Here is a 57,671-nt window from a genome sequence, read left to right on the forward strand (position 1 = left end):
GTATGATCTGACCGTCCTGAACATGTTCCTGCGGCACTTCGACTGACGCATTGGTGGTGTCTACCACCAGGTGCGGCGTCATCTGATTATCCACCAGCCAGTCATACATAGCGCGCACCAGATAAGGGCGCTTTGGAGACATTTTGATATCCATGCGATCTCCCATGCTTATTTCATATGCGCGAGTTCACGCTCGGCTTCTGTTAGCGATTTCTGGAAGGAATCACGTTCAAATAAACGTACCATATAGCGTTTGATTTCTTTCGCCGCTGGTCCTTCCAACTCAATTTTATATTGTGGCAAACGCCACAATAACGGAGCAAGATAACAATCGACCAGGCTAAATTCTTCACTCATAAAGTAATCATTTTCAGCAAACAGCGGAGACAGTGCTAATAAACCTTCACTCAGCTCCTGACGAGCCTGATTCGCTTCTTTGTTGGTGCCTTTCAGAATGCTACTTGCCAGTGAATACCAGTCGCGCTCGATGCGATACATCATTAAGCGACTGTTGCCCCGGGCAACGGGATAAACAGGCATCAGTGGTGGATGCGGAAAACGTTCATCCAGATATTCCATGATGATTTTTGCGTTGTATAACACAAGCTCACGGTCAACTAGTGTAGGCACTGCGTCCGGATAAGGGTTTAACTGCAGTAGATCTTCAGGTCTGTTATCACCATCTACAAAGCTAATTTCAACACCCACGCCTTTCTCAGCCAGCACAATGCGAGCCTGATGACTGAATAAATCATCTTTACCTGAATACAGGGTCATTACCGAACGTTTATTGGCAGCTACAGCCATGATTTTCTCCAGTTTATGCAAACAGCAAAGGGGGCGAACATCGCCCCCAGTTTTAGATGGTACCTACTGAGACTCTGACTACTTAATGTCGCGCCAGAACTCACGTTTAAGCAGGATGGTCAGAATCAGGAATACCAGCAGGAAACCTATTACAAAATAGCCCATACGCTGACGTTCCAGTATCATTGGCTCGCCGGTATAAACCAGGAAGTTGGTTAAATCAAGCATCGCCTGATCGAACTCTTCCGGGCTCATTGTACCATTTCCATCAGAGCGAATGCCGACATAAACGTCCGTCATCTCCCCATCTACCATACGGCGTTCATGGGTTCTGCGTGGTGTACCCTGCAATTCTTCCATAACGTGAGGCATGCCCACGTTTTCAAAAATTGCATTGTTCACACCAAAGGGACGTTCGTCGTCAGCGTAAAAAGAACGTAGATAAGTATAGATCCAATCTGCGCCACGAACACGGGCAACCATGGTCAGGTCAGGAGGGGTTAAACCAAACCATTCACCTGAAGCTTCTGGATCTATAGCCGACGTAATATGGCCGCCTGAGTCATTGGTGAACTGCAGCAATTCTTCGCCCAATTCAACTGGAATATCCAGGTCTTCAAAGGTACGTGAATAACGCTGATACTGGGTTGCATGGCAACCCAGACAATAGTTCATATAAAGCTGCGCACCGCGCTGCAATGACTCATTGTCACGCAAATCGTAATCAGCCTTATCCAGGGGGCCACTGTAGCCAGCTGCGAAAGCAGCTGACGGCAGTAACAGAGCGAATAAAAGTATTAATTTTTTCATCACTTAGTCAACCTCTCTGGCAATGGCTTGATCCGCTCATTCTTACTGTAGAACCACAGGAAGATAAAGAACGCGAAATACAGGAACGTGAAGATCCGAGCCAGTATCGTATACAGGTCTGTTGCAGGCATAGCACCCAGGTAACCCAGGAATACAAAGCTGATAGCAAAGACTGTCAGGTTCGCTTTATGCAAACCACTACGATAGCGAACAGAACGCGCACGACCACGATCAAACCAAGGCATCAGGAACAGCATCACAATAGCCAGGAACATTAGTATGACACCGCCCAGCTTATCAGGAACTGCCCGTAAGATGGCGTAGAACGGTGTGAAATACCAGACCGGAGCAATATGCTCTGGCGTTCTCATTGGATCCGCAGCTTGGAAGTTTGGCGGTTCCAGGAAGAAACCTCCCATGGTTGGTGCATAGAAAATCACCAGCGCAAAGAAAATCAGGAACACCGCAAGGCCAACCAAATCTTTCACCGTGTAGTACGGGTGGAAAGGTATGGCATCAACAATGTCTTTTTTACTCGTATAACGCTCATGGAATTCGAACGGCGGTTTCTCGTCGTCTGGCACTGAACCTTTGGGTTTCTTATTATCCACCCCATCCGGGTTGTTTGAGCCCACCTCATGCAAGGCAATCAGATGCAGGAATACCAGAATAACCAGAACCAGTGGCAATGCAATAACATGCAGCGCAAAGAATCGGTTCAAAGTAGCACCGGAAATAACGTAGTCACCACGAATCCAGGTAGTCAGGTCGTCACCGATAATTGGAATGGCACCAAACAGGGATATGATTACCTGGGCACCCCAGAATGACATCTGCCCCCAAGGCAACAAATAACCCATAAAGGCTTCTGCCATTAACACCAGGAAGATTAACATGCCGAAAATCCACAGCAGTTCACGCGGTTTCTGGTACGAACCGTACATTAGTCCCCGGAACATGTGCAGATAGACCACCACGAAGAATGCAGAAGCTCCGGTAGAATGCATATAACGCAGCAGCCAGCCGTATTCCACATCACGCATGATGTATTCAATAGAAGCGAAAGCGCCTTCAGCGCTTGGGTTGTAACTCATCGTCAGCCAGATACCAGTAACGATCTGGTTTACCAGCACAATCAGTGCCAGTGAACCCATGATGTACCAAAAGTTAAAGTTTTTCGGTGCTGGGTATTGAGTGACGTGAAGTTTAAGCGTGTTGCTAATCGGCAACCGCTCATCTATCCAGTTCATTAAGCGTGACATTATGCTGCCTCCCCGTCTTCACCAACCAGAATAGTTTCATCATCAATAAAGTAATGAGGAGGTACTACCAGATTTGTTGGCGCCGGAACACCCTGAAATACACGCCCTGAAATATCAAAGCGGGAACCGTGACAAGGGCAGAAAAAGCCGGAGTCTACGCCATCCATCGCACCAAAATTACGAGGTAAAAACTGAGGTGAGCAACCTAAATGGGTACAGATACCAACAGCCACAAACCACTCAGGGTCACGAGAACGGTGACGGTTTCTAGCGTATTCGGGTTGCTGGGGCTGTTCAGAATCAGGATCACGAAGGCGCTCTTCGATCACCTCAAGGCTTTCTAACATTTCAGGTGTACGACGAATAACCCATACAGGGCTTCCCCGCCATTCACTTCTGACTAACTGACCCGGCTCTATCTTATCAATCTTTACTTCTACTGGGGCACCAGCAATGCGAGCTCTCGCACTTGGATTCCAGGAAGCAATGAAAGGCACGGCAACAGCTACCGCTCCGGCTCCACCAACTACCGATGTAGCGACAGTCAGAAACCGACGGCGGCCTTTATCTACAGGCGCATTGCTCATCCATTTATCTCCAGTTTTGGACGCTAGACGGAGGCTTCCGCAGCGAAAAACTAATTTTATAATGACAAATTTATCAGGGCGATCATAAAGAAAACCCCTCCAATTTACAAGGCTACATAGTGCTTTGTGGGTAGCTTATTTATGCTTTTGCCTCAGCTCTGGCGCCACTGTGTGGCATTGCGGCTGAAGACTGGAAGGCAGGTACAAAAAAACCGCGCCGAAGCGCGGTTTTTGCAGTGTCCGCAGACGAAACTTAACGTTTCGAGAACTGAGGACGCTTACGTGCTTTATGCAGACCAACTTTCTTACGCTCAACCTGACGAGCATCACGAGTAACATAACCAGCTTTACGCAGGTCGCCTCGCAGTGTTTCATCATATTGCATCAGTGCACGGGTGATACCGTGACGGATAGCGCCAGCCTGACCAGTTGTACCACCACCGCTTACGGTGACGTAGAGGTCAAACTTTTCAGTCATTTCTAACAGTTCAAGTGGTTGACGAACAACCATACGAGCTGTTTCACGACCGAAGTACTCTTCAAGAGAACGTTGGTTTACTTTAATGTCGCCTTTACCTGGACGCAGGAAAACGCGCGCAGTCGAGTTCTTGCGACGACCGGTACCGTAGTATTGATTATCTGCCATTTTCATCTGCTCCGTAATTAAATATCAAGGGTTTGAGGCTGTTGAGCAATATGGCTATGCTCTGGGCCCGCATACACTTTCAGCTTACGGAACATGGCACGACCAAGAGGACCTCTTGGCAGCATACCTTTAACCGCTTTCTCGATGATCATTTCAGGCTTCTTAGCCTGTAATTTCTCAAAGCTGATGGACTTTATGCCACCAGGGAAACCACTGTGTGAGTAGTAAAGCTTATCGGTCGTTTTAGCACCGGTCACTGTTACTTTCTCAGCATTGATAACAATGATGTAATCACCAGTGTCAACGTGCGGTGTGTATTCTGGCTTGTGCTTGCCACGTAGGCGAAGTGCGATTTCAGTGGCCAGACGACCCAGAGTTTTATCAGCGGCGTCTACCACATACCAGTCGCGCTTTACGCTTTCCGGCTTAGCTACAAAAGTTTTCATGACTTCTCATACCCAATTAAAATAAGTTCCACTAAGTAGATAAGTTCCGGGCTTCCCCGCGAATTATCAATAAAATAACGGCCAGTGACTCCCTGATTTCAGAAAGTACGCACTGCCGGTAACGGTGGGCGACGCGGATTATACATGCTTTGCGGTTGCTTTTTCAACACTATTACGCAAGATGTTCGCGAGCCAGGTATTCCTGCGACTGCATTTCTTGCAAACGGCTGATGCAGCGCTTAAATTCAAAGCTCAGACGACCGCCCTGATAGAGCTCGGTTAAAGGCACTTCTGCCGACATAATCAGCTTTACATGACGCTCATAAAATTCATCTACCAGCGCAATAAAACGCCGCGCAGTATCTTCATTGTCTGCCCCCATCACCTTGACATCACTGACTAGCACCGCGTGATACATACAAGCAATCTCCATATAGTCCAGCTGGCTGCGAGGACCTCCGCAAAGCGCCTGAAAGTCAAACATGGCGACGTCATCGGCCTCCATACGCGTGGCAATCTGGCGGCCATTAATTTCAATAGGAGCATCAATAGAATGCGCTTTATGGTCAGGCGACAGCTGGTTAAAGTAGGTCAGTAAGTTTTTATCTGCCGCTTCATCTAAAGGCGAATGGAAAATTTCCGCCTGAGTCAGAGTACGCAGGCGATAATCAATACCACCGTCGACGTTAACTACTTCGCAGTGTTTTTTGATTAACTCTATAGCGGGTTCAAAACGTGCCCGTTGCAGACCATTTTTATACAATTCGTCCGGTACGATATTGGAGGTTGCCACTAACACCACATCACGCTTAAATAATTCCTGCATGAGCGTGCCCAGTAGCATCGCATCGGTAATGTCCTGCACAAAAAACTCGTCGAAACAAAGCACCTGTGCTTCACTCGCTAACTTCTCGGCAATCAGAGGTAAAGGATCGGAACGCCCTTTAAGCAGCTTGAGTTCTTCATGCACACGGTGCATAAAGCGATGAAAATGAATGCGCATTTTATTTTCAAAAGGCAGCGCATTGTAGAAGGTATCTACCAAATAAGTTTTACCCCGGCCAACGCCGCCCCAGAAATAGAGTCCACGTATCTGATTTTTACTTTTGCTGGCTGAGAAAAATTTACTTAAGCTGGCAAGTAATCCGCTCTTCTCTGTAGCCCGATGTTCGACAAGGTCATCGTATAATCGCTGCAAATGATCAACGGCCTGCGCCTGCGCTGCGTCTTTCTGGAAACCCGAAGTTTGTAAATCACGCTGATAAAGTTGTTTAGGTGTCATCACTGCGCTTACCACTGCCTCATTACAAAAATCTGACTGTTGATATGGTTAAACCATGGTATCATTATCTCAGGTTCAGGGATACGCAGAGCGCGTGTCAGTAAGCATTTTGGAGGCATTGATATGGATTGGCTAATAGGTCTTTTACTGGTAATCGTCGGTGGCATTATCGGCTTTTTCGCCGCTCGTTACTGGTTTGCTAATCATAGTGAATCTGCACAGCTGACTGCCCAGGTAGAATCAAGCAAACAACAGCTGGATGCTTATAGAAAAGATGTCGTGGAACATTTTACCACCGCACGAGAGTTAGCTGAAGAACTCAGCGAAACGCAGGAAAAACTAAAACACTTCCTTGCCGACAGTCAGACCCTGCTCGAGCAGGACAAAGAGTGGCAGCAGCCTTTGCCTTTCTTTGCCGAAGACACCATGCGGCAACTACGTAATGCCAGCTTTGAGAATGACGACAGTCGTTCAGATAAAAGTGAGGGCGCACCACCACGCGACTACTCCGCTCCTGGCAGTGGGCTTTTTGTCAGTGATAAACAGAAAGAAAAATCTTGAAATAAAAAAACAGAGAACTTATTTAAAGCTCCAGTGGTCTTTACCATCACTTAATAACTGATTGTATTAATGCTGGAGCTATAAAACATGAATAAGTTAATGCTTTTATTTCTTGCAGCAGGAATCTGCCTGACTGTTATCAGCGGGCCGGTTCACGCGCAAATCCCCTTTTCTACCTCATCGGGTGAAACACCTACCCTGGCCCCTATGCTGGAAGAAGTGACCCCGGCGGTGGTAAATATCTCAGTACAGGGCACCCGAGCCACTCAGCAACGTATCCCGGATGCTTTCCGCTTCTTTTTTGGGCCCAATGCCCCACGCGAAGAAGCCCGTGAGCAGCCTTTTCAGGGGCTAGGCTCCGGGGTCATTATTGACGCCGACGCAGGCTATGTTGTCACTAACAACCATGTCATTAGCGACGCCACGGAAATAACCGTAACCTTAAAGGACGGTCGCCAGTTCAATGCTGAAGTGCTGGGCCGTGATGAACAAAGCGATATTGCGCTGCTGAAAATTGAAAACGGCAGCAATCTGACCGCTATTTCTATGGGTGACTCCGACGCCATGCGGGTAGGTGACTTTGTAGTCGCGATTGGTAATCCCTTTGGTCTGGGGCAGACAGTAACCTCGGGTATAGTCTCTGCTCTGGGCCGGGGCGGCTTTGGTATCGATCGACTGGAAAATTTCATTCAGACCGATGCTGCGATTAACCGGGGGAACTCCGGAGGCGCCCTGGTTGACCTTAAAGGTAACCTGATCGGCATTAATACTGCGATTTTGGGCTCACATGGTGGCAACATCGGAATCGGTTTTGCTATCCCCTCGAATATGATGAACAACCTGGTTGAGCAAATTCTGGAGCACGGTGAAGTTCGACGCGGTGTGCTTGGTGTGCGCGGTGGCGACCTGACTCAGGAACTGGCCAGTGCACTGGAAATCTCGCGCACCCGTGGAGCCTGGGTCAGCGAAGTTCTTCCTGAAAGCGCTGCAGAAAAAGCAGGCATAGAGGCGGGGGACGTTATCATTAGTATGCAGGGCCGTAGCCTGAACTCCTTTGCTGAACTGGCAGCCCGGGTCGGAAGCATGGGCGCCGGCCGCACCATAAGCCTGGGCGTGCTGCGCGATGGCGAAGAAATTAATATTGATGTTGAGCTACTGGAGCGTGACACTCAGGTCACCGCATCGCTTGTTCACCCCGCTTTGCAAGGTGCTCAGTTAAGTAGTGCTGACAATCAGCAGGGAGTGCGTATTACGGCAGTAGAAAGTAATACTCCGGCAGAGCGTATTGGACTGCAGGAAGACGATCTTATTATTGCTGTGAACCGTCAGCGGGTCACTTCCCTGGGTGAACTACGACGAATGCTGGATGACACCTCAGGCGTGGTTGCATTGCACGTGCGACGCGGCAATTCGACGCTTTACCTGGTGCTCCCCGGCTAGCCAGAATGCAACAGGCGCATCATTTTGGTGCGCCTGTTCGCAACTTATAAATAATGATAGTATGCTCAGTCACCTAGCTATAAATTTTTCTGAGCATACAGACTATCCATGAGCCAGACACCACAGATTTTCGTTCGTTATATTGTAAAACCAGCGCTATTTGGCCTGCTGATCGCAGCGGTCGTGCTACTGGTTTTGCCCTGGATATCACCTCAGCAAACGCCTTCCGTTCCTACCGATAATGGCTTAGTTTCGTTTTCCGGTGCTGTTGCCAGTGCCTCGCCAGCGGTTGTTAATATATATACCTCACAGGAGGTTCGCGAACGACCTTATGATCCTCGCCCTCGTACCGCAGTACGTTTGGGGTCAGGCGTCATCATGGATCAGCGCGGCTTTATACTGACTGCCAAACATGTGGTGTCAGAAGTAGATGAAATCAGAGTCGCATTACAGGATGGCCGTGTACTCAGCGCACAACTTATTGGCAGCGATCAACTGACTGACTTAGCCGTATTAAAAACGGAAGCAGACAACCTGCCGGTTATTCCGACCAACTCCGACTTACAGCCCAGGGTTGGCGACGTAGTTCTGGCCATTGGCAATCCATATAATCTGGGGCAAACCGTCACCCAAGGCATTATTTCTGCAACCGGCCGAATAGGCATGAGCTCCGGCTATTCTGATTTTATTCAGATGGACGCGGCTATTAATGAAGGTAATTCCGGTGGAGCTCTGGTCAATTCCCGCGGTGAACTGGTAGGCATTAATAATGCGTCTTACCAATCGCAACTCACTAGCCGCGCCACTACGGGTATTTACTTTGCCGTGCCCTATCAGCTCGCGGTACGCATTATGCGCCAGATTATAAGCGAAGGTGTGGTCGTACGAGGCTACCTGGGCATTACCGCGGAACAGCATTACGATACTTACCATCAAACCCGCGGCCTGATGATAACGGCGGTAGACCCTCAGGGCCCTGCGGCCAGAGCAGGCATTCAGGCTGGTGACTTTATTTATGAAATTGCGGGTGAACCTATCCGGGCAGTCAACCAGGGACTGGATATTGTTGCGGATACGCCCCCAGGAAGCGAGCTTGAAATTAACTTTTTCAGGGATTTGCGCCGCATGCAGACCACGGCGCGGATTGAACGTTTACGCGAATAAAGTTATAAGTCTTCTCTCGTCGGCGTCATCGGCTGGCGTTTAATATCTGCACCCAGCAGCGCTAATTTATCTTCAATTGCTTCATAACCACGGTCAATGTGGTAAATGCGCTCAACTTCAGTCTGCCCGGAGGCGACTAAACCGGCAATCACTAATGACGCAGAAGCACGCAGATCGGTACACATTACCTGGGCACCCGTTAACTTCTCAACACCAGTGCAAATAGCAGTGTTACCTTCCAAATCGATGTTGGCACCCATCCGCCTAAGTTCCGGAACGTGCATGAAGCGATTTTCAAAGATGGTTTCGCGAATAAATCCGGTACCATTGGCAATACTATTCAACGCCGTAAACTGAGCCTGCATATCCGTAGGAAACGCCGGGTGTGGCGCCGTCACTATATTAACCGCCTGCGGACGGCCCTGGCTTTTCAGCTCAATCCAGTCATCGCCACGGGAGATTTCCGCACCTGCTTCACTGAGCTTCTTGATTACAGCATCTAACATGCGCGGATCAGTATTAGTGCAACGTACCTGCCCCTGACTCGCCAGTGCAGCGACCAGGAAGGTGCCCGTTTCTATGCGATCCGGCAATACCCGATACTCGCCACCACGCAACCGCTCAACACCCTCAACCTGGATAGTGTCGGTACCAGCGCCTTTAATTTGGGCACCTAGCGTATTGAGGAAATTAGCAAGATCAATAACCTCAGGTTCACGGGCTGCATTTTCTATGGTGGTAATGCCATCTGCAAGAACGGCGGCCATCATAAGATTTTCAGTACCGGTGACGCTGACCGTATCCATTAACAGGTGAGCGCCTTTAAGACGACCATTACTGGTCGCTTTAATATAACCATTCTCAACCACAATCTCTGCGCCCATCTGACGCAAACCTTCAATATGCAGGTTAACTGGCCGAGCTCCTATGGCACAGCCGCCGGGCAGAGATACTTCAGCATGGCCACATTTGGTTAGCAGTGGCCCCAGCACCAATACCGAAGCCCGCATTGTTTTAACGAGTTCGTAAGGTGCAATAAAACCATGATCTGCACAGGCTTTTACAATATAAGAGGAGTCGCCATCCCGGGTATGAGGAATACCCAGCTGATGTAATAATTCAAAAGAGGTTTCTACGTCCTGTAGCCGCGGAACATTGTGAATAATCACATCGTCCTGAGCCAGGATAGAAGCAAGAATAATAGGCAGAGCTGCGTTCTTCGCACCTGAAATAACTGCGTCGCCTGCCAGTTTCTGACCGCCGTTAATTACGAATTTTTCCATTTATTTTACACTCAAATTCAACAGTTTAATTGGGCATGACCAGCTTTTTTTCACGCTGCCATTGGGCAGGCGTGTAAGCCTTAATACTGACTGCATGAATCGAGCCGTCGGCAATGGCGGGTTTTAACGGTGCATATATAAGTTGTTGCTGTTTTACCCGGCTCAGCTCGCCAAATACTTCTGCAACTGCAATCACTTCTACGTGACTGCCATCAGATTTAACATAAACTTCTTCTAAATCAATTGCTTCTCGCAATATATCTTGTATTTGAGCAGGTTCCATCACTAACTACCATCGTTTGTTAAGCTTGACTAATAACGCTAGCTTAACGAAAGCAGCTGCGTAACGCCACTCACTGCCGCGAATTGTTGCAGTTGTTTGTTGACGTTGCGTAAAGAAAGCTCTCTGTCGCCCTGGCTCAACTCGGCCTGCAGCCGGATTAGCATCGCCAGTCCGGCAGAGTCCACCTGCTCAACCTGCGCCAGGTCTAAAGTCACCTGGCCACCTGAAGGTAGCCACTTTTTGCGCGAGCCCCAGCCAGCGGCAACACTATTTCTGTCCAGTGGGCCAGAAACCAGAACTTCTCCCGCTTGCTGACCTTGATTGAACTGCAGATCCTGATGCATCAGTAACTCCTAGTTATCGCCCTGACTGAACAGGAACTGACCAATCAGCTCTTCCAACACCATCGCAGAATTCGTATTCTGTACGTAATCGCCGTCTTCCAGCATCATAATGCCGTCGTCGATAAAACCAGGTTCCAGCCCCAGATACTGTTCACCCAGTAAACCGGAAGTCAGTACCGACACGGTCGATGTTTCCGGAATAGCGTTATAACGGGTGCTAATACGCATTTCCACAACCGGCTCGTAGTAGTCGCCGTCGAGATAAATATTCGACACCCGACCCACGGTAACGCCGCCAATTTTCACCGGAGAGCGCACTTTAAGGCCGCCAATGTTGTCAAATTTAGCACTGATCACATAAGTATCACCGCGCGTTACATCAGTATTACTGGCCACTCGTAAGGCCAGAAAAACCAAGGCAACTATCGCTGTTGCTACAAAGACTCCAACTAATATTTCAGTTTTTCTAGTTTCCATCACTTCCATCCAGAATAAGTTAGCTAAACATTATCGCCGTTAATACAAAATCAAGGCCCAGTATCACCAGTGAGCTGGTGACTACGGTCGACGTCGTCGCGGCACTGATGCCAGCTGACGTAGGTTCTGCCGTGTAACCTTTGTAAAGCGCTATCCAGGTAACTGCAAAAGCAAACACCAGGCTTTTAATCACGCCGTTCATAATATCGTCTGACCAGTCCACACTCGCCTGCATAACAGACCAGAATGCTCCTTCATCCACACCCAGCCACTGCACGCCAACCCAGTAGCCGCCGTAAATACCGACAGCAGAAAACATCAGCGCCAACAGTGGCATACTTATAAAGCCAGCCCAGAAGCGTGGCGCGACCACACGCCGTAAGGGATCAACCGCCATCATTTCGAGACTGGACAGCTGTTCAGTAGCCCGCATCAGACCTATTTCAGCAGTTAACGCCGACCCTGCACGACCCGCAAAGAGCAACGCCGTCACTACGGGCCCAAGTTCTCGCAACAAGGATAATGCCACCATAGGGCCCAGCGCCTGCTCAGCCCCGAAATCGACCAATATGGTGTATCCCTGCAGTCCCAAAACCATACCAATAAAGGTGCCAGATATGATAATAATTAACATTGACTGCACGCCAACGACATACAGCTGCTTTAGTAGCAGAGGGAATTGTTTACGGGGTTGCGGTTTGCCAATAAGTGCATGAAATAACATGAAACAGGAAGCACCCATGCCTCGAAACACATTCAGGCTGGAGCGTCCAAGATTAGCTAGTATCTGCATTATAAGTCCCTTGCCAGTAAATCCTGATGATACTCAGAAGCTGCGTAATGAAAAGGCACAGGCCCATCTGCTTCACCACGTAGAAACTGTTGCACCAGGGGTGATTCGTGATTACGCAATTCATCGGGAGTGCCCTGAGCAACTACTTCTTTATTGGCTACTATACAAACATGATCGGCAATGCTCATAACCTCATGAATATCATGGGATACCACAATGCTTGTCAGGCCCAGGGTTTCATTCAGTGAACGTATTAATTTCACAATCATGCCCATTGAAATAGGGTCCTGCCCGGTAAAAGGCTCATCATACATAATAAGTTCCGGATCCAACGCAATAGCACGTGCTAACGCAGCACGACGCGCCATCCCACCTGACAACTCGCTGGGAAACAGGTGGCCCGCGCCACGCAATCCGACTGCCTGCAACTTCATTTTAACTATGGTCGTAATGATCTCGGCTGGTAGTTTAGTGTGCTCCTGAATAGGGAACGCGACATTCTCTGCCACTGTCATGTCGGTGAATAAAGCACCACTTTGGAAAAGCATGCTCATGCGCTTTCTGAGTTCGAAAAGCTCATTGCGTGAAAGATCAGAGACCTGTTGACCAGCAAATTCAACACGCCCCGAACTGGGGGTTAACTGGCCACCAATCAGGCGTAACAAGGTGGTTTTACCGCAACCGCTAGGGCCCATTACTGCAGTGATTTTGCCTCGTGGCACGCGTAAAGACACGCCTTCATAAATTGGCGTCGAGCCCCGTGAGAAATGTACGTCCTTTATTTCTACTAAGTTATCCACTTAACTTGCCCTTTTTAACCAGGGGAAACAGATTCGTATTCTACCGTGAAGTCGGGGGGCATGTTCAACGAATAAATTCTTCCATGGTCTGTAAAAAACGTTTCCGTTCTTCTGAATTATGGTCAATCATACCCAATTGTTGCATCAAACGCTCACCATATACGGCAAACAAAGCAATGCGGGCTTTATCACCACCCATCTCACTGGCATCGAATCGCGATAAAAGTTCACGAAAACGACCTCGCATAGGAGTCATTAATTCCCGATTAGTCGCCGCCGCACATAAAATAGCGCTGTCCATGGCTATATCGCTGGACTCTTGTCCGGCTTCAGCCATTATCAGACTCTTAATGTCAGCATCTTCGCCAGAAAACTGAGCCTGCATTTCTTCACGCAATACCTGCCGGGTATCCAGCAGGCGCACCATCATCGCCAGTACCAGTTCTTCTTTACTGGCAAAATGGTATAGTAATCCGCCTTTACTAATACCCGTTTCTTCACTTAAACGGTCAAAAGTCAGATGTGAGGCACCCTGTTCCTTCACCAGTTTTTCCGCAGCCATTAAAATGTCATTGCGTTTGCTGGGTCGACCACCTCGTGATGTCTTGCGGGTCATGATTGCCACCTTTTTAAATGTAAACGAATATCATTCTAACAAAAACCGTCTGTGTGGTTGAGTAATAAGTTGTAACAAGATCTGTCACAGAAAAGCTGATTTCAAAGCCAGCAATGATATACTCCAAAAAGCCAGTGTATATAAGCAAACTACAGGACTGACATGAGTAAACACACAGCCGATTTTGTCACCCAGGGTAAGCGCGTTCTGGATATTGAGCGTGCCGCTATTGATGACCTTTATGACTCGGTCAACGAGCACTTTTCCGAAGCCTGCGAAATTATGCTGACCTGCAAAGGCCGGGTGATTGTGACCGGTATGGGGAAGTCGGGACATATTGGCAATAAAATTGCGGCGACCCTTGCCAGCACAGGAACCCCGGCTTTTTTTGTCCATCCAGGCGAAGCCAGCCATGGTGACCTAGGCATGATCACCTCCCAGGATGTAGTTTTAGCCATGTCTAACTCTGGTGAAACACAGGAAGTGCTTAGCATCATTCCGGTTATCAAACGTTTAGGAGTCCCTTTGATTTCGTTAACCGGAAATCAGAATTCCACCCTTGCCCGACTTGCCGATGTGCATATTATCGTAGCGGTGAGTGAAGAAGCCTGCCCACTCGGACTGGCTCCGACCGCCAGCACCACCGCCAGCTTAGTCATGGGAGACGCACTGGCAGTTGCGCTGCTTAATGCCCGTGGTTTTACTGCTGACGACTTTGCCTTGTCACATCCTGGAGGTAGTCTGGGCCGCCGTCTGTTACTGCGAGTCAGTGACCTGATGCATCAGGGCGAACGCCTGCCCAAAGTACGCCAGGACGATATTATCAGCGACGCTCTGTTAGAAATGTCACGTAAAGGGCTGGGCATGACAGCAATTGTGGATGACCAGGATTTATTGCTGGGTATCTTTACCGATGGTGACCTCCGTCGCATTCTGGATCAGCAGATAGATATCCACCATACTCCGATCTCTAGTGTAATGACCGCACGTTGCACTACAGTGCGGCCAGAAACGCTTGCTGCAGAAGCATTAAAAATAATGGAAGATAAAAAGATCAACGGCTTGCTGGTAGTAAACCAGCAACAAACCCCTGTTGGAGCCTTTAATATGCATGACTTATTACGAGCCGGGGTAATTTAATATGATCAGCACCTGGTATGGCGATATTGAAAAGAGCCTGTTTGCCAAATTCAGCACCGTTAAACTCTTAATCTGCGATATCGACGGTGTCTTTTCTGATGGTCGTATTTATCTTGGCGATCAGGGCGAAGAACTAAAAGCCTTCCACACCAGAGATGGTTTCGGTATCAAAGCCTTATTGCATAGTGGCATTGAAGTAGCGGTGATCACTGGTCGCCAGTCCAATATTGTGGAAAAACGTATGCAGGCGCTGGGTGTTCCTTATATTTATCAGGGGCAGCATGACAAAACTCAGGCTTATACTGAGTTGCAACAGAAACTAGAACTGAGTAACGAGCAGGTGGCTTATGTCGGCGATGACGTGCCGGATTTACCTCTGATTAAAAGCTGTGGCCTGGGCATCGCTGTACGCGATGCGCATCCCAGCGTACAGCGAGCTGCTGCTTACGTAACGGCACTACCCGGAGGTTTCGGCGCCGTGCGTGAAGTCACTGACCTGCTGCTGTTATCGCAGGGCCATTTAAATCAATATCTGGGAAGTAGCGAGTGAACTGGCGAATTGCCTTTATATTATTGACCATAGGTATCGCGCTGGCGCTTCTGTTCTGGCGCCCTTTTGCGACTGAGCAACGCCAACCACCTGAGTTAGATCCGGAGCAACTGCAACCGGACTTTATTGCTGAAGGTCTATTTTCAAGAATTTTTTCTGCCGATGGTGAGCTGCAGCATAGAATTGATTCCCGACTGATGGCACATTACAGCGTCATAGGACTCACCGAGTTAACAGAACCAGTGTACCTGACCACTATCATGCGGGATAACCAACCCGAACGCTGGCAGGTAACCGCAAATAAAGGCAGCTTTTATGATGATCAGCGCCTTATACTGGAAAACGAAGTACAAATTAAGAGTCTGTCTGAAAACACCTTTATACGCACAATGGAAACAGAATATCTGGTCATTGACACCCAACGTCAACTGATTAGCAGTAATCAGCCGGTGCTCATTATCGGCCCTAATATTGAAGTGCATGGCCAGGGCCTGCAAGTCGACCTCAATGCACAACAACTGGAGTTAACTGAACATGTTAAAACTATCTATTACCCTAAGCGCGATAATCAGTAGCGCTCTGCTAATAGTCGCTCCGGCGTTTGCTAACAACTTTGAGCGCGATTTTGAGCAGCCGATACAGGTCAATGCTGATTATCAGGAAATTGATTCACGGGCAAACCGACTGCTGTACCAGGATAATGTAGTTATTGCGCAGGGGTCGCTATTGATCAACGCTGAACGCCTGGAAGTAGAAAGCACGGCTGACGAATTAGGTGACGGTGAGATATTTGTGGCCACCGGCTCCCCTGCCCGTTATCAGCAAGATGTTGAAGAGGGTGTCACTGTAGAGGCCCAGGCAAATGAAATCCGTTATGATTCGGGTACAGGTATACTCACCCTCAGGGGCAATGCGGAATTACGCCAGCTCGGTAACTTAGTGCGTGCCAGCCAGATTACTTATTATGTCAACGACCAGCGCGTAACCGCGCAACGTTCTGATGATGGTGAAGATCGCGTTACCACCATTTTCCAGCCACGTACACGCAACCAGTCGGAAAACGAGAATAATGGCAACCCTTAAAATTGAACACCTGGCCAAAAGTTATAAAAAAAAGCAGGTCGTAAAAGACGTCAGCCTGGAAGTTGAAGCGGGCCAGATTATCGGGCTGTTGGGTCCTAATGGTGCTGGCAAAACCACCACCTTTTATATGATTGTTGGCCTGGTCAATAATGATAAGGGCCGCATTACACTGGATGACGAAGATCTTACTTTATTACCCATGCACGCCCGAGCCCGCTTAGGCATCGGTTACCTGCCTCAGGAATCCTCGGTGTTCCGTAAGCTCTCCGTACGTGACAACATCATGGCTATTCTGGAAACACGCAAAGAACTAAATGCTGCACAACGCGAGGAAGAACTTGAAAAGCTGCTTGCCGAATTCAGTATTGGTCACATTGTAAACAGCCTGGGTATGAGCCTTTCCGGTGGTGAACGCCGACGTGTCGAGATTGCCAGAGCACTCGCGGCTGAACCGAAATTTATACTTTTAGATGAACCTTTTGCCGGTGTCGACCCTATTTCTGTCCTTGATATCAAGAAAATCATCCAGCAATTAAAAGAACGGGGCATTGGAGTCTTGATTACTGACCACAATGTAAGGGAGACTCTATCTGTATGTGAACGCGCCTACATTGTCAGTCAGGGAACCTTGATTGCCTCAGGCAGCGCACAACAAATTTTAGCAAATCAGCAGGTTAAAGATGTTTATCTGGGCGACCAGTTTTCTTTATAAGAAGCGATTATGAAGCAGAGTTTACAACTTAAACTTGGTCAGCAGCTGACCATGACTCCGCAACTGCAACAGGCGATTCGCCTGTTGCAGCTTTCATCGCTGGATCTGCAACAGGAAATTCAGGACGCTTTGGATAACAATCCGTTACTCGAAGTCAGTAGTGAGGACGACAGCAGCGCAGATGACGTATCGCTACAGGAATTCGAAAGCAGCGCAAAAGACAATGACAGCATGGAAACCGGGGAAGCCGTCGCCCAACAGGATATTCCGCAGGATTTACCGACTGACTCCAGCTGGGACGATGTTTACTCTGCCAGCACTGCACCAACGAAAGGCAGCGCCACAGGGGAAGACTTTACCTATCAGGGCGAGACCAGCGAAAGCCTGCATGATTACCTGACCTGGCAAATGGAATTGTCACATTTTAGCGAAGAAGACGAAGCCATTGGCCGGGCCATTATTGATGCGGTAGATGAAGCCGGGTATCTGACGCAAACTCTGGAAGATATTCAACAAGCAGTAAACGGCGAGTTTCCCGAAGTCAGCGATGCTGAAGTCTGTATGGTATTAAAACGTGTACAACGTTTCGACCCTGTTGGTGTTGCAGCACGCACCGTTAGTGAGTGCTTATTAATACAGCTCAGCCAAAAGCCGGCAGATACTCCTTTGCTGCAAGAAACTAAAGCTATTATCAGTGATTACTTAGACTTATTAGCTGCCCGCGACTATCGGACTTTAGCGAGAAAGACTAAGCTTAAAGAAGATCAGTTGCGTGAAGTTATGCGCTTGCTCCATCAACTGCATCCGCGGCCCGGCGAAACAGTAGTACAGCGGGAATCGGAATATGTTATTCCCGATGTTTCAGTGGTTAAGCACAATGGCCGCTGGGCAGTAGAGCTTAATCCGGACTCAGTTCCGAAGCTACAGGTAAATGCGGAGTATGCAGCGTTAAGCGGACAAGCAAAACGCAGTGAAGATTCGGAATACATTAAACACCATATGCAGGACGCCCGTTGGTTTATAAAAAGCATAGAGAGCCGCAATGAAACCTTGCTTAAAGTAACCAGCGCTATCGTGCAACGTCAGCAGGCATTTTTTGAGCATGGTGAAGAGTCTATGAAACCTATGGTGCTGAATGACATTGCCGAAGCTATCGACATGCACGAGTCGACGGTATCACGGGTTACCACGCAGAAATTCATGCACACTCCAAGGGGTATATTTGAGCTTAAGTATTTCTTTTCCAGTCATGTAAGCACCGAGAACGGTGGTGAGTGTTCATCAACCGCTATCCGCGCTATTATCCGGAAGCTGGTTGCGGCAGAGACCCCGGCCAAGCCGTTGAGCGACAGCAAAATCGCTGAACTCATGGCTGAACAGGGCATCCAAGTGGCAAGACGTACGATTGCGAAATACCGGGAGTCACTACATATTCCCCCTTCCAATCAACGTAAAAGCCTACTTTAACGACGGCAACAGAAGGACGATGTATATGCAAATAAATCTTACTGGTCATCACGTTGAAATTACTGAGCCCCTACGTGAATACGTAGATACTAAGTTCGCCAAGCTAGAGCGCCACTTTGATCATATAACTAACGTTCATGTGATACTAAATGTTGAAAAAATCACGCAAAAAGCGGAAGCTACCGTTCACCTGAGCGGTGGTGAAGTTTTTGCCACTTCCGAACATGAAGATATGTATGCTGCTATCGACGGCTTGATCAACAAGTTAGATCGACAGGTAGTTAAACATAAAGAAAAACTGAAACGTCACTAACCTATGCAACTTCGTGAAATACTAAGCCTGGACTGCACCCGTTGTGCAGTTCAGGACTCCAGCAAAAAGAAGCTTCTGGAAGCAATCAGCCAACTAGCCGCACCTAAGCTAGCTGGAGTAACCCGTAACGATGTCTTTGACAGTCTGGTGCAGCGAGAACGACTTGGCAGCACTGGAATAGGTCTGGGCATAGCGATTCCCCATGGCCGTTTGGAAAAGGCCAGTAAACCGGTGGCGGTATTATTGACCATGCAGTCGCCAGTGGACTTCGATGCTATTGATAAACAGCCAGTAGACATTATATTTGCCTTGCTGGTACCTGAAAATGAGCCTGAAGCGCACTTGCGTACTTTGTCGGAAGTAGCGCGTAAATTAAATAATAAAGAATGCTGCCGTGCTCTGCGCAAAGCGGGTAACGACGATGAACTTTATGACCTTTTTGTTCAGGACGACAGTGTATGCAGCTAATTATTGTCAGCGGCCGTTCTGGTTCTGGTAAAACCATAGCACTGCGGGTGCTTGAAGACCTTGGTTTTTACTGCGTTGATAATTTGCCTATAAGCCTGTTGCCCACCCTTGTGCATGCCGTCATGGATAACTACGAATCCATCGCCGTGAGCATTGATGTGCGCAACCTGCCCTCTGGAGAAGAAGACTTAGTCGAAACTCTGGACTTCCTGCCGGCGAAACTGAAAGCTGATATTTTATTTATTGATGCAAGCGATGAAGTGATTTTACGGCGTTTTGGTGAAACCCGTCGTCTACACCCTTTATCACAAGGTTCCCTGCCGCTACTCGATGCCATCAAGCTGGAATACCAGATGCTTGAGCCTTTAGCCGAGCGAGCCACCTGGCGTATCGACAGCAGCGCTTACAGTGTGCATGAACTGAGTGAGCAGGTTAGTGAGCGGGTGCTGGGCCGTAAAATGAATAAACTGATTCTGGTCTTTATGTCATTCGGTTTTAAGCATGGCCTGCCGACAACTTTAGACACTGTTTTTGACGCTCGCATATTGCCGAATCCGCATTGGGAGCCTGAACTTAAACCCTATACAGGCCTGGATGAACCGGTGCAACGGTTTCTCGCCCATCAGCCCCTGGTTACAAAGTTTGTTTATCAGGTCGAAAACTTCCTTTCCACCTGGCTACCCTACTTCCAACGCAGTAATCGCAGTTACCTTACCGTAGGTATTGGCTGCACCGGTGGCCAACACCGTTCGGTCTACATCGCTGAGCAGTTGGGTGAATATTTCCGCACTCAGCACGCTGAGGTTCAGGTTAAACATCGGGAACTAGGCAAGAAATGAGCGAAATAAGCCGCGAAGTTATGATTCGTAATAAATTAGGTCTGCACGCCCGCGCAGCCACTAAATTAGTCCAGCTCGCCAATCAGTTTTCGGCTGATGTCACTATTTCGCAGGGTTCTCAGGAAGTAAATGCCAATAGCGTAATGGCGCTTATGTTGCTGGCCAGCCAGCAGGGTAAGACGATCATTGTTAACGCCCGGGGTGAAGACGCCGAAGCAGCGCTGGACGCCATTGAAGGTCTTATCCAGGCGCGCTTCGAAGAAGAAGAGTAATTTTTTTAATTACCCGCCACTTTCATCTGTTCAATCAATACTGAACCAGCCTGTACACCATGCCGTTTATCAATATCATTAGACATAGCCACCATGTTCGCAAACATATCTTTGAGATTTCCCGCTATGGTTATTTCCGATACCGGATACTGAATTTCACCATTTTCAACCCAGAATCCCGCAGCGCCCCGGCTGTAGTCACCGGTTACAATATTTACACCCTGCCCCATTAATTCGGTTACTAACAAGCCAGTACCCATCTTTTTACATAAAGCATCCAGATTATAATCCTGATACGTGGGTAACCAGTTATGGATACCGCCTGCATGACCCGTAACCTGCATATTCATCTTACGGGCTGCATAGCTGGTTAACAGATAAGTATTCAATTGACCCCGGTCAATAATATCCCGCGCCTGAGTAGCTACCCCTTCATGATCAAAGGGACTGCTTGCCAGGCCTCCTTTCACATGTGGATCTTCAGTTATGCTCAGCCATTCTGGTAATACCTGAGTGTTCAGGCTATCCAGTAAAAAGCTCGATTTACGGTACAGACTGCCACCACTAATAGCCGCTACCAGATGACCAAATAAACCATTTGCTACGTCGTTCTGAAAAATAACCGGTACCTGACAGGTCCCCAGACTGCGGGCGCCTAAACGCGATACGGTATTTTCCACCGCCTGGCGGGCCACCTCTTCTGCCGACTCCAGCAAGGAGGGATTACGCGCCAGCGTATAGGCGTAGTCGCGCTCCATAGTATCGCCCTGCTTGCCAATAAGCACGCAGCTCAGGCTTTGTCTTGAGCTCATGTAATTACCCAGGAAACCATGGCTATTGCCGTATACGCGAAAACCCGCATGGCTACTGTAATTGGCACCATCAGAATTAATAATACGCTCATCGCTTAGCGCTGCCCGTTCGCAGCGTTGTGCCTGCTCAGCGGCATATTCAGGCTCCATCGAGGCATCAAAGTAAAGCTCAAGATCCGGGTATTCCGTAGCCATTAAACTGGCATCAGCAAGACCCGCAAAAGGATCTTCTGAAGTATAACGAGCGATTTCATTAGCTTTAGTTACCGCTGCGCGCACCGCCTCAGGGGTTAAATCGGCGGTCGCTGCTGCGCCCTTACACTGGCCACGATAAACCGTTATACCCAGACTGCCGTCCTGATTGAACTCCACTGTTTCTACTTCGCCGAGACGGCTGTCGACGGTAAGACCCCGGCTGTGAGTTAGTGCACACTCCGCTGAGCTTGCCCCTAACTTACTGGCATAAGCTAAGGCTTCTGAAACCGCATCACGGGCTTTTGTCATATCCTGCTGTAATTGTTGCTGCTGTGCACTCACGCGGCCAACCTCCTGCGACTAAAATCACTTAACAATAAGTTCAAGCATATCAAAAAGCGTGGGAGCAGATCTGATTTTCAGCAAAAATGACAAAAATCAGATCTGACCCTATGCTTTTCTCTGTTAAACTACGACTTTAATAATGTATTGCCATGAGGCCTGAATATGCGCGATTCAAAGCATACCCGCAACCCATCAGTTCCACTTGTTGAACGCCCTAATAAAAGTCAGCTGAAACGGGAAATGAATGAACTGCAGGCTTTAGGCACTCAGTTAGTTGAAATTAGTAGCGGCGCATTACAAAAAATGCCAATCGACGACGAGCTGATGGACGCTATTAAGCTAGCCCGTAAAATTCGTAACACCCGCGAAGGTTATCGCCGTCAGTTGCAGTTAATTGGCAAACTCATGCGCAATCGCGATAGCGACGCCATAAAGCAGGCTCTGGGTGGACTGCAACGCAGCGGCGAGCAGGAAAATGCCCGTTTTCACGCGTTAGAGAAATGGCGGGACCGTATTTTAGCCGAAGGCGACGACGCTATTCAGGCATTTATTCTCGAATATCCGGCAGCAGAGCGCCAGAAAATGCGTCAGCTAGTACGTCAGGCAGAAAAAGAAGCGGCGCAAGAAAAACCTCCAGCCGCTTCCCGTCAGCTTTTTAAATATTTACGGGAAAGTTCAGAATCCTGAATGCATCGGGTTAAGCCGTTCCGCCCACCGTCATTGCATCCAGCTTCAATGTCGGTTGGCCAACACCCACTGGCAGACTCTGCCCGTCTTTACCACAAACACCAACACCTTCATCCAGGGCCAGGTCATTGCCTATCATAGAAACCTGCCGCATGGAGTCGGGGCCATTACCAATCAGGGTAGCGCCTTTTAACGGTCGGGTAATTTTGCCATCTTCAATTAAATAAGCTTCAGATGCCGAGAATACAAACTTGCCAGAAGTAATATCCACCTGGCCACCAGCAAAATGCGGCGCATAAATACCTCGTTTTACTGACGCGATAATTTCTTCCGGCTGATGATTACCACCCAGCATATAAGTATTTGTCATACGCGGCATAGGCAAGTGCGCAAAGGACTCGCGACGGCCATTGCCCGTCGGCTGCATACCCATCAGCCGGGCATTCATTTTATCCTGCATGTAGCCAACCAGACGCCCATCTTCAATAAGCACATTGTGCTGACTGGGCGTGCCTTCATCGTCCACACTGAGCGACCCACGGCGGTTCGCTAAGGTACCGTCATCTACTATAGTGCAGCCTTTTGCTGCTACCTGCTCGCCAATTTTTCCGGCAAAAGCGGATGAGCCCTTACGGTTAAAATCACCTTCAAGACCGTGCCCCACAGCTTCATGCAACAGCACACCTGGCCAACCGGCACCCAGGACAACAGGCATTTTTCCTGCTGGTGCTTCTTCGGCTTCAAGGTTAACCAAAGCCTGACGCACGGCTTCTTCAGCAAAGGCCAGATGTCGTGGTTTGCCTTTTGCATCTGCCTGCAGGAAATAATCATAACCTAAGCGACCACCGCCGCCCGAACTGCCGCGTTCCCGGCGCCCATTCTGTTCAGCTAACACACTGCAATTGAGGCGCACCAGAGGGCGAATATCAGACGCATGGGTACCATCGGTAGCAACAATCAAAATATGCTCATATACGGCGCTCAGGCTGACCGTCACTTCACTGATACGTGGGTCAAGCTTGCGCGCGTGGTTATTCACTGCATGCAGAATTTCAATTTTTTGCGCTTCTTTCATAGCCGCGAGGGGATCATCAGGCAGATATAACGACGGCGTTGGCTTGTCAGTTAATACCGCTATCTTCTTTTGCTGACCAGCGGCAGCAATGCCACGAGCCGCACTTGCAGTCTGCAACAAAGCTTTGTTCGAAATTTCATCCGCATATGCAAAACCGGTTTTCTCACCGTGAATAGCTCGCACACCCAGGCCGCGGTCGATAGAGAAACTACCCGATTTAACGATTCCATCTTCCAACACCCAACTTTCATGACTGCTGGACTGCAAATAAATATCCGCATAATCGATACTGCCCTGATACAGACGCGCCAGGCCCTGTTCAAGATCGGCCTGGTTCATATCAGCTCGCGCTAGTAAGTGCTCATGGACAACTTCATGCATCTTTTAGGTTCACCTTAAATCGGTTGTGACTTTCAACTGGCATTCGTTGCCTGACGTTACGCAGGCTTTCTAAGTCAATACGTGCGCTACCAACTCCTAGGTCACTGCCAATCTCTGTACGTATTTTGCCCCAGGGATCCACAATCATTGAGTGGCCCCAGGTTTCGCGTCCGTCCGGATGAGTACCACCCTGGTTGGGCGCTATCAGATAACACTGATTTTCAATAGCCCGTGCCTGCAACAACGGCTTCCAGTGCGCCGACCCTGTTACCTTAGTAAAAGCAGATGGCAACACGATAAGCTCTGCTCCCTGCTGACGCAGGGCCCTGAATAGTTCAGGGAATCGAAGATCATAACACACCGCCATGCCTATCTTACCAAAAGGCGTGTCGACTACTTTGAGCTGCTCTCCAGGTTTTGTGAATTTAGATTCCTGATAACTGCCAGTACCATCTTCGACCTGAGCATCAAACAGATGAATTTTGTCATAACGCGCCTGTTCGACGCCCTGATTATCATACAGCATAGATGCCGCAGCATAACGTTCCCCAGCCTGCAACGGAATAGTACCCGCCAGGATCCAGAGGTCGTGTTCACGCGCCATATCGGCCACTGACTGCTGGATAAAACCAGCACCTGGTTTTTCAGCTCGTTCCACCTGATTAGCTTCACCAGCCCCAAAAGTGGCGAAGACTTCAGGCAACACCACCAACTGTGGACGTTGTTTTGGAAGCAACTGCAGCAACTGCTGCAGTTGCTGCAGATTTTCTTCGGGTACATTACCGGATGTCCACTGCACTACACTAATTTGTGTCATTATTCAGTTCCTCTTCCAGTTGTTGTTCCAATTCAGTATCGGAAATATCGACCCCGGTCTCATCACGGGCGACCTCAGTAACCACAGGCTCCGACATCGTGCCGCCGATATGGTATTCCAATCGTGAAATAACCTGAGCATCGTGCAGTACGCGGTCGATTAACAATGCCGCAATGCCACTCGGAGGGTTTACCATCCATGCCAATAGCACTGGTAAACTAGAGGTTACTTTAGGTACATAGACCAGATTATAATCCAGTGTCTCCTGGTTCAGATCCGTGCTCCCCGTCACCTCCATGTCCCCTGCCGATCCGTTCATTCGGGTATTCGTAGTATGAACAACACCACTTGCTATATCCATACTGCCGCGAAAGCTTGAATAAAACATGCCCCGGGCGAAAACATCACGAAAATCCAGCGTCAGTTTGCGTACCAGACTTTCCAGGCTAAATAACGAAAACAGGCGGGCACCGCCATCACTGACATCTCGCAAATACCCTGAACCCAGACTCCATTCAGCTTCGCCGTTTAATGTTTCTACATTAAACGACTGAGGGTCGCCCTGCCAGTAAAGATCGAATTCCAGCTGCGCACTGGAATCTCTGACCACAGAATCCGTACCAAAATCCTGCAACAAATTACCGATATCGCTGCTGGCAAACCAGCCCTTCAGGTTTGTCTGGTATTCATCATCCTGTCGCAACCAACCTCCGGTCACATTGAGTTCAGCGCCGGTGCGGCTGATGTTAAACAGCTGCAGTTGCTCGCCTTCCAGCGCAGGCTCAAGTTCAACCAGAACCCTGCCCAGCTCGTTATCCCGATAGCGGCAAATATGGCAAACCATACGTAAAGGGGGCAATCGGTCAAAAACATTTTGTTCAACCAGCGAAACCTCGCCCTTCGAATCGCCCAGGTTCAGGCGTTGCAGGTTAAGAAAGTCGATCTCTACTTCTACTCGTTCGTCCAGATCCTGCGGTAAATCCAGTATTAGTCGCGCCTGCTCGGCATTGACTGTAAAACGCCAGTTGTTCTCTTTCCTATCGCCTTTCACTTCGACTCGTTTCAACTCCTGGCCCAGCCAGTTCAATTGATCGATATCCGCATTTAAAACCTCCAAAGGAGGCAGTTCAAAAACAAAAGGCAAAGGACCACTTTCGATATCTTCTTCACGATGGCGTAGCAGATTAAGATATGGGATCCATTCATTTACACTCGCCTCAGCCAGAAGCACGTCAACTAATAACCCTGAAGGATCAACAGGCAGTGTTTTATCTGTGTAATCGCCCAGTTCCACGGCAACCCAGTCAAAAGTACTGGCGCCCGTCTGCATTGCCCCGCGCACGGAAAGGGCCTGTGGCCAGTAACTTTCCAGATTAAGCTGCTGGCTATCACCCCACACTCGGGTATTCCAGATTATCGATTCACCTTGCTCTTTTGCAAAAGGCGCTGGCATGCCGATATCCATTTCAGTTAGTTCGGTATCCATATTCCAGTCAAAACGGTAGCCATCAGAGTCCAGATCGAGCGTGAAATCAGTCAACGACTGTAAACTTCCACTAAAATGCTGATGCAACAAGGGATCGTCAATGTCGGCCAGTAAATCGGCAACTTGCCATTCACCCCGAATTTCGGTCGCTAACGAATAGCCCTCTTCAGAGGTGTCTCCCTGCATATTGATCGCTACCGGTAAATCGAAAACCGTAGCCGTAACGTCCTCAAAACCAATTTTTGAGTTAGCAAAGGTAAATTGGCCGGATACAGATTCAAGTTCCCGCTGCACCGGTACTATAAAGATAGATTGACCACTGAAATCAATGCTGCCTTCAGCCCGGAACCCGGCTTCGCCATCATTCACTTCCTGTGCGGCAAAAAGCGGTATATGCAAACTAAAAGCACCCTCAACCTCGCCTTGCACCTGAACCTGCTGCAAAGCAGCGCCGACGCTATCCGCCAATGGACTTTCAGCAAACACCTGCTCGCCCTGGGCCCCGCTGCCGCGCACCTCAGCATCAATAAGTAACCAGGGATGAGGTGATAATATGTCGTTGATACTGGCCTCGATGCGCTTAATATCGACCTCTTTAAGCTGCCCGCCTTCAGCCTCAAAGGTAAGCCCTCCCTGAGCAAAGTTTAATTGCAGCGAGGTGTCAGTAATCAGGGGCCAGTCGGGCTGAAAGCGAAAATCTAAGGAATCAGCTTCGACGTGCGCCTGAAATACACCATCGTGATCCTGGTATGGAAAGTCCTGCAACGCACCCCGCCATACCATTGCCATGGTATTTACATTACCGGCATGTAGCGCGTCGCTAAGATAATTATTAAGCCCAGGCCCCAGCTGTAAAGGCAATAAATCTATAGCGTGCTCAACTTTAAGATCATGCCCACGACCATTAATAGCCCATTCTAACTTCGGGCTTTCGTTATTCTGGCGGCTGATGAATAGTTGCTGATCAAAGCTTACCTCAGGCAAATTTACCGCTGCTTGCGGCACCGCCAGTGCCCAGCCGTTATCCAGCCGGTGCCAGTATCCCGACCAGTCTATCGACGATAAATGCTGCGCTTTATCATAGGTCGCAGGTGAGCGTAAACGCACATCATTACCCGTAATATTAAAAACACCGCGTTCAGTATTGCTCCAGAATTCCAGATTCAGGCCTTCAATACCGGGCACCCCGCGATGTGTTTGCCAGCTGAGGTTGTTCGCTCGCGCGTGAAAACGCCAATTACGGTCGGTATCCAGTGCCACATGAACATCGTTAATTAAGCCACTGGGTTGTGTACCTTCGAACCAATTCCGAAACTGCTCCGCCGGAGTTCCGAGGAAACTCCATAACGGGCCGATATCACGCAATTCAAGGTCGCTGATATTCCATATATGCTGGCCGTCAGAGTATTCCCAGATCACAGACTCAATCGGCCAGAGTTCCCCGTCTAATTCCAGCGTTAAGGTTTCGCTATTAAATACCCAGCCATCTTCTTCCGGCCATAAGGCCCAGATCACCGGCCTACTCACCAATTCATGCTGAGTGCCATCACGTTCCCAGCGCAGATTATTTTCACCAAAATGAAGCTGCCCCTGGACCGGTTCTCCCTCCGCAAAATCAAGCCAGCCAGTCAGGTTAAATTCAGCTCTGTCGATATCAACATCCGTCACCACCTGTTCCAGCCACGGAGAAATATCCAACTGCTGAGCTTCAACATAGAGTTGCCCCTGCATAGAAGCAAAACTGTCGCCCTTTACATCCAATATGAAATCAAGATTATTTGCAGTCACATCTGCGACCTGAAACCGGCCCAGCGCCTGGCGTTGATTCGGCTGGTTAGTCCAACTTAATTCTTCAACATAAATAGCCTTCGCGATGCCTGCCTGGTTAAGAATGCGAACCTGACTATCAATTACCTGAAAGCGCTCCAGCTGCTCTAGCAACAAGCTCTCTAAGGCGTCAAAAAGGGGCTGTTCAGTTCTTACTTCAGTAACTATGTCGGTATAATAATCCAGCTGCACGCCGCGTAGGATAAAGTTATCCAGGAGTAGCTGCCGGTCCCACAGACTTTGCCAGAAGTTGAGTACCAGATGGGTACTATCAACAGTCAGTTGAAAAGGGTAATCCTCATCCAGCTGCAACTCCAGATCCTGTAACACCAGCGACGGCCCTGATGCAGTCCAGTCAGCGGATAATGAACCTATGCTTACCTGCTGACCATAATAGTCTTCCACAAGCTGCTCGATGTCAGCCCGATAATGATCCAGGTAAGGTAAGCTGTAACGCGCAACGCTCAACGCAACTGCGGCCAGCACCAGCAGAAGAGCCAGTGTCAGCCAGAGTTTTCGTATAATAAAGCCGACTACACTGCGAATCATGCTACATCATCACCACATCAAACTGTTCCTGGTGATACAGCGTCTCTATCTGCACTTTGACCTGCTTACCCACAAAGACTTCCAGTTCAGCAAGTGCATGTGACTCTTCATTCAGCAGGCCTTCAGCTACGCTGGCTGAGGCGTACACCACAAATTGATCGGCATCATAAGCTCGATTCACCCGTACAATTTCACGCATAACTTCATAACAAACAGTTTCTACCGTTTTCATACTACCGCGTCCATGGCAGACCGGACACTCAGAAGACAACACGTGTTCGAGACTTTCGCGGGTTCGCTTGCGTGTCATTTCCACTAAGCCCAACGAGGTAAAACCATTAATGGTGGTTTTTGCCCGATCTTTGGCCAGCGCCTGCTCCAGGCTGTGCAGGACACGCCGCTTATGTTCATCGTTCTGCATATCGATAAAATCGATAATAATAATCCCGCCCAGATTGCGCAGTCGCAGTTGACGGGCAATAGCCTGGGTAGCTTCGGTGTTGGTATTAAAAATAGTTTCAGCCAGGTTACGATGACCGACAAAAGCACCGGTATTAATATCAATAGTCGTCATAGCTTCGGTCTGATCGATAATCAGACTGCCACCGGACTTCAGGTTTACTTTGCGATCAAGGGCGCGTTGAATTTCATTCTCGATATCAAACATATCGAAAATCGGCCGCTCTCCCTCATAGTACTCCAGCTTAGGCTGCAACTCAGGGATAAACTCAGCCAGAAACTCATCCAGTTGCTCATAGCTCAAGCGCGAATCAACCCGAACCCGCTCAATATTTCCGCCGACGAAGTCGCGCAGCACACGGGCACCAAGATTCAGGTCCTGATAAAGGACACCTCCTTTGGAAAAGCGCTTTTTGCGTTCCTGGATTTTTTCCCACAAGCGTCGCAGGAACTTAGCATCCTGATGCAACTCTGCTTCACCGGCACCTTCAGCGGCGGTGCGCACAATAAATCCAAGTTGCTCATCACTATGCGCAGCTACCACCCGCTTCAGACGGTCACGCTCGGCCTCGCTATCAATTCGTTGAGATACGCCGACATGATTCGAGCGCGGCGTTAACACCAGATAACGCGAAGGAACTGTTATATCAGTGGTAAGTCGGGCGCCTTTAGTACCCAGTGGATCTTTTACCACCTGCACCATAATATGCTGGCCCTGACGTACCAAACGAGAGATATCCCGGGCAGGAAGTTGTTCACGATCCAGCTCTTCGACATCGTCAATATGAGTGATAATGTCGGAGGCATGTAAAAAGGCGGCTTTTTCCAGGCCTATATCCACAAAGGCGGCCTGCATACCAGGGAGAACCCGGGCCACTTTGCCCATGTATACGTTGCCTACCAGGCCGCGACGCGCTTCACGTTCAATATGGATTTCCTGCAGAATACCATTCTCAACCAAAGCTACCCGGGTTTCACTGGGTGTGACGTTTATTAGAATTTCAGCGCTCATGTCACCCCTTAATCCTGCTCTATACGTTGAAGCAATTGATTGGTTTCATATAAAGGCAAACCAACCACTGCGAAATAACTTCCTCTAAGCTGCTGCACGAACTTACCGGCACGACCCTGAATTCCATAACCGCCGGCCTTATCCAAAGGTTCACCAGTAGACCAGTAGTGCTCAACTTCTGCTTCAGTAAGATGACAAAAGGTCACTTCGGTAGTCACCAGGTCATGCAGCTCTTTTCCTTCGGTTGCCACGCAGATTGCGGTCATAACCTGATGCGTAGAGCCAGACAACTGGTCAAACATTTGTCGAAAATGATCTTTATTGCGGGGCTTTTCCAGAACCTTGCCAGCGACTACCACAATAGTGTCTGCACCCAGCACTTTGGCCTGCGGGTCAGAAACCTGCTGTAAACCAGCCTGAGCTTTTTCTATCGCCAGCCGAACGACGTACTGATGGGGCGCTTCATGCTCCTGCTGCAGTTCTTCAATTTCTGCATTAACCCGCTCGAAGGGGTGCTCCAGCATACCTAATAATTCATAACGACGTGGTGATGCCGAGGCCAAATAAAGATTTTTCATACCACTCCAAAACGACGCCGGTACTTCCTTAGTAATAAAAATAGCCAGGGCCACATAATAGCTGTGCTAATAGCAGGTAAAAAATAATGCAGCTGCAAAGCCGCGTTATTCAAATAATACTCAATAAGATAGACTACAGAGCGCTCTACCACTGCTAATACCAGTATGAAAAATGCCTGCTGAGATAACGAGAAATTACGCACCCTTTGATAATGCCGTGCTACTACATAACCTACCAAAGCATAAGCCGCCGCATGAATGCCAAGCGTCGAGCCCATGAGGATATCCATCGCAATACCGACTACGAAACATGAACCTATATTGAGCCGATGCGGTAATGCCAACACCCAATACAAGAGTATCATTAGCGCCCATTCTGGCCGCCAGGCTGACAGTCCGGAAGACATAGGAATCACTGAGAGTACCAGGCCTAACAACAAAGCCATAAAGATGGTTACGCGCTGCGCAAATACAGATGTCATTATTCGCTGCCCTCTCGGTTCTGGCCTCGGCTGAGTGGATTAAATATCGGCTGTCGGTCCGAATCCGGTTGCCACAGTAATAACACCATGCGAATTCGATCCAGGTTTGAAGCGGGCTCTGCAGAAACCTGAGCAAAGGGTAATGATTCATCGCGAATGATTTCTGTAATGCGGGCAACTGGGTAGCCCTCGGGGAAAAGTCCGCCGAGACCGGATGTTACCAACAAGTCGCCAACTTCAAGCTCTGTAGAATGGGGAACATGCATCAACTCCAGGCGTTCAGTTTCGCCAACCCCCTGAGCAACCACTCTGATACCACTGCGGTCCGAGCGAGTAGGCAGACCATGGCCCTGATCAGAAATAAGAATTATGCGCGCGGTAGTTAACCCAATACTGGCAATCTGACCAATAATGCCGCGGTCGTCAATAACTGGCTGACCGATAAAAGCCCCGTGCAGGGTACCTTTGTTGATAACCACTTGCTGACTAAAAGGGTCAGAGTCGACCGCTATTACTTCTGCCACCATGCGCAGGCTTTCCGCCTGGGCATCAGAACCTAATAAATTACGTAAACGCCGATTCTCACTGCTAAGAAAGTCATAACGTTGCATTGCGCCTTGTAAGTCCAGGACTTCATCACGCAATGCGCGATTTTCCTCATGCAGACTGCTTCGTGTCCGCATGGCGCCATACAATCCCTGAAGGGCCTGCTCTGGCATACGTGCGATATACTGAACCGGACTAACGAGAGAGTTGAGCACCAACCGAACTTCTTGCATGGCGCCCAGTCTGTTGTCTAGAAAAATAAGCAAAAACGCTAGCACTAAGGCTAGCGTCAGGCGCCCTTTTAAGGAGATGTTCTGGACAAAAAGCGGATTCACCGTTTACTCGTAGCTAAACAAATCACCGCCGTGCATATCGATCATTTCGAGAGCTTTCCCACCACCGCGTGCTACGCAGGTCAGGGGATCGTCAGCGATAATAACCGGTATGCCGGTCTCTTCCATGAGCAATCGGTCTAAATCTTTGAGCAAAGCACCACCACCGGTAAGTACCATGCCTCGTTCGGAGATATCAGACGCCAGTTCCGGCGGCGACTGCTCAAGCGCTACCATGACGGCACTCACAATTCCCGATAACGGTTCTTGTAATGCCTCCAGAATTTCGCCACTGGTCAGGGTAAATGAACGGGGAACACCCTCTGCAAGGTTACGACCACGGACTTCAATTTCTTTCATATCATCGGTCGGGAAAGCAGTACCAATTTCATGCTTAATACGTTCCGCAGTAGCTTCACCAATAAGGGAACCAAAATTACGACGTACATAATTAATAATAGCTTCGTCAAATTTATCGCCACCAATGCGCACTGAAGATGAGTACACCACGCCATTAAGTGAGATAATAGCTACTTCGGTGGTACCACCACCGATATCTACCACCATAGAACCGGTTGCCTCAGAAACGGGCAATCCAGAACCAATAGCTGCCGCCATAGGTTCATCTATCAGATAAACCTCGCGGGCGCCTGCACCTAAGGCCGATTCGCGGATAGCCCGACGTTCAACCTGAGTAGAACCACAAGGTACGCAGACTAAAACTCGTGGACTAGGCCGGAAGTAACGGCTGTCATGCACGGTTTTAATAAAGTGCTGAAGCATTTTCTCAGTTACATAAAAATCGGCAATAACGCCGTCTTTCATGGGCCGAATAGCTTTGATGTTACCCGGCGTGCGACCCAGCATTTGCTTAGCCGCGGTGCCTACCGCGGCGACACTTTTGGGGCCGCCTGAACGCTCCTGACGAATAGCCACAACTGATGGCTCATTCAGCACGATGCCTTCATCTTTTACATAAATAAGGGTGTTTGCCGTGCCTAAATCGATCGACAAATCATTGGAAAATACACCGCGCAACTTCTTAAACATGGAGGGCCGTTCCCTTTTTACTGAAAAGTGGTGGAAATATTCCTAACTCTATCAAGCTGGATGGGTTGGAGCAAGCAGCAAAGGCAGTAATGGTAGGGGCTTTACTTAATCTGGTTGAAGAAAACCCTACAACAGTGTTTCAGGGTTCTTCGGACTATCACTCGGAGCGCGTTACGCGAAATCCGATGTAGTTTGCGCTAAAGCCAGATGAAATTTCCATACGGGCTGAAGCACGAGCCAGACTAGGAGCGAAGTTAAAAGCACCACCACGCACTACGCTACCTGAGCTTTTGTCTCTTTGTGTCCACTCCCAGACATTACCAACAGTGTCATATAAACCCCATTGATTACTTTCATAAGTACCCACAGGCGATGGTTGTTGACCTGACCAGTCACCACCACAGCCGCGACAATTTGCCTGACCTACACCGACGCTATCACCCCACCAGTAATCGCTTCTCTGACCGGCGCGGGCACTATATTCCCATTGTCCTTCAGTCGGAATGCTGTACTGCTTGCCCGTGGTACGGGTTAACCAGCGGGCATATTCTGCTGCATCTCTATCGCTTACGCAGGTCACTGGCATATCGTCGGACACTTCATAACCTGGGTTTTGCCAGTTCAGCTGGCTGCTTTTAACCGGCTGGCCTTCCTGCAACTGAGCACAGCCTGCGCCTTCTTCAGCGTCAGTAATATGGTTAGTCGCATCGATAAACGCATTAAACTGACTCACCGTAACCGGGGCTACAGAAACCGCAAAAGGCGCTTCAAACTCGACGCTACGCACAGGACGTTCATTGCTACGTCCATTACCAGAAACGTCACCTACCCGACCACGGCCAGGCGGCATAACGATCAGGGAAGGGCCTTCCAAATCTGAACTAAGGACGTCCTGAATACGTTCACCCGCAGCAAACACAAACTGAGAACGCGATAATTCGCCGCGCACTACAGTCGATTCGCGCAGATCTACAGAAGTTTCATAACGGTCGTAACCATGGCGAGCTATTTCAACATTATGACGACCCGGTTCCAGCATCACTTCTACGGGCGTAGAGCCATACCGCTGACCATCGATATAAACCTGATCATTATGCACATTAGAACGAATAACGAGCCGGTGCATGACCGACTCAGTTTCAGGCTTTTTTACCACTTCACGCTCCCCCGGGGAACGTTCAGCACTAGTACTTTCATTACAATATCTTTGGTCCAGACCTAACAATTCACACGCATGATTTCGTGGCAAACGCCCTTCCATCTGAACTTTCAGACGAACATCATAACCACGTTGGCCACTGTATTCAGAGCTGACCACGTTAGAACCTACAACGCGTACATCAACGCCGCTCTCTTCTCTGCGCTCGCTGACCAGATCAGTTTCACTCAGGTTATCGAATAAAGTACTCAGATAGGACTGAGAAGCACGCTGCTTAGCCATAAGCTCGGCGCGGCTTTCACATTGGCGAATGGTTTCATCACGATCACAGGTTAGTGACTGACTAGCCTCCAGTTCCCCGCGGCGATTAAACTCATCGCGTAAACGATTAACCCGGGCAAATCTATGTTGCTCTTTGAGCAACTCAAGCTGATTGACCAGGCTATGTTTACTCAGCCGAATACGCTCGGACTCAGACTGCTTACCCGAAAGTTCAGTAGTCTTCACGGCTACTTGTTCCAGGTTCTGCTGATGAGCACGCACGGCACTCTGATACTCTGACTGAGCTGCAGAAATATCCGTGTCGGGGTTATCTACCATTTCCCGGTACAAGCGGTTCATCTGGTCAAGAGCCTGGCGTCTTTGCCGTTCAAGCCCTGAACTCTGCTCACGCAACTGAGTTAACTGCTGGCGTAGACGCTGTTCTTCAGCTGTCATCTGATCAACCTGATCAGTGAAACTGTTGTACTGCATCTGTACCTGGTTAATTCTGGCCTCTATTTCAGAGACTGATGCTTTTTCTTCTGCTTGTGCGGGGAGCCAAGCCAGAGAAACAGCTGTTATTATTAGTGCAACTTGAACCAATCGCATCATTTTCCTCGATATGTGTCGACTTTTCCCTACGGAAACAGTCTTATGCTATTTGTTGCAAGGTTAAATGGCAAGCATACAGATCGCATTACTGATTAAAAAGTTATTTGTTTATTAATTAGTCATGCTGCAGCCCTTAACAGACACCACTTCTTATAAAACCCTGTGTATTGATACAAAGCTGCCGACTAGCGGCGCCAGACCCACTTAATGTGATTTCCAGAGCAATATTTCCACATTGCTCGCCTATACAACCCAGACTATTGAAGCATATTGGCCAGCTTTCGCCTTGCAAAGTCAAATCCAGGTTACCTGTAGCTATTGCGTCTGTCTCAATTGTTATCGGCAAACTGCCGCAATCCTTAACACCGACGAGCTGAGAATTATCCATTGCAACGCCGTAATAAGCACCATACTGGAAAAATTTTTCGGTATCCTGCATAGCTCGTTGTTGCTGCAACCGAAACAGACTAATCATACTCGCCTGAATACCCGTTAAATCACTGTCTTGAGTCGAGAATAAACGCGGCGCAGCATAGACTGACAGAATGCCTAAAATAACAATCACGATAATAAGTTCAACCAGCGTAAAGCCTTTCGCTCTCATTAGCTGCTTTTCCTGTTATCAAATGCATTTAACACAGTATACTGGGTCTGAGTTCAAAAAATAGACGTGCGACTATGCCATATAAAAAAATACAACAAGGTTTCACCCTGATTGAAATTATCATGGGTATCGTCGTTTTAGCCATTGCACTGCTATTAATTACTTCCGTCTTACTGCCTGCCGCACGGCAAAGTATTACGCCTGTTTATCAGGTACGCGCTGCCGAGCTGGGGCAATCTTTGCTGAATGAAATTATGGCCAAAAGCTTTGATCAGGCCAGCGACCGCCGCGGTGGTCGCCAGCGCTGTAAGGCTGACCAGGAACCTTTGTGTACCGCCCCAGATCAACTAGGCCCGGATAACACAGAGACCCGCGATCGCTTTAATGATGTCGATGATTATCACGGGTTATCAGGCAGTGTAGAAAGCGCATTGGGTGAAGATTTAAGCGACCTGTATCCCGGCTTCAGCGTTCAGATTAATGTTTGTTATAGTGATGCCAATGCCAGCCAGTGTCTGAACGAAATCACACTATTTAAACGAGTTCAGATCACCGTTTTCACACCAGATAATCAACCTTTTGAATTCAGCGCGTTGCGAGGAAACTTTTAATGCTATATCAATTGCGCAACGCTGGCTTCACTCTGGTAGAGCTGATTATAGTGATCGTACTGCTCAGCATCATGAGCATAGCTACTTTTAGTTACCTGGGTTTTGGTGCGCAGATCTTCAGCGACGTAGTCGGTCGCGATCAGCTGATATCACAGAGTCGTTTCGCCGTGGAACGACTGACTCGTGAGTTACGCAATTCACTGCCCGGTAGTGCCCGGGTTATTAATAACAACCGCTGCCTGGAACTGCTGCCAATACATGCCAGCAGCAGTTATCTGGAACTTCCTCAACCCGGGCAAACTAATGCTGATTTTGTTGCTGTGCCTCCTGACAATTACAGTCAGGGAGTAAACTACGAGGGCACTTACCTTTTTGTCTACGCGAACTCAGAACAGCGTATCTATAACTCAACCACTCAACGCAAAGTTATATCCGGGGTCACCGAGCAGGACAGTACTTTAATTTTTGACTACAACACCACGCCGACCCTGTTTCCCTTGCAAAGTCCCGCACAACGCTATTTTATCAGTACCGGACCGGTCAGCTGGTGCCTTGAAGCTACTGGTGAAATAGCAGGCCAACAACAACTAGTGCGTATTACAGGCTACCCCCTGGCTAACAGCCCTGATTTGGCCCATGGTGATGCTCAACGTGCTGTTATGGCCAGTGACCTGTATAACAACATCGAAGGAGGACAACTTCCTTTCTTTACCATAGCTGCAACCCTGCAACGTGCTAACTTAGTTGAAATCGACTTACGTTTCGCGCGACGTCAGGGCGCTGAACCCTTTATTATTCATCATGAGGTACATATTCCGAATGTTCCTTAAACAAAAGCAACAAGGCAGCTCTCTGGTGATTGCCATCTTCATTATTGTAGTCATGAGTGTGCTCGCCGCGGTACTGGCGCGGGTGCTCTCTGCCAGCAGTGCGGCCATAGTGGACGAAGTCGCAGGTACCCGGGCTCTGCAGGCTGCCAATAGTGGCGCTCAGGTGTTTCTTACCGACTTATTTCCACCTGGCACAGACAGTGCCAGCCACGGAGCCTGTAATAGCGGGCGTAATATTGATTTCAATGCCCCGGGACTGAACAACTGTAGTGCCCGCGTAAATTGCGCCCTGCAAGACTATAGCGATGACTATGGTATGACTCATTTTCGCATCACTTCTACCGGAGAATGCCTTACAGGTAACCGCGAATATTCACGACAAATTATAGTAGAGGCCGTCGATGGCAATTTTTAATCTGCGGTCCTGGCTTGCCGCCAGCATAATACTTAGCACTCCGGTTGCCGCCAACTGGACACTGCCTGATGATGCCATCAATAATCAGGGTGCTTTCGCCAACTGTACCTTTAGCAATGATGTTGTCGATTGCCCGGGGTGGATTAACCTGAATGAGGCAAATCGAGAGCTGCGCATTACCCAGCCGATGACCCTGCTCATGCGTAACTCGTTGCAAATGCCAGCTGGCCTCACAGTCAATCGAGCAAACACCCAGCCTTTTACTCTGGATATGCGGGCTTCTCTATCAAGCTATAGTAACAACCTGACCTTCAATGGTCGTATTGTCTCTAATTCCGAAGTCACCTTTGGAAATGGAGCTCAAATCAACGGTGCTATTGAGACAACCGGGAATGTAACCTTAAATCCAGCCACAGTAACGGGCGATATTAGCGGGCAGAACGTGACTTTCAACGGTGCGGCCTATGTTCAGCAATCAGTCTCAGCCACCGGCACTATTAACCTCAACAATGGCTCTATCGAAGGCAATGCCAGCGCCGGTGGCGATATCAATATTAATAATGGCAGTACCATTGGCGGTGATGCTCAAAGTGGAGGCGTAATTTCACTCAATGACGGCAGCATTGGTGGAAGTGCAGAAGCGACTGGCAATATCAATATTAATAATGGTAGCTCAGTCGGTGGCGACGCGACGTCAGGACAAAATATAGCCCTTAACGAAGGCTCTGTCGGCGGCGATGCCGAGGCTCAGGAAATCAACATCAACAATGGCAGCTCTATCGGCGGCAATGCACGTGTGCAAAACCAACTAACCCTTAATAACGGTTCGGTTGCCGGCAACATCAGTTCACAGAATCGAGTCACTATTGAATCATCAGGAACGGCGGGCAGTGTCAATGCCAACGGCACAGTAGTCAACCGGGGCACAGTGGATGGCTACATCAACGCCCCCCGTGTCATTGGCTCCGGCGCAGTTGGCGAAAGTTGTGATCTCAACAATAACCAGGGGCCTTGCAGCGCAACAGTTCCAGAAGATCTGACAACCGCATGGTGTGCCGACATCTGGCCTCAGGGACTAAACCAACAGCACTTTCATCCGCAAGACATTCGTCTGCCAGAGGAAGCGCTGGACACCCCTTTGCCGCAAAACCTGCAACCCGGAGATTACCTTCGCCGAGGGAATTTTGGCGACGTAGGTGCTAATTACGTCACTAACGGTCCTACTTCACGCCTTTTTGTTGATGGCGATCTCAGCATTCAAAGTGGACGACGACTCAATACCGGTGGCAACACAGCCAACTTTATTCTGGTGGTGACTGGCACATTGACCATAGCCGCCGATGTTCAGATCAACGGTTATATCTATGCTGACGAGATCATTCTGGCCCCACGCGAATGTACATTTCAGGCAGGTCCTTTTTGTTTTGCTTACCAGCCCCCGACTCAGATAACAGGCTCTTTAACCTCAGCCTCCACGATAAACATTCAGGGTTCAGGAACAGCACAAAATGCTCCTGTGATCTCCCATTCGGCAGTTCCGCAAAACTTACAGGGTGGCGATTTCTGCCTGGCGCAGCCGCGAAAAGAACTGGGGTTAGGCTTCAACGACGGTCCCTGGCGTAGGTTAGCCCCTGATCCTATAGAAGACTCAGGTGAACATGGACTGACCGTATTACCTGTTAATGGCCCCGGTTATTTAACTAATGACCCTGCCCTTCCAACAGACAATATGGGCATGGGCAGCTGTGGTTATGCCACTTTTGACAGCAGCCGCAGCCAGCATTTTGAAAGCCCTGATTCAGTTCCACTGAACTTCAGTGGCAGCTTTACCATAGGCGCCTGGATACGCCCGGATAGCCATCCGGAATCCGGTTTAATGACTATCTTATCTAAGGATGAAAACTACGAGTTTCACCTTACCCCTGATGGCCGGGTGAACTGGTGGTGGCAGGATAGAAACGGACAGATTGAGCAATTTAATAGTGATGATATTGTGCCAGTGGGGCAGTGGACTTATGTCGCCATACGTTACACCCCGAGCGAGCAAAGCATATTTATTAACGGCAACCGTACATCCAGAAACCAACCCAGCGCAGGCTTGCGCCAGAATACACAACCATTGCAAATAGGCGCCGACCAGAACACTCCAGGACGCTATTTCAACGGCTCCATAGATAAAGTCAGTATTTTCCGCGGTGCTTTAACCGCACAACAGTTAAATGAACTGCGCCAGGAGCGCTCGCCTTGTCAAACGGACGGTGCCGATCTTTGTTACGCAGATGATTTTATGGACCAATCCGATTTTGAACAGAACTGGGCCGTATCCCGTTCTGCCGGTGATTTCACTCCGCAAATAGTTGGCGGACGACTGCGCCTGACTGAAGCTGTTACCAACCAAGCCACCCGGGTCACTCTGAATCGCATATTCCCTGCACGCGACAACCGGGTAGAGGTTGAATTTGATTATTATGCCTACGCAGGCAGTAGCGCTGACGGCATAGCGGTGGTGCTTTCCGATGCCTCTCAATCGCCCCAGTCTGGCAGCTTTGGTGGTTCTTTAGGTTATGCTCAGCGGGACAATGGTGATGTCGGTTTTGCTGGCGGCTGGCTGGGCATAGGCCTGGATGAGTTTGGCAACTTTTCGCGCAGCACTGAAGGGCGTCAGGGGGGCGTTGCCGGAGGCCTCAGACCGCACCGCGTTGTCATGCGCGGCGCCGGAGCAGGGACCAACGGTTATGCCTACCTCACGGACTCAGGTAACCCGGCGCTGAACCCGCGTATTGATCAACCTGGCGGTACACCGGGCCCGGGACATCGTTACCGAATCATTATCGACTCGCGAAACCCAACCCGCTCTATGGTCAGTGTGGAACGCAGTTTGGATCGCAGTGAAGCTGGTTTTGAGTACGTGATTCCACCGACTAACGTACTGGAGTTCAGCGGTCAGTCTGAGGTGCCAGAGAACTTTTTCCTCAGTTTCACAGGTAGTACCGGGGCCAACACCAATATTCACGAGCTGGGCGATGTTGAGATCTGCGCGGACACTTTTATTCCGGTATCTTCCAGCATTCATCACTACCGTCTTGATTACAACAGCAACGCGCTTACCTGCCGTCCTCAGGAAGTTTCAGTACGGGCCTGTGTCGATGCCAACTGCGAAACACTCTATCAGCAATCAGCGTCGGTCACTTTAACTCCAAACGAAGCACCTGCAAACTGGCAGCCAGAAGCTACCGCAACCTTTGCCGGCTCTATAGTCACCCGTGATTTTCACTACAACCAGCCAGGCACGGCCGCACTGGGTGTCAGCAACCCATCGCCGGTGGCAGAAAACCCAACCCTGTGTCGCATTAACGGGGCCGAGCCCAGTACGGACTGTAACATTACCTTTGCCGACTCAGGTTTCATTTTTGAGGTACCGGACCATGTATCCAACACGCTGCAATCCGATATCGCCGTGCAGGCAGTATATCGAGATGAAGAAAACTTTGACGTCACGCAAAGCTGCTCACCTCGCTTTCAGAACGAAAGCAAAACGCTGCGTCTATGGTCTGACTACCTCGACCCAGGTCCCGCTGATCGCCCTGTGTCTTTACCCATCAGCATAAGTACTCAGGAAGATACCCAGGAAGTTGCACTGACCGAGAGTCAGGCTACTAATGTGCCGCTCGACTTTAACGACGACGGCATAGCTTTTATTGACTTATCCTATCCTGATGCAGGTCTGATGCAATTAAACGCTCGCTATCAGGGCGCTTCTGGCACTCCGGAAGAAGGCCTGAACATGCGTGGCAGCGATACCTTTGTCACCCGGCCACAAGGGCTCTGTGTGCAGGTACCCGAAGTCGTTTGCACCGATATCAACAATGCAGGGTGTGCTTTTCTCCGGGCGGGTGAGAACTTTGCAATCCAGATATCAGCACATGGCGCAGGTACTGGCGATACTTGTCAGGCGCCTCCTACACCGAATTTCCGCATGGATCAGGTCAATCTGCAACATCAGCTCATCGCGCCCGCAGAAGGCGTGGTCGGCAACCTGGGGCAAACTGGGTATGCACACAGTGCAGCTGAAAATGCACTGAATGAGATAGAGAATCAATTTTCAGAGGTGGGGGTTATTCATATAACCGCACAACCGGCCACCGATTATTTCGGTTACACGGACATTCAGCCTCATACCAGCGACGACGTCGGCCGGTTTGTGCCGGCTTATTTTAAAATCAGTGGTGATCGAGTGATTGCTGCCTGCGAAAGCCCGGATTTTTCCTACCTCGGCCAGCCGTTACAGATCCAGGGAAGCATCGAAGCCCTCAATACTAGCCAGCAGAGAACGCTCAACTACACAGACGATTTCGCCCGGGGCGAACCACAACCGTTAGTGGTGCGCAATGGCGATGATATCAGTGGTCGCGTTGATGCACTTGAACTGGATATACCCTGGGCAAATGGTATTGCTGATTTTACTCAGTTACTGCGTCTGGACCGGGACGCACAGCCAGAAGCTATTTTTGCAGCGGATATGGGCATTACTGTCGATGACAGAGACAATGACATGACCCAGCTATTGAATCCAAACCTGCTAGGTTATGGGCACCGGATTCAGAGCAACAACCCCGCTGAGTTTCGTTATGGTCGGTTGGTGCTGGAAGACATTAATGGTCCTGAAGATGAGAACCTATATATCATCGCCCGTATCGAACAATGGCAGGAAACAACAGACGGCGGTCGATTCCTGCGTAATTTTGACGACAACTGCTCTGTCCTGGACAGCAGTCAGCTAAGGGTTGTAGAAGATAACGAGGATTTGCAACCGGAAGCCGACGAGAATAGCAACATTCAGGTACAGGAAGGTATAAACCCGATGAACGGTCTGTTATGGCAAGCACCTCAGCAAGCAGGTGAATTCCGCTTTCTGTATCAAGCAGAGCCCTGGTTAGAATGGCTTTGGGATGAAGGCGAACCAGGCGACGAAAAGCTGCCCCACGCCTGGGCGACCTTCGGCCAGTTCCGTGGCAACGACCGCATTATTTTCTGGATGGAGCGTTAACAGCAGCAACTCCTGCCCAAATAATTAATTTTGACACAACTATATAAGCATTTGCCGCGTAGTTAATAAGGTTATTGAAGCAAATATGGGGTTAAGCAATGCAACACATTACACGTCATGATCTGGATAAACTTCCGTCCAGGTACCGGGCTCATATGATTAACAGCCTGTCTGGTTTTAAAAGCGCTAACCTGCTGGCCACCGCTGATGAACAAGGTAACACCAACCTGGCGATGATAAGTTCAGTTGTGCATCTGGGCGCAGAGCCTCCGCTAATTGGCTTTATTATGCGGCCGAACACGGTACCCAGGCACAGTCTCGATAATATTCGACAGACGGGTGTGTTCACCCTTAATCACGTGCATCCGGGCATGTTGCAACCGGCTCATCAAAGCGCCGCCAAGTACGAACGAGAAATCAGTGAATTTGATGCCACGGGGCTCACTCCCATGTATCACGAAAGCTTCCATGCACCGGCAGTTACCGAATCCCGGGTGCGTATCGGCCTGCAATTACTTGAAATTGTGCCCATAAAACATAATGGTACTGAGATGGTTATTGCCGAGATTTGCTGGTTGAACATTCCGGCCAATATTCAGCAGGAAGATGGGTACCTGGATATCGAGGAAGCCGGCAGTGTGTCAGTTTCTGGCCTGGACAGTTACCACACCACCGTACGTATTAACCGGCTAGCCTACCCTAAACCTTGATGCCAGCCTTTAAAGACTGCTAGTTTAAGCAGCTCTGTCAATTATTTATGAGCACTTCTATGGCACAGCAACAAACACGCGTTTTCATCACAGGCGGCGCCAGCGGTCTGGGGCTTGCTATCGCGCAGGTCTGTCTTCAGCAAGGCTGGAAAGTCTGTGTCGGTGACCTTGCGGCAACCCCAACGCAGGAGCTTAAAACGGCGCCACCCGAGCAATTTATCTATCAACGTTGCGACGTTACGCAGGAAGCCGACTTACAAGCCGCTGCCGATCATTTACAGCAACAATGGGGCGGCATAGATGTCCTGATCAATAATGCAGGGGTAGCTCAGGTGGGTGCCATTGATGATGTCAGTATGCAGGACTGGCGCTGGATTATGGATATCAACCTGCTTGGTGTCGTAGCTGGCTGTAAGGCCTTTACCCCGCTGCTGAAAGCTCAGGGCCAGGGGCATATTGTTAATATTGCCTCCATGGCGGGCTTACTGGATGTGGCGAATATGAGCAGTTACAACGTATCCAAAGCCGCCGTGGTGTCCTTGTCAGAAACACTACAGAACGAGCTGCTGCCTTTTGGTATTCATACCACGGTCGTCTGCCCATCATTTTTCCGCACCAACCTGGGCGACTCTATGCGCAGCACCGTACCCGGCATGGATAAGACCCTCGACAAACTAATGAACAAAAGTGAGCTCAGCGCCGACGATATCGCGCAGCGGATTATTCTGGCCATAGAACGTCAGACTTTTTATCTGCTCCCCCACAAACAAGGCCGCCGTTTATGGCTACTGAAACGCTTTTTGCCCCGCAACTGGTATTTGCGCCTGATGCAGCGCGGTGGCAAACCTGGTGGTAAAAAACGTTAGTTACAATTTCGGCGAGTGAAAGAGAATAGTCAGCAAACAAAAAACCCGCGTACTGGAATACAGTGCACGGGTCTTATTTTTCCACTAAAGGAATACTTCAGTTATTAACAGCCTTCAGTAAACGCCTCAATCACTGGCCGGGTATCGGCATTAGCAGCCACGGTGTATTCAACCTGACATCTATCTTCTCCAGTAGCAGTGCCCGGCGTGCGACCCACCGGAGTAATAATCAAAGGGTCATCGCCTGTGAAGTCCCAATCGCCACCTGTATCAGCTCCATCGACAAAATTTCCATCTCCATCAACTTCACCAAAGTTAGCGTTCAACGCTGCAATAATCCCAGTAGCACTAGCCGCTGGGTAACCATAAGCTACCGCAATGCTTTCAGCCTCAGTGGTTGCATCTTCTTCACGCTCAATGCCTTCAATAGCAGAACGGGCATACACCAGATCGGCAGCGGCTTTCACGGAGCCTTCCATGCCACGTACTGTGGATGCACGGGCGTCTGAGCCGAAGTTAAAGAACTGGGGGGCGGCAGTGACTGCTAAAATCCCCAGAATTACGATCACAATGATCAATTCGATAAGTGTAAAACCTGACTGTCTTCTCATGGAAATTCCCCCAACTACATTTGTAGTCTTAAATTGTAAAACGAAATTAATTATTGCGGTTATTATAAACTGTTACATTACCAGTGCGCGGATTATATACAAAATTATTGCCTACGCTACTGTAATCAGCCCCGCCCGGGGCGCTGGCTAAATTTTTCAGTGTTGTCGCCTGATAATACACACACAGGCTTATTGTATCACCATTGGTGGCGGTGGTGGAGCTGGTTGCGACGTAAAAACGATCCCGATCAATACGGCTGAAATCAGTCGTACTGGTGGGCGCACCCTGCAAAATAGCGTCAAATAGCGAACGGCAGTCTTCCGGAGTTACATCACCGTCATGGGCCTGGTCGCGCATAGCGCTGACCGGATAACCGCGGTCACCGTCGACATAAACGGGAATATCATCAATATTAACGGTAGCACCTGCGCCAGAGCTGTCATTACCGCGAGGACGACCGTCCAGCTCCCATTGGCCTCGAACTATGCCCACAGCGCTGGTAAAACCACCCGCAACGCCTTCCAGCGAGGCATCTTCTGCATCCGCAGCAATATTGGTAAAACGCGGAAGCGCGGCGGCGGCCAGTAGCCCTAAAATCACCACCACGATGATCAGTTCTATCAGGGTAAAACCTCTCTGCTTCGCAATTCCTGTTTTCACGTTTACTCTCCTGAGAAGGCCTAACAGCCTACACATTATTATGTTTAGAAAATTTAGCATTTAGTGCGCCCCAGGGCTACTGTCACCTTTGCCTTAATACTTTCAGCCTAGTTTTGTATATTCACGTGCAACAGCTGCCCATTATGCAAACTATAAATAAACTTCAGTTGCCGGTTGTTATAAAAGTTACAGTCGCCCCGCCAGTGCTTTGCGCCAGTACTCTGCCAATCTGCTGTCAATTTCAGCTGTAAACGAAGATCAGCCAGTAACTCCTGCCACAACGCCAGGCACTGCTGGTCATTCATAGCCTCTGCCCCTGTCGGCAAAGGCCACCCGTATTCTGACATTCTGAGCACTATAGGTTTTTGATCCGGGCCTTCTCCGACTTCCAGTTCAATATTTGCGGCCCGCCCCTGACGTATCCACTCAGCATGGGCAAGAGCCACTGTATTATTAAAACGGCTGATGGCCGTATTCAGTTCAGTTTCTTTCCAGTACTGACCGCCATCGCCCAGAATATTCAATGCCTGGCGCATCAATAACAGAATAATTAATAACGCGGCTATCGCCCCAACCCAGAAAAGCGCAGCCTTTCTGTGCGTAAACAAAGGCTGTTTTGAGGGCCGCCGTTTTGCCTTCATATCAGGCACTGCCCTGATATGCCGACATCATATTCCACATTGGCTGGAAAATCCCCATCGCCAGCAACAAGACTATGCCCGCCACGCAGGCAATCAGAATAGGCTCCAGTTTAGAGGTCAGGTTTTTCAGATCGTAATCCACTTCCCGCTCATAATGTTCAGCGGCATCAAGCAAAGACTCCTCCAGGCTACCAGTATCTTCACCTACTGCCACCATTTGCAATACTAATGGCGTGAACAGTTCTGACCCTTTACTGACTCTCAGTAACGTTTCACCGCCTTCAATGCCTTTACGCATGGTTCTGATTCGACTCTTCATATAAGCATTGTCGACCGCATCAGAAACCAGCGTTAATGCCTGGGTCAGCGGTACCCCCGCCCTCAACATCACCGCAAAACTACGGCAAAAACGTGCCAGCATGGAACGCTCCAGAATACTGCCGATCGCAGGAACCTTTAACTTCCAACGGTCCCAGCGCTGCCTGGCCGCATCGCCTTTCAACCAATAACGCACCAGCCACACACCAGCGCCAATAGCCAGCAGTAACGCCCACCAGAAGTTGACAAAAAAAGCAGAACTGGCAATCAGCACCCTTGTGCTTAACGGCAAGTCGACGGCGAAATTGCGAAACATTTCGGCAAAAGTCGGAATAACAAAAATATTCAGCACGACCACAGCGATAGCCAGAGTAATAATCACAAACAATGGATAGCGAGTTGCCGACTTAATGCGCTTACGGGTTTCCTGCTCGCCTTCCAGATATTCAATTAACTGGCCAAAACTCTCTTCGAGCTGACCGGTATTTTCGCCCACGTGCACCACGGCAATAACCAGGCGCGGAAAAACCCGTTTATGATCATCCATTGCAGCCGCCATACTGCGGCCGCGTTCGAGCTGCTCCGTGATGTCCTGCAACGCCTTGCGCAGGGTTTTATTACTGGTGTGTTCTGCCAATCCTTCCATCGCCCGCAACATAGGAATGCCGGCTTTAGTTAGAGAATACATCTGGCGTACAAAAATAATCAGTTCGGTCAGACTGACTTTCGGCTGTAAGAGCTGTTGCCAGTCAAATTGAAAACTCGCTTTATGAGGGACAATATCCAGCGGAGTCACGCCACGACGTAACAATTGCTCAGCCGCAGCATTCTCGTCGGCAGCCTGCAGCGCCCCTTTTATCAGAGCTCCTTTGGTATCACGTCCCCGATACGCGAACTCAGCCATCAGCTACCTCAGGTTCCACGTCATCAGGCAATGCCTCCAACCCTTCAGCCAGGGTCAGCACCTCTTCCACCGATGTCACCCCCTGCAATGCGTACTTCAGCGCCGCTTCCGCCAGGGGTACAAAATCTGGATTATTTTTCGCCGCCGTGGCAAAAGCGTGGGTATCGTTGGCGCGCAAGGCGTCTATCATGTCAGCATCCAGCTCGAGCAATTCAAACACGCCGATACGTCCCCGGTAACCGGTATAGTTGCAACGCTGACAACCTTTACCCTGCTGAAACTTCACCTCTGTAAAGTCGATCGGGCTGATAGTCTTAAGCAGCGCGAGCTCAGAGGCGTCCGGCTGCTTGCTGGTATTGCAATTATCGCAGTTACGCCGGATTAGACGCTGCGCTACTATGGCCCGCAAGGCACTTGCCACCAGGTACGAAGGCGCCCCCATATCAATTAAGCGCATAGCGCTGGTAATCGCATCATTGGTATGTAGTGTGGACAACACTAAATGGCCGGTAATGGAGCCTCGCAGGCCTATTTCGACAGTTTCTTTATCGCGCATTTCACCGATCATAATAATATCCGGATCCTGACGCAATGTGGTGCGCAGCACATTGGCAAAGTTAAGCCCTATTTTGCTGTTAACCTGCACCTGTGAAATACGCGGTAAACGATACTCCACCGGATCTTCTACCGTAATTATTTTCTTCTCTGGCTGATTCAACTCATTCAAAATACCGTACAGGGTCGTGGTTTTACCCGACCCGGTTGGCCCCGTGATGAGCAACATGCCATGAGGCCGCCTGATCTGTCGTCGGATGCGCCGCATGATTGTCGCTGGCATACCTGTTTTTTCCAGGGTTAGTAAACCAGAAGACTGATCCAGTAAACGCATAACACAGGCTTCGCCATGCTGCACTGGCATGGTGGAGACCCGTACATCTATTTTGTGTTTACGCACTTCCATCTGAAAGCGGCCATCCTGAGGCAACCGTTTTTCCGAAATATCCAGTCCTGCCATCAGTTTCAATCGCAGCACCAGCGCCGCCGCAATACCCCGCTCTTCAAGCAGATTTTCCTGCAGCAGACCATCTATGCGTTGCCGGATACGCAGGCCTTTTTCGTCCGGTTCAATATGAATATCTGAAGCTCGAATCTGCACCGCATCCGCAAAAATTGACTGCAGTAAACGGGCCACGGTAACGTCGCTGCCTTCTTCATCCAGGGTTAACGCCCCTAAATCAAACTCTTCGCCCTGTTGGTGCTCTTCCTGCAACTGACTGGCAAACTGCTCAATTTCCTGAGTGCGTCGATACAGGTTATCAAAGGCTTCGAATAACTGACTTTCAGGCACCACCGCTATGTCGACTTCGCGAGGGGATAATAACCCCGTGATTGCATCAATAGCCGCCAGATCAGCCGGGTCGCTCATGCCCACCAGGGCTCTTGATTCAGAGGCTTCCAATATGAGCGCACGATGCCGCCGCGCCTGAACTTCAGGTAGAAGGCGAGCTATATTGGCGTCGAGGCGACGTTCACCCAGATCAATTAAGTCAAGGTTGAGCTGATGCGCCAGAAACTCCAGCAGTCGCTGCTCTTTCAAATAACCAAGATCAACAAAAACATCACCGAGTTTACGACCACTACGTTTTTGTTCCTGTAGCGCGTGCTCAACCTGGTTTTCAGTTAAAATGCCTTCATGCACCAAAAGGTCACCCAGGCGCATCCGTAAACGTGGACGTTGACTCATATTATTGCAGTACCCCCAGACGTTGTCGTGCAAACTGACGACTGTCACCAGTCAGGTTCGGATCTTGTAGTGCTTGTTGATAAGCGTTCACTGCAGCCTCATTTTGGTCCAGATAGTCTTTCGCTAAGGCCAGACCCAGCCACCAACTGCCTTGCTGAGGACGCCATTCTAATAGCTGCCCGTAACTATCGGCGGCAGTCTCATAGTCTCCGGCATCATTTGCTAACGCCGCCCGTAACACTAATAAATCAGCATCTTCGGGCAATGCAAAAGTGCGATTGCGCATCATGCGCAGGGCATCGTCCGGGCGCTCCGACGCTTCGTAAATACGAGCTTTAAGCAGCAATAACCGACTATTACCAGGACTAAGCACCAGTCCTTCACGGAGCAGGCTGATTGCCTGGGAATTAAAACCCCGCCCATAATAATAAGCAGCTAACTGCTGTCGTGCAGTTACATTTCCTGGCTGCAGAGTCAGCGCTTCCTGCAATAACTGTTCGGCTCGACGACCCTGCCCTTGCTCAAGATACTCCAGTGCCTGCATGAGTTTTCGTTCTGCCAGTTCCGGCGCGTCCCTTTCTACCCGTTGAATGGACATTTTACCCTGTGCGGAGCTCTCATCCGGCGACTCTGCAGCTGCCACACTCTCAGTTTTACTATTCGATTCTGTTGCTACCGGTTCAACCACAGCCACCGGTACACTCTCTGCGGCTTTGGGTGCAGACTCCTGAGGTGTTTCTTCCTGTTCAATCTCGCTTACAACAGGAATCACCGGCACCGGCGAGACACTTAATTCAGGTTCTGCAGTTGAGTTCACAGCGTCAGCACCCACTCCCTGCTGTACCCAGTACATAACTCCACCGCCGAGCAACATTGCGAGCAGCACAATCAGAATACGTAGCGACCAGTTGGCAGCCGGTGCTCTATATAACTCCGGCCGCACATTTTGCGAACCTGACTGCTGTCGCTTATCCAGTTCTTTTAAGGTCTGGTTAATAATACTCAAGAGCCGCTCCATCCTAAAGCCCAGGCTGCACTCGCCAGGCCCCCCGCAAAGACCACACCAGCGGCCAACCACCACTGATGGCTCAGCCCCGTCGGCGAAGCGTCTTCGGTGTCACGGACGGCCGCGCGGACCATTTTATGATCGATAGAATGCTTACCCATGCCATACCCCAGCATTAACGACTTATGGCACAACACATTAACCAGCCGGGGCACACCACGGCTGGCCTTATGTAGCAATTTCAGTCCACGCCGGCTAAACAGCGCCGGACCTTTGTAACCCGCCACATGCAATCGGTGACTCACGTAATGAGCTACCTGATCTTCCGTCAACGCTTGCAGCTTGTAGGAGAAACCGATGCGCTGCCGTAACTGGCGCAGATCTTTTCCCGCCAGGCGCTCGTCCAGTTCAGGTTGGCCGAATAACACCAGATGCACCAGCTTACGCGACTCGGTTTCCAGATTGGACAACAAACGCAGCGCTTCCAGACTTTCCTGAGGCAGCGCCTGTGCTTCATCCAGAATTAATACTACGGTACGGCCGCGACGGTTTATTTCCAGTAACTGCTGTTCCAGTTGGTGCGTTAGTTGTTGCTGGTCAGCCAGACTGGCGCGACCTACACCTAACTCCATAGCAACGGCCTGACGCAACTCGCCAGGGGTCAAGTAAGGGTTGGGTACATAAGCAGTCACAAAGTGATCTGGCAGTTCGTTCAGTAGTTTACGGCATAACAGGGTTTTGCCAGTTCCTACCTCACCCGTGACCTTTATAAAACCTTCGCCAGTCTTAAGTGCGGTTAACAGCACCTCCAGCGCTTCATCATGGCCATGTAAACCACAATAGAACGACGTATTCGGCGTTAGCGTAAATGGCAGCTCATGCATACCATAGTGATACAGGTACATATCAGTTAACGCCGTACCAGTCTTGTAGCAAGTGATTTGAGCGCTCTAATTCTTCCCGCCAGGTATCGGCCCCGACAACGATAGGACGCAACATAATCACCAGCTCTTTTTTCTGCTCACGCTGAGTACGCTGAGAAAACAGGGCACCCAGAATCGGTATGTCGCCCAGAATCGGAACTTTGCTTTCGACATCCGTATAAGAAGTCTGCATCAGCCCCCCGATGACCACCACCTCGCCGTTGCGGGCACGAATAATAGTATCGGTTTCACGGATATTGCTTTGCGCCAAAGGCAGCACCAGGCGCTCCTCATTCAGGGTAATGGTTTTCATTTGTTCCGTGGTTTCAGTGACCGACGGATGCACATGCAAAATCACATCGCCGTCTTCACCGATTTGCGGGGTGACATCCAGTGCAATACCGGAAAAAAACGGTGTTAACTGCACGTTAGGCGTTGAGGTGGTTGCGGTCCCCGTGATGGTTGTTGTCGACACATCAGTGACAAAATACTCATCCTCGCCAATTTTAATCACTGCTTTCTGGTTGTTAGTCGCAGTAACCCGAGGACTGGAAAGTACCTGCACATTACCCTGCGTGGACAACATCTGCAACATGCCGTCAAAAGTCTGATTATTAAAAGAAGCGCTAAATGCGCCACCGATGTTACCGCCACCACCGAAGCTTACTTCAGTCAGGCCATCGCCAAGACGACTGGTAATACGTGACCAGTCAACGCCCTGCTCATATTGATCGTTTAAGGAGACTTCAACTATACGGGCTTCCAGAATCACCTGGCGCTGCAAGTTCTGTTGTGCAGAATCTAAAAAGTCACGGGCTGCGCGTATTTCACCGGGGAAAGCCCGAACGGTAACCAGTCCCGCCTGCGGTGACACTGAAATGCGACGTCCTTCACCTTCGCCAACAACACCGGCCAGAGCACCTTTTAACTCTTCCCAAAAATCCGTTTCCGAACTGGTACTGATCTCAGTACCACTTTGTCCGGCACGGTTCATCTGACCGCCACCAATAGCACCGGCCTGGCCCATTGGCATGCCTGGCATACCGCCCTGCATACCCGCTCCTAATTGCTGGCCACCGCGTTGTCCCTGCTGCCCCATTTGGGCAACACCACCAGAACTGATACTGGTTTGAGAGGTGCCGTAGCGCTTCAACGCGAGGTAGTTGACCTGCATGGTTTCTGTGCGCATATCCGCCGGATAAACGCGGTAAATACGGCCCTGGCGCCGAATATCATAACCATAGATATCCTCAGCGACCTGTAAGGCGTCGGCCAGTGTGACATCGTTCAGACTCATACTGATAGTGCCACTAACCTCAGGGTGCAAAACCATGCTGTATGGCGTTTGTTCCGTCAATTGGGCAAAAAAGTCGCGGGCATCGATGTCCCGTGCCTGTACTGAAAAACGTGGTTCAGCCAGTAATGCTCTGGCTTCATCAGATAAACCGCCAGCACCGGCTCGTAACTGCTGACGTACCCCGTCAGGGACTTGCATCTGCGCTTGCTCTTCTGCATCTGACGCGGACTGTGCCTGACCTGGGGTCAACATGCGTCCGGCATCACGCGCCAGTTCGTCATCCGGTTTAGTAATACAACCACTTAAACCAGTCACAAGCGAAACGCTAAACAGCAGGCTAACGACTGTTTTGTTCATGGATTCTGCTCCCCGTTAACTATGCGTTGCGATCCAAACACCGACAAAAACAACTGCCTGCCATCTCGTTCCAGATGGACCCGGTTAGCTTCGATATCTGTGATTCTGTATCCTTCCACTGTATCACCTATCCGGTAGCTTTCTTCATTAATACGCGCCCTGCTATTACCTTGCTGGTACCAGATACTTGCTAACGTCAGCTCAGGCGCCTGAGCTGTTTCAGCTCGCTGCTTCGTTGTAGCCACTGGTGGGCGCGTCGGATCAGCGTCCTGTGCCGTTGCAGGCAGACCGCAAAACAATAATCCCAAAAGTAATACGCTATATTTATACACCGATAAACTCCTTACTAGTGCTCAGAGCATACAAAGTGATGGTGATCTGAGCCCGGGGATAATCCGCGACCTCGTACTTAAGAGTTTTCCAGTAGTAGTTATAAGGCAGGCCCTGTATGCGTTCCACGTAATCACGGATTGCATGGTATTCACCAACCAGGGTCAATTCAACGTGGTGTTGATACAGGTTCATGGAGCCCGCCTCACTTTCCAGTCCTTCACGCTCGGAGACACCCAGCACTGGCTCAGCCTGCAGAGTATCGAAATGAGTAATCTGGATGTTTTCGTTTTCTTCCAGTAACGCCTGCAGCCAGCCTACGCTGGCTCCTGAAGTCATAATTCGTGCTGAACGACTCATGCGCTCTTCCAGACGTACCTGACGTGCTTCCAGTTCAGCTTCCCGCTGATAAAGTTCAGCATTGGGATCCCGTTGCAACAGGGTTTCTAATTGGTTTATTTCCTCACTGAGCATGCTTAGTTCGCCGCTACTGCGCTGTACCTGTTGTTGCTTTTGTTCCACCCGCAGCTGCGCAGGTGAAATTGAAAAATGTAAAACGGATAACCAGATAACAAGTAGCACTGCTAAACCAAGCAGGATTTTTTCACGACGTTCGCGTGCACTAAACCAGTTATTTGCCTGTTCCCATATCTTCATGGACGTTCTCCTGGCAGACGAACAGACGACGTTTGTCGTTGACTACGCAGCTCAAACTGAATGACATCACTATCATCTCGCTCCAGCGCCACCACTGCAAACTGATGGCCTCGTAAACTTTCTACCTGATCAAAGCGACTCATCCAGCGCGGTAAATTGGCTGAACTAAGGGTTTGCCCACGCAAAACCAGCCGCCCCTGATCTTTTTCAATATGGGTCAGCCACAAATCCGGTTGATGGATAGCACTAAGGTCACGCAATATACGAGCGTAATTTGCCTGGCTGAATCCCCCCCGTGACTCCAGCTCACGAGCCAGCGCCTGCTGCAAATCAAGTTGCTGCTGCAAATTATCAACACGTTGCTGCAGCTCAGGTTGCACCCTTTGTGCACTTTGCTGCCGCGCCAACTGAGTCAGCTCCACGCGCTGCTCCGTCAGCTGTGCTTCCAATTGACGTTGCTCCGAACTCAGCCGCTGCTCCTGCCAGGCATAACTGCCACGTAGTATCAACATTATCAACAGCAACAAAGCCACCAGAGCAGCAACCCTCGCCAGAGTCACCAATTCTCTGACAGGGCGCAGGGCATCGGTATAGAGGTTAATACTATGTTTCATGAGCTAACCTCGTCATGCCGTCCAAACAACTCATTATTGAGCCACATGACACCCGCCATGGCAGCCAGATCGCTGAAATCACCAGCGGCGAGTTCACTTGCCCAGCCAGGATAAGTAAAAATATCAACCTTCAGAGAAAGACTTTCAGTCAGCACTTTTGCGACATCCGACTGATGGGAACCAGGCATCGCCAGTTGCACATGCTGTAACGCGGGCTGACGTAGCTGGCCACTGTAATAATCCAATGAACGCTGTAATTCCAGCGCCAGCATGTCGGTTTCATAAGTATCTATAGCGACATCAGCTGGTTGTTTAAGGCTAATCAAGGGTTTTAACTGCCGACTAACAATAAGTTTTTGTCTGGCAATCAACAGCAGTTGAGCCTGCTCCTGTCCATATTGAGATAATAAAACCAACGGAGCCTGCTGCTCGGGAAACAATTGGGTCAGGGCTAAATCTTCATTGATGATTCCCTGGATATCCAGCTTTGCCTCATTAACGGGCAACAAAACTTTCTGTAACCAGCTTTTTTGTACCGCTACTACATGAATTTTATCGCGGCCTGATACCTGAATAGCGGGATCATAATAATCTGCCACAACATCGTTCGCTGGAATATCCACCAACTCTTTCAGTGACCAGTGCAGGGACGCCGCAATTTCATTATCTTCGAGCTGTGGCCGTTCCATACTAACCTGGTGCACTAACTTGGGACCTAAAACAATCTGCACTGGTGCTTTACGCAAATTCAGCTTCTCGTAACGCGCCAGTAAAATTCGTATAGCCGCCGCGTAATCTCCAGCTTCAACTTTCTGTTCGTCATTTACGACCAGATGATCCTCATCAATGTCTGCAGCAGCACTGGTCCGGCGCGTTATCAATAAGTTAACGCGACCATGGCGCAAGGCGATAGCAAGCAGATGTTTAGACTGTCGGCGTTTAAAAAAGCGCTGAAAGGCGTCAAGCATGATTTTTTCGTTCCCTGATACAGCGAGTTTATTATTTATTTTGTTTGTAATTGTAACGAATTGCGCGCTAAATTACTTCATTTTACTACTCTAGCAGGTGTCATAGCCCATGCTAGCTATTTAAACAATTATTCAATGAGCCACAACATATATTTTTAAACACGCATAAAAAAGCCAGCGCAAAGGCTGGCTTTTAACAATAGGTTTGCTCGCTTACAGGCGGAAACGCTTCACTGCTGCGTCCAGTTGCTGTGACAGCGCCTGAAGTTGATGTGCGGTAGAGCTTGTATGCTCAGTAGCCTCTTTGTTCTGCTGAGCACCATCGGCAAACCGCTCCACATGGCGAGATACTTCATTGCTCGCTTCATTCTGTTCATGCAGCGCACCTGAAATATCCTGTACTACAGCGACTACTTTATTGAAGTTATCGCGAATAGTAGATATGGCCGCGCTTGTCTGCTCACCCAGCTGACGCCCTTTATCTACCTCTGAAACGCCATTTTCCATTTCTTCGACGGCGTCCTGAGTACCCTTCTGAATTTTGGCAACCATGCCTGAGATTTCATCTGTGGATTCGCTGGTGCGTTTCGCTAAAGAGCGAACTTCGTCGGCTACCACTGAGAAGCCTCGTCCCTGTTCACCGGCACGAGCCGCTTCAATGGCTGCGTTCAGGGCCAGTAAGTTGGTCTGATCCGCAATGCCTTTAATGGTATTAACTATGGATGAGATCTGCTCCGACTGTACACCCAGCTCAATAACCTCATCAGAAGCCCGGCGCACAACTCGCGCAATACGCTCCATGCTTTGTACCGTCTGCTCAACCACCTCGGCGCTGTTGCGCGTTTCTTCACCAGAAGAAGTTGCTATACGACCGGCTTCTTCCGCATTATCAGCAACGTGCTGAATACTGGCACTGAGCTCCTGCACTGAGGCCGCAATAGAACCTGACGAACTGGACTGCTCATTTGAGGTCGTCGATAACTGCTCAGCAGTGCTGGAAACGGACTGGCTAGCCGTATTAAGCTCGCCTGCCGCCTGGCTGATTTCGGTCATCATCTGACGTAGCTGAGTCTGCATATTGCTCATCGCCGATAACAACACAGCGACTTCATCCTTGCCGTCTTCATCAATATGCATTGCCAGGTTACCGTCAGCAATGCCTGAAGCCACACCCACCGCTTCGTCAAGGCGCTGCTCCAACTGACGTTTAATCAGCCCGGCGGCAGCTACCGCCACGCCAGCAACCAGTAATCCACCTAAGAGCATAAGATTACGGGTGAAGGAAGACTGTGCTGAGGCAGTCTGCTGACGCTCAGCAACCAAGGTTACTTCGCGCGTTTCAAAACGCTCGAACAGATTGCGGATATCATTCATCAACGCCATACCACGCTGTTCGGAAATAAATGCATTCGCAGCCTCTTCTCCCTGTTGCCGGCGGATCTGAATAGCGGGAGTGACGGCTGTATCTAACCATTCTTGATAAGCAGTGTTTATTTGCCCCAACAGCCGCTGCTGCACCTCCGAATCGGACGTCAGATTACGCAGCTCGCGATAGGCTTCATCGAACTCCCGCTGACCACTGTTATACGGCCCTAAAAATTCGTCATTACCAGCAATCACATAACCACGTTGTCCAGTTTCAATATTAACCAGCTGACGCAGAGCATTATTGCTCTGAATTAGAATTCTGTAGGTCCTATCCACTTCGGAGATTGCCCTTTGTCCTTCCCCCAAACTGGTAAATACAGAAGCAATAAGTACCACCATAATCGCAATTACTGCCGCAAACGCGATCATCATCTTATGCACTAACTTCATTGGTTTTTCCTTTAAAAAGCACCCTGATAGTGCATGTTATCAATCTGATAAGGTATTATCGGCTGCAAATCGCCAGGCTAAAGTCTCGCCCGCCCAATAAGGTACAAAATCCTGCTTCGCGATACTTACTTTTTCTGGTACCTGCCAGCTCTCACGACGCAACGTAACTTTTTCAGTAGCGCGGGGATAACCATAAAAGTCAGCCCCAAAATGGCTGGCAAAATCTTCCAGCTTATCCAGCGCACCCAGTTCATTGAATATTTGAGCATAGAGTTCAAGAGCAGCCGGGGCCGAATAGCAGCCGGCACAACCACAGGCATTTTCTTTTTTATCCTGTGAGTGCGGCGCCGAATCTGTGCCCAGGAAAAATTTCGGATTGCCACTAATAGCCGCTTGCTGCAATGCTAACTGATGCTGGCGTCTCTTTAATATAGGCAGGCAGTAATTATGGGGCCGGATACCACCTACTAATATGTCATTGCGGTTCATCAGCAGATGTTGGGGTGTGATAGTAGCGGCCACGTTTTCATTGCAACCCATGACAAAATCAACCGCGTTTTTAGTGGTGATATGTTCCAGAATCAGCTTGAGCCGAGGATGTTGAGCATGAATATCAACCAGGTAACGGT

The 57,671-nt window shown here is 49.5% G+C and carries 60 protein-coding genes (2 of these 60 running past the window's edge); 20 read left to right on the forward strand and 40 right to left on the reverse strand.

The window, feature by feature from the left end; all coding sequences use genetic code 11:
* The 8 genes from CWE09_RS08000 to zapE all read right to left on the reverse strand — a co-directional run.
* Positions 1-142 carry the beginning of a ClpXP protease specificity-enhancing factor gene (locus tag CWE09_RS08000; protein WP_206750297.1) on the reverse strand. Its footprint begins 320 nt before the window's first position, so only the first 142 of its 462 coding nucleotides appear in the window; its start codon is at positions 140-142; the stop codon falls past the left edge of the window.
* Between the two features lie 26 nt (positions 143-168).
* Complete coding sequence (sspA, locus tag CWE09_RS08005; protein WP_126803445.1) at positions 169-807, reverse strand: stringent starvation protein SspA; 639 nt, start codon at positions 805-807, stop codon at positions 169-171.
* A gap of 78 nt (positions 808-885) precedes the next feature.
* Complete coding sequence (locus CWE09_RS08010) at positions 886-1,617, reverse strand: cytochrome c1 (protein ID WP_126803446.1); 732 nt, start codon at positions 1,615-1,617, stop codon at positions 886-888.
* On the reverse strand, positions 1,617-2,879 hold the full coding sequence (locus CWE09_RS08015; RefSeq protein WP_198679673.1) for a cytochrome b: 1,263 nt from the start codon (positions 2,877-2,879) through the stop codon (positions 1,617-1,619). Before CWE09_RS08015 ends, CWE09_RS08010 begins: the two co-directional genes overlap by 1 nt.
* On the reverse strand, positions 2,879-3,466 hold the full coding sequence (gene petA / locus CWE09_RS08020) for a ubiquinol-cytochrome c reductase iron-sulfur subunit (protein WP_126803448.1): 588 nt from the start codon (positions 3,464-3,466) through the stop codon (positions 2,879-2,881). Before petA ends, CWE09_RS08015 begins: the two co-directional genes overlap by 1 nt.
* 253 nt (positions 3,467-3,719) lie before the next feature.
* Positions 3,720-4,112, reverse strand: coding sequence for a 30S ribosomal protein S9 (gene rpsI, locus CWE09_RS08025; RefSeq protein WP_126803449.1), 393 nt, complete (start codon positions 4,110-4,112; stop codon positions 3,720-3,722).
* Positions 4,113-4,129: 17 nt separating this feature from the next.
* Positions 4,130-4,558, reverse strand: coding sequence for a 50S ribosomal protein L13 (gene rplM / locus CWE09_RS08030; protein ID WP_126803450.1), 429 nt, complete (start codon positions 4,556-4,558; stop codon positions 4,130-4,132).
* Positions 4,559-4,730: 172 nt separating this feature from the next.
* Positions 4,731-5,840 carry a cell division protein ZapE gene (gene zapE, locus CWE09_RS08035; RefSeq protein ID WP_126803451.1) on the reverse strand — a complete coding sequence of 370 codons (1,110 nt, stop codon included), beginning with the start codon at positions 5,838-5,840 and terminating at the stop codon, positions 4,731-4,733.
* Positions 5,841-5,963: 123 nt separating this feature from the next.
* On the opposite strand from zapE, the gene CWE09_RS08040 reads away from it, so the two are divergent.
* From CWE09_RS08040 to CWE09_RS08050, 3 genes are all read left to right on the forward strand, one after another.
* On the forward strand, positions 5,964-6,401 hold the full coding sequence (locus CWE09_RS08040; RefSeq protein WP_126803452.1) for a Z-ring associated ZapG family protein: 438 nt from the start codon (positions 5,964-5,966) through the stop codon (positions 6,399-6,401).
* 87 nt (positions 6,402-6,488) lie between these two features.
* On the forward strand, positions 6,489-7,841 hold the full coding sequence (locus CWE09_RS08045; protein ID WP_126803453.1) for a Do family serine endopeptidase: 1,353 nt from the start codon (positions 6,489-6,491) through the stop codon (positions 7,839-7,841).
* A 108-nt stretch (positions 7,842-7,949) separates the two neighbouring features.
* Positions 7,950-9,005, forward strand: a complete 1,056-nt coding sequence (locus tag CWE09_RS08050) for a trypsin-like peptidase domain-containing protein (protein ID WP_126803454.1) — start codon at positions 7,950-7,952, stop codon at positions 9,003-9,005.
* A gap of 2 nt (positions 9,006-9,007) precedes the next feature.
* Here CWE09_RS08050 and murA read toward each other — a convergent pair whose 3' ends face one another.
* From murA to CWE09_RS08085, 7 genes are all read right to left on the reverse strand, one after another.
* Complete coding sequence (murA, locus tag CWE09_RS08055) at positions 9,008-10,288, reverse strand: UDP-N-acetylglucosamine 1-carboxyvinyltransferase (RefSeq protein WP_126803455.1); 1,281 nt, start codon at positions 10,286-10,288, stop codon at positions 9,008-9,010.
* A gap of 25 nt (positions 10,289-10,313) precedes the next feature.
* Positions 10,314-10,571 carry a BolA family protein gene (locus CWE09_RS08060; RefSeq protein WP_126803456.1) on the reverse strand — a complete coding sequence of 86 codons (258 nt, stop codon included), beginning with the start codon at positions 10,569-10,571 and terminating at the stop codon, positions 10,314-10,316.
* 38 nt (positions 10,572-10,609) lie between these two features.
* Positions 10,610-10,915 carry an STAS domain-containing protein gene (locus tag CWE09_RS08065; RefSeq protein WP_126803457.1) on the reverse strand — a complete coding sequence of 102 codons (306 nt, stop codon included), beginning with the start codon at positions 10,913-10,915 and terminating at the stop codon, positions 10,610-10,612.
* 9 nt (positions 10,916-10,924) lie between these two features.
* Complete coding sequence (mlaD, locus tag CWE09_RS08070) at positions 10,925-11,392, reverse strand: outer membrane lipid asymmetry maintenance protein MlaD (RefSeq protein ID WP_126803458.1); 468 nt, start codon at positions 11,390-11,392, stop codon at positions 10,925-10,927.
* A gap of 19 nt (positions 11,393-11,411) precedes the next feature.
* The gene (mlaE, locus tag CWE09_RS08075) at positions 11,412-12,185 is read right to left on the reverse strand and encodes a lipid asymmetry maintenance ABC transporter permease subunit MlaE (RefSeq protein ID WP_126803459.1); all 774 of its coding nucleotides are present in this window, start codon (positions 12,183-12,185) and stop codon (positions 11,412-11,414) included.
* Positions 12,185-12,985, reverse strand: a complete 801-nt coding sequence (locus tag CWE09_RS08080) for an ATP-binding cassette domain-containing protein (RefSeq protein ID WP_126803460.1) — start codon at positions 12,983-12,985, stop codon at positions 12,185-12,187. Before CWE09_RS08080 ends, mlaE begins: the two co-directional genes overlap by 1 nt.
* A gap of 64 nt (positions 12,986-13,049) precedes the next feature.
* Positions 13,050-13,601 (reverse strand): TetR/AcrR family transcriptional regulator, encoded by a 552-nt coding sequence (locus CWE09_RS08085; RefSeq protein WP_126803461.1) that lies wholly within the window; start codon positions 13,599-13,601, stop codon positions 13,050-13,052.
* Between the two features lie 162 nt (positions 13,602-13,763).
* Here CWE09_RS08085 and CWE09_RS08090 point away from each other — a divergent pair, with 162 nt between their 5' ends.
* Genes CWE09_RS08090 through CWE09_RS08135 form a run of 10 tightly spaced genes read left to right on the forward strand, consistent with a single transcriptional unit; the run spans position 13,764 to position 20,445 of the window.
* Positions 13,764-14,741 carry a KpsF/GutQ family sugar-phosphate isomerase gene (locus CWE09_RS08090; RefSeq protein WP_126803462.1) on the forward strand — a complete coding sequence of 326 codons (978 nt, stop codon included), beginning with the start codon at positions 13,764-13,766 and terminating at the stop codon, positions 14,739-14,741.
* Between the two features lies 1 nt (position 14,742).
* Entirely contained in the window at positions 14,743-15,291 is a 549-nt protein-coding gene (gene kdsC / locus CWE09_RS08095) for a 3-deoxy-manno-octulosonate-8-phosphatase KdsC (protein WP_126803463.1), read from the forward strand.
* The gene (lptC, locus tag CWE09_RS08100) at positions 15,288-15,866 is read left to right on the forward strand and encodes an LPS export ABC transporter periplasmic protein LptC (protein WP_126803464.1); all 579 of its coding nucleotides are present in this window, start codon (positions 15,288-15,290) and stop codon (positions 15,864-15,866) included. Before kdsC ends, lptC begins: the two co-directional genes overlap by 4 nt.
* Positions 15,826-16,374: a lipopolysaccharide transport periplasmic protein LptA gene (lptA, locus tag CWE09_RS08105; RefSeq protein WP_126803465.1), complete on the forward strand. Its 549-nt coding sequence runs from the start codon at positions 15,826-15,828 to the stop codon at positions 16,372-16,374. The genes lptC and lptA overlap by 41 nt, the downstream gene beginning before the upstream one ends.
* A complete protein-coding gene (lptB, locus tag CWE09_RS08110; RefSeq protein WP_126803466.1) occupies positions 16,361-17,086 on the forward strand; it encodes an LPS export ABC transporter ATP-binding protein in 726 nt (241 codons plus the stop codon). The genes lptA and lptB overlap by 14 nt, the downstream gene beginning before the upstream one ends.
* 9 nt (positions 17,087-17,095) lie before the next feature.
* On the forward strand, positions 17,096-18,553 hold the full coding sequence (locus CWE09_RS08115; RefSeq protein WP_126803467.1) for an RNA polymerase factor sigma-54: 1,458 nt from the start codon (positions 17,096-17,098) through the stop codon (positions 18,551-18,553).
* A gap of 25 nt (positions 18,554-18,578) precedes the next feature.
* A complete protein-coding gene (gene hpf / locus CWE09_RS08120) occupies positions 18,579-18,866 on the forward strand; it encodes a ribosome hibernation promoting factor (RefSeq protein ID WP_126803468.1) in 288 nt (95 codons plus the stop codon).
* Positions 18,867-18,869: 3 nt separating this feature from the next.
* Positions 18,870-19,334 (forward strand): PTS IIA-like nitrogen regulatory protein PtsN, encoded by a 465-nt coding sequence (gene ptsN / locus CWE09_RS08125; protein ID WP_126803469.1) that lies wholly within the window; start codon positions 18,870-18,872, stop codon positions 19,332-19,334.
* Positions 19,325-20,173: an RNase adapter RapZ gene (rapZ, locus tag CWE09_RS08130; RefSeq protein ID WP_126803470.1), complete on the forward strand. Its 849-nt coding sequence runs from the start codon at positions 19,325-19,327 to the stop codon at positions 20,171-20,173. The genes ptsN and rapZ overlap by 10 nt, the downstream gene beginning before the upstream one ends.
* On the forward strand, positions 20,170-20,445 hold the full coding sequence (locus CWE09_RS08135; protein ID WP_126803471.1) for an HPr family phosphocarrier protein: 276 nt from the start codon (positions 20,170-20,172) through the stop codon (positions 20,443-20,445). Before rapZ ends, CWE09_RS08135 begins: the two co-directional genes overlap by 4 nt.
* A 5-nt stretch (positions 20,446-20,450) precedes the next feature.
* Here the strand turns inward: CWE09_RS08135 and pmbA are convergent, their stop codons facing one another.
* Positions 20,451-21,794: a metalloprotease PmbA gene (pmbA, locus tag CWE09_RS08140; RefSeq protein ID WP_126803472.1), complete on the reverse strand. Its 1,344-nt coding sequence runs from the start codon at positions 21,792-21,794 to the stop codon at positions 20,451-20,453.
* A gap of 165 nt (positions 21,795-21,959) precedes the next feature.
* Between pmbA and yjgA the strand changes: the two genes are divergently transcribed.
* On the forward strand, positions 21,960-22,484 hold the full coding sequence (gene yjgA, locus CWE09_RS08145) for a ribosome biogenesis factor YjgA (RefSeq protein WP_126803473.1): 525 nt from the start codon (positions 21,960-21,962) through the stop codon (positions 22,482-22,484).
* 10 nt (positions 22,485-22,494) lie between these two features.
* On the opposite strand, the gene tldD is transcribed toward yjgA, so the two are convergent.
* The 10 genes from tldD to CWE09_RS08195 all read right to left on the reverse strand — a co-directional run bounded on the left by tldD (position 22,495) and on the right by CWE09_RS08195 (position 35,714).
* Positions 22,495-23,940 (reverse strand): metalloprotease TldD, encoded by a 1,446-nt coding sequence (gene tldD, locus CWE09_RS08150; protein WP_126803474.1) that lies wholly within the window; start codon positions 23,938-23,940, stop codon positions 22,495-22,497.
* Positions 23,933-24,757, reverse strand: coding sequence for a carbon-nitrogen hydrolase family protein (locus CWE09_RS08155; RefSeq protein WP_126803475.1), 825 nt, complete (start codon positions 24,755-24,757; stop codon positions 23,933-23,935). Before CWE09_RS08155 ends, tldD begins: the two co-directional genes overlap by 8 nt.
* Positions 24,744-28,619 (reverse strand): YhdP family protein, encoded by a 3,876-nt coding sequence (locus tag CWE09_RS08160; protein WP_126803476.1) that lies wholly within the window; start codon positions 28,617-28,619, stop codon positions 24,744-24,746. Before CWE09_RS08160 ends, CWE09_RS08155 begins: the two co-directional genes overlap by 14 nt.
* Position 28,620: 1 nt before the next feature.
* Positions 28,621-30,090, reverse strand: coding sequence for a ribonuclease G (gene rng, locus CWE09_RS08165; RefSeq protein WP_126803477.1), 1,470 nt, complete (start codon positions 30,088-30,090; stop codon positions 28,621-28,623).
* An 8-nt stretch (positions 30,091-30,098) separates the two neighbouring features.
* Positions 30,099-30,668, reverse strand: a complete 570-nt coding sequence (locus CWE09_RS08170; RefSeq protein ID WP_126803478.1) for a Maf family protein — start codon at positions 30,666-30,668, stop codon at positions 30,099-30,101.
* Positions 30,665-31,150, reverse strand: coding sequence for a rod shape-determining protein MreD (gene mreD / locus CWE09_RS08175; RefSeq protein ID WP_126803479.1), 486 nt, complete (start codon positions 31,148-31,150; stop codon positions 30,665-30,667). Before mreD ends, CWE09_RS08170 begins: the two co-directional genes overlap by 4 nt.
* A complete protein-coding gene (gene mreC, locus CWE09_RS08180; protein ID WP_126803480.1) occupies positions 31,150-32,031 on the reverse strand; it encodes a rod shape-determining protein MreC in 882 nt (293 codons plus the stop codon). The genes mreD and mreC overlap by 1 nt, the downstream gene beginning before the upstream one ends.
* 3 nt (positions 32,032-32,034) lie before the next feature.
* Positions 32,035-33,078: a rod shape-determining protein gene (locus CWE09_RS08185; RefSeq protein ID WP_126803481.1), complete on the reverse strand. Its 1,044-nt coding sequence runs from the start codon at positions 33,076-33,078 to the stop codon at positions 32,035-32,037.
* Between the two features lie 157 nt (positions 33,079-33,235).
* The gene (locus CWE09_RS08190; RefSeq protein ID WP_241974320.1) at positions 33,236-34,990 is read right to left on the reverse strand and encodes an SUMF1/EgtB/PvdO family nonheme iron enzyme; all 1,755 of its coding nucleotides are present in this window, start codon (positions 34,988-34,990) and stop codon (positions 33,236-33,238) included.
* A gap of 253 nt (positions 34,991-35,243) precedes the next feature.
* Positions 35,244-35,714, reverse strand: a complete 471-nt coding sequence (locus CWE09_RS08195; RefSeq protein ID WP_126803483.1) for a prepilin-type N-terminal cleavage/methylation domain-containing protein — start codon at positions 35,712-35,714, stop codon at positions 35,244-35,246.
* Between the two features lie 74 nt (positions 35,715-35,788).
* Here CWE09_RS08195 and CWE09_RS08200 point away from each other — a divergent pair, with 74 nt between their 5' ends.
* The 6 genes from CWE09_RS08200 (at position 35,789) to CWE09_RS08225 (ending at position 44,193) form a co-directional block, all read left to right on the forward strand.
* The gene (locus CWE09_RS08200; RefSeq protein WP_126803484.1) at positions 35,789-36,325 is read left to right on the forward strand and encodes a type IV pilus modification PilV family protein; all 537 of its coding nucleotides are present in this window, start codon (positions 35,789-35,791) and stop codon (positions 36,323-36,325) included.
* Positions 36,325-37,155 carry a PilW family protein gene (locus CWE09_RS08205; RefSeq protein ID WP_126803485.1) on the forward strand — a complete coding sequence of 277 codons (831 nt, stop codon included), beginning with the start codon at positions 36,325-36,327 and terminating at the stop codon, positions 37,153-37,155. Before CWE09_RS08200 ends, CWE09_RS08205 begins: the two co-directional genes overlap by 1 nt.
* The gene (locus CWE09_RS08210; protein ID WP_126803486.1) at positions 37,145-37,570 is read left to right on the forward strand and encodes a hypothetical protein; all 426 of its coding nucleotides are present in this window, start codon (positions 37,145-37,147) and stop codon (positions 37,568-37,570) included. The genes CWE09_RS08205 and CWE09_RS08210 overlap by 11 nt, the downstream gene beginning before the upstream one ends.
* Positions 37,557-42,617 (forward strand): DUF6701 domain-containing protein, encoded by a 5,061-nt coding sequence (locus tag CWE09_RS08215; RefSeq protein WP_126803487.1) that lies wholly within the window; start codon positions 37,557-37,559, stop codon positions 42,615-42,617. Before CWE09_RS08210 ends, CWE09_RS08215 begins: the two co-directional genes overlap by 14 nt.
* 98 nt (positions 42,618-42,715) lie before the next feature.
* Positions 42,716-43,327, forward strand: a complete 612-nt coding sequence (locus tag CWE09_RS08220; RefSeq protein WP_126803488.1) for a flavin reductase family protein — start codon at positions 42,716-42,718, stop codon at positions 43,325-43,327.
* Between the two features lie 47 nt (positions 43,328-43,374).
* Positions 43,375-44,193 carry an SDR family oxidoreductase gene (locus CWE09_RS08225; RefSeq protein ID WP_241974321.1) on the forward strand — a complete coding sequence of 273 codons (819 nt, stop codon included), beginning with the start codon at positions 43,375-43,377 and terminating at the stop codon, positions 44,191-44,193.
* 104 nt (positions 44,194-44,297) lie between these two features.
* On the opposite strand, the gene CWE09_RS14295 is transcribed toward CWE09_RS08225, so the two are convergent.
* The 14 genes from CWE09_RS14295 to pyrC form a co-directional block, all read right to left on the reverse strand.
* Positions 44,298-44,804: a prepilin-type N-terminal cleavage/methylation domain-containing protein gene (locus CWE09_RS14295; RefSeq protein WP_126803490.1), complete on the reverse strand. Its 507-nt coding sequence runs from the start codon at positions 44,802-44,804 to the stop codon at positions 44,298-44,300.
* A gap of 46 nt (positions 44,805-44,850) precedes the next feature.
* Positions 44,851-45,465 carry a prepilin-type N-terminal cleavage/methylation domain-containing protein gene (locus tag CWE09_RS08235; RefSeq protein WP_126803491.1) on the reverse strand — a complete coding sequence of 205 codons (615 nt, stop codon included), beginning with the start codon at positions 45,463-45,465 and terminating at the stop codon, positions 44,851-44,853.
* 107 nt (positions 45,466-45,572) lie between these two features.
* Positions 45,573-46,106 carry a hypothetical protein gene (locus tag CWE09_RS08240; protein WP_126803492.1) on the reverse strand — a complete coding sequence of 178 codons (534 nt, stop codon included), beginning with the start codon at positions 46,104-46,106 and terminating at the stop codon, positions 45,573-45,575.
* A gap of 1 nt (position 46,107) precedes the next feature.
* A complete protein-coding gene (locus CWE09_RS08245; protein ID WP_126803493.1) occupies positions 46,108-47,328 on the reverse strand; it encodes a type II secretion system F family protein in 1,221 nt (406 codons plus the stop codon).
* Entirely contained in the window at positions 47,321-49,072 is a 1,752-nt protein-coding gene (locus tag CWE09_RS08250) for a GspE/PulE family protein (RefSeq protein WP_126803494.1), read from the reverse strand. The genes CWE09_RS08245 and CWE09_RS08250 overlap by 8 nt, the downstream gene beginning before the upstream one ends.
* A 1-nt stretch (position 49,073) precedes the next feature.
* A complete protein-coding gene (locus tag CWE09_RS08255) occupies positions 49,074-50,078 on the reverse strand; it encodes a tetratricopeptide repeat protein (protein ID WP_198679678.1) in 1,005 nt (334 codons plus the stop codon).
* A complete protein-coding gene (locus CWE09_RS08260) occupies positions 50,075-50,983 on the reverse strand; it encodes an ExeA family protein (RefSeq protein ID WP_126803496.1) in 909 nt (302 codons plus the stop codon). Before CWE09_RS08260 ends, CWE09_RS08255 begins: the two co-directional genes overlap by 4 nt.
* A gap of 1 nt (position 50,984) precedes the next feature.
* On the reverse strand, positions 50,985-52,655 hold the full coding sequence (gene mshL, locus CWE09_RS08265) for a pilus (MSHA type) biogenesis protein MshL (protein ID WP_126803497.1): 1,671 nt from the start codon (positions 52,653-52,655) through the stop codon (positions 50,985-50,987).
* Complete coding sequence (locus tag CWE09_RS08270; RefSeq protein WP_126803498.1) at positions 52,652-52,987, reverse strand: Type II secretory pathway component; 336 nt, start codon at positions 52,985-52,987, stop codon at positions 52,652-52,654. Before CWE09_RS08270 ends, mshL begins: the two co-directional genes overlap by 4 nt.
* Positions 52,980-53,642, reverse strand: coding sequence for a hypothetical protein (locus CWE09_RS08275; RefSeq protein ID WP_126803499.1), 663 nt, complete (start codon positions 53,640-53,642; stop codon positions 52,980-52,982). The genes CWE09_RS08270 and CWE09_RS08275 overlap by 8 nt, the downstream gene beginning before the upstream one ends.
* Positions 53,639-54,256 (reverse strand): PilN domain-containing protein, encoded by a 618-nt coding sequence (locus CWE09_RS08280; protein WP_126803500.1) that lies wholly within the window; start codon positions 54,254-54,256, stop codon positions 53,639-53,641. Before CWE09_RS08280 ends, CWE09_RS08275 begins: the two co-directional genes overlap by 4 nt.
* Positions 54,253-55,224, reverse strand: a complete 972-nt coding sequence (locus tag CWE09_RS08285; RefSeq protein WP_126803501.1) for a hypothetical protein — start codon at positions 55,222-55,224, stop codon at positions 54,253-54,255. The genes CWE09_RS08280 and CWE09_RS08285 overlap by 4 nt, the downstream gene beginning before the upstream one ends.
* A 213-nt stretch (positions 55,225-55,437) precedes the next feature.
* A complete protein-coding gene (locus tag CWE09_RS08290) occupies positions 55,438-57,042 on the reverse strand; it encodes a methyl-accepting chemotaxis protein (RefSeq protein ID WP_126803502.1) in 1,605 nt (534 codons plus the stop codon).
* Between the two features lie 39 nt (positions 57,043-57,081).
* On the reverse strand, positions 57,082-57,671 hold the 3' portion of the coding sequence (gene pyrC / locus CWE09_RS08295) for a dihydroorotase (RefSeq protein WP_126803503.1). 463 nt of this gene lie beyond the right edge of the window; the window shows 590 of its 1,053 coding nt (coding positions 464-1,053); the start codon falls outside the window, past its right edge; the stop codon is at positions 57,082-57,084.

Source organism: Aliidiomarina minuta (genome assembly GCF_003987145.1).
GTDB classification, from domain to species: Bacteria; Pseudomonadota; Gammaproteobacteria; order Enterobacterales; family Alteromonadaceae; genus Aliidiomarina; species Aliidiomarina minuta.

Bases quoted from the DNA above. Each gene is read 5' to 3' on its own strand.
- CWE09_RS08290 (WP_126803502.1), bottom strand. From the start codon at position 57,042: ATGAAGTTAGTGCATAAGATGATGATCGCGTTTGCGGCAGTAATTGCG.
- murA (WP_126803455.1), bottom strand. From the start codon at position 10,288: ATGGAAAAATTCGTAATTAACGGCGGTCAGAAACTGGCAGGCGACGCA.
- CWE09_RS08280 (WP_126803500.1), bottom strand. From the start codon at position 54,256: ATGAAACATAGTATTAACCTCTATACCGATGCCCTGCGCCCTGTCAGA.
- mshL (WP_126803497.1), bottom strand. From the start codon at position 52,655: ATGAACAAAACAGTCGTTAGCCTGCTGTTTAGCGTTTCGCTTGTGACT.
- CWE09_RS08245 (WP_126803493.1), bottom strand. From the start codon at position 47,328: ATGGCTGAGTTCGCGTATCGGGGACGTGATACCAAAGGAGCTCTGATA.
- CWE09_RS08060 (WP_126803456.1), bottom strand. From the start codon at position 10,571: ATGGAACCTGCTCAAATACAAGATATATTGCGAGAAGCAATTGATTTA.
- CWE09_RS08250 (WP_126803494.1), bottom strand. From the start codon at position 49,072: ATGAGTCAACGTCCACGTTTACGGATGCGCCTGGGTGACCTTTTGGTG.
- rapZ (WP_126803470.1), top strand. From the start codon at position 19,325: ATGCAGCTAATTATTGTCAGCGGCCGTTCTGGTTCTGGTAAAACCATA.
- CWE09_RS08220 (WP_126803488.1), top strand. From the start codon at position 42,716: ATGCAACACATTACACGTCATGATCTGGATAAACTTCCGTCCAGGTAC.
- tldD (WP_126803474.1), bottom strand. From the start codon at position 23,940: ATGCATGAAGTTGTCCATGAGCACTTACTAGCGCGAGCTGATATGAAC.
- mlaE (WP_126803459.1), bottom strand. From the start codon at position 12,185: ATGCAGATACTAGCTAATCTTGGACGCTCCAGCCTGAATGTGTTTCGA.
- rng (WP_126803477.1), bottom strand. From the start codon at position 30,090: ATGAGCGCTGAAATTCTAATAAACGTCACACCCAGTGAAACCCGGGTA.
- CWE09_RS08260 (WP_126803496.1), bottom strand. From the start codon at position 50,983: ATGTACCTGTATCACTATGGTATGCATGAGCTGCCATTTACGCTAACG.
- CWE09_RS08085 (WP_126803461.1), bottom strand. From the start codon at position 13,601: ATGACCCGCAAGACATCACGAGGTGGTCGACCCAGCAAACGCAATGAC.
- CWE09_RS08015 (WP_198679673.1), bottom strand. From the start codon at position 2,879: ATGTCACGCTTAATGAACTGGATAGATGAGCGGTTGCCGATTAGCAAC.
- hpf (WP_126803468.1), top strand. From the start codon at position 18,579: ATGCAAATAAATCTTACTGGTCATCACGTTGAAATTACTGAGCCCCTA.
- mlaD (WP_126803458.1), bottom strand. From the start codon at position 11,392: ATGGAAACTAGAAAAACTGAAATATTAGTTGGAGTCTTTGTAGCAACA.
- sspA (WP_126803445.1), bottom strand. From the start codon at position 807: ATGGCTGTAGCTGCCAATAAACGTTCGGTAATGACCCTGTATTCAGGT.
- CWE09_RS08090 (WP_126803462.1), top strand. From the start codon at position 13,764: ATGAGTAAACACACAGCCGATTTTGTCACCCAGGGTAAGCGCGTTCTG.
- rpsI (WP_126803449.1), bottom strand. From the start codon at position 4,112: ATGGCAGATAATCAATACTACGGTACCGGTCGTCGCAAGAACTCGACT.
- yjgA (WP_126803473.1), top strand. From the start codon at position 21,960: ATGCGCGATTCAAAGCATACCCGCAACCCATCAGTTCCACTTGTTGAA.
- rplM (WP_126803450.1), bottom strand. From the start codon at position 4,558: ATGAAAACTTTTGTAGCTAAGCCGGAAAGCGTAAAGCGCGACTGGTAT.
- CWE09_RS08205 (WP_126803485.1), top strand. From the start codon at position 36,325: ATGCTATATCAATTGCGCAACGCTGGCTTCACTCTGGTAGAGCTGATT.
- CWE09_RS08010 (WP_126803446.1), bottom strand. From the start codon at position 1,617: ATGAAAAAATTAATACTTTTATTCGCTCTGTTACTGCCGTCAGCTGCT.
- CWE09_RS08285 (WP_126803501.1), bottom strand. From the start codon at position 55,224: ATGCTTGACGCCTTTCAGCGCTTTTTTAAACGCCGACAGTCTAAACAT.
- CWE09_RS08210 (WP_126803486.1), top strand. From the start codon at position 37,145: ATGTTCCTTAAACAAAAGCAACAAGGCAGCTCTCTGGTGATTGCCATC.
- lptB (WP_126803466.1), top strand. From the start codon at position 16,361: ATGGCAACCCTTAAAATTGAACACCTGGCCAAAAGTTATAAAAAAAAG.
- CWE09_RS08115 (WP_126803467.1), top strand. From the start codon at position 17,096: ATGAAGCAGAGTTTACAACTTAAACTTGGTCAGCAGCTGACCATGACT.
- CWE09_RS08160 (WP_126803476.1), bottom strand. From the start codon at position 28,619: ATGATTCGCAGTGTAGTCGGCTTTATTATACGAAAACTCTGGCTGACA.
- lptA (WP_126803465.1), top strand. From the start codon at position 15,826: ATGTTAAAACTATCTATTACCCTAAGCGCGATAATCAGTAGCGCTCTG.
- CWE09_RS08040 (WP_126803452.1), top strand. From the start codon at position 5,964: ATGGATTGGCTAATAGGTCTTTTACTGGTAATCGTCGGTGGCATTATC.
- CWE09_RS08195 (WP_126803483.1), bottom strand. From the start codon at position 35,714: ATGAGAGCGAAAGGCTTTACGCTGGTTGAACTTATTATCGTGATTGTT.
- CWE09_RS08225 (WP_241974321.1), top strand. From the start codon at position 43,375: ATGAGCACTTCTATGGCACAGCAACAAACACGCGTTTTCATCACAGGC.
- CWE09_RS08155 (WP_126803475.1), bottom strand. From the start codon at position 24,757: ATGACACAAATTAGTGTAGTGCAGTGGACATCCGGTAATGTACCCGAA.
- kdsC (WP_126803463.1), top strand. From the start codon at position 14,743: ATGATCAGCACCTGGTATGGCGATATTGAAAAGAGCCTGTTTGCCAAA.
- zapE (WP_126803451.1), bottom strand. From the start codon at position 5,840: ATGACACCTAAACAACTTTATCAGCGTGATTTACAAACTTCGGGTTTC.
- CWE09_RS08240 (WP_126803492.1), bottom strand. From the start codon at position 46,106: ATGAAGGCAAAACGGCGGCCCTCAAAACAGCCTTTGTTTACGCACAGA.
- CWE09_RS14295 (WP_126803490.1), bottom strand. From the start codon at position 44,804: ATGAGAAGACAGTCAGGTTTTACACTTATCGAATTGATCATTGTGATC.
- CWE09_RS08275 (WP_126803499.1), bottom strand. From the start codon at position 53,642: ATGAAGATATGGGAACAGGCAAATAACTGGTTTAGTGCACGCGAACGT.
- CWE09_RS08190 (WP_241974320.1), bottom strand. From the start codon at position 34,990: ATGCAGTACAACAGTTTCACTGATCAGGTTGATCAGATGACAGCTGAA.
- CWE09_RS08200 (WP_126803484.1), top strand. From the start codon at position 35,789: ATGCCATATAAAAAAATACAACAAGGTTTCACCCTGATTGAAATTATC.
- petA (WP_126803448.1), bottom strand. From the start codon at position 3,466: ATGAGCAATGCGCCTGTAGATAAAGGCCGCCGTCGGTTTCTGACTGTC.
- CWE09_RS08185 (WP_126803481.1), bottom strand. From the start codon at position 33,078: ATGTTTAAGAAGTTGCGCGGTGTATTTTCCAATGATTTGTCGATCGAT.
- CWE09_RS08135 (WP_126803471.1), top strand. From the start codon at position 20,170: ATGAGCGAAATAAGCCGCGAAGTTATGATTCGTAATAAATTAGGTCTG.
- CWE09_RS08065 (WP_126803457.1), bottom strand. From the start codon at position 10,915: ATGCATCAGGATCTGCAGTTCAATCAAGGTCAGCAAGCGGGAGAAGTT.
- CWE09_RS08050 (WP_126803454.1), top strand. From the start codon at position 7,950: ATGAGCCAGACACCACAGATTTTCGTTCGTTATATTGTAAAACCAGCG.
- mreD (WP_126803479.1), bottom strand. From the start codon at position 31,150: ATGACATCTGTATTTGCGCAGCGCGTAACCATCTTTATGGCTTTGTTG.
- CWE09_RS08170 (WP_126803478.1), bottom strand. From the start codon at position 30,668: ATGAAAAATCTTTATTTGGCCTCGGCATCACCACGTCGTTATGAATTA.
- ptsN (WP_126803469.1), top strand. From the start codon at position 18,870: ATGCAACTTCGTGAAATACTAAGCCTGGACTGCACCCGTTGTGCAGTT.
- CWE09_RS08045 (WP_126803453.1), top strand. From the start codon at position 6,489: ATGAATAAGTTAATGCTTTTATTTCTTGCAGCAGGAATCTGCCTGACT.
- CWE09_RS08215 (WP_126803487.1), top strand. From the start codon at position 37,557: ATGGCAATTTTTAATCTGCGGTCCTGGCTTGCCGCCAGCATAATACTT.